Raw genomic sequence first — 57671 nt, 5'->3', positions numbered from 1 at the left:
GGTGAGAATGGAACGATGGTGATCGACAAAATCAGTCAGCCCTATGAGGTGAAAATCCATTATCGGGACGGCACCATTGAGGATTTGACGAAAGCTCAGACACGTGAGCCGATGTATTATGAAATTCAGGAGTTTATTGATCTGATCAAAATTGGAGAGCGCAACAGTTCCATTAACTCCTTGGAGTGTTCACTTGCAGTCGCTGAAGTGATGGAGGATGCAAGACAACAAATCGGCCTTCGTTATGAAGCGGATTTGAAAAATACGTCTACACATTAGTTTATTGAATTTTTGCATTCTAAGGATATCCTGCGGCCTCGTTGGCTGTGAGGATATCCTTTTCACTTTTTTTACAGGGATGTCCGCCGATGTGCTTGTAATACTTACGCCCTGTTCGGAGATTGGTAAAACGTTCGCAAATTGTCCCCTAAAATCGCGCTTGATTCGGAGTAAGCCAACAAACCGAGCCTAAGCATCTGCATACTTATTGAGAATGCGTTATACTATGAAATATTGTAAAAGTGGGCTTAAAACTATGGTTGGGGAGTGAGATAGATATGGCAAAAATCGTAAAGGTGAAAGATGTGCTGATCGGTGAAGGAGCACCTAAAATCTGTGTTCCAATGGTGGGAGAAACGTTGGAGCAATTGAAGGAAGAGGCTGCTTATTTGCGCACACTCGATCTGGATATCGTAGAGTGGAGAGTTGATTTTTTTGAGCATGTGGAGGACTTGGAGCGAGTTAAGGCTGCCTTGAATGAAATTCGGTCTATGTTAGGAAATATTCCACTCGTCTTTACGTTTCGCAGTGCTCGGGAAGGCGGGGAAAAGGAGATCAGTGCGGCGAGTTATGTGGAGTTGAACCGCACGGTGGCCGAGACGGGACAAGTAGATATCATCGACGTCGAGCTTTTCAATGAGGAAGCCGATGTGAAGACACTGGTGGAAGCTGCGCATCAGCATAAAGTGTTTGTGATTATATCCAACCATGATTTCCAGAAGACGCCGCCGAAGGAGGAAATCGTATCCCGGTTGCGAAAGGCGCAGGAATTGGGTGGCGATCTGCCTAAAATAGCGGTCATGCCTGCCAATACGGCCGATGTGCTGACCTTGCTGGATGCAACGCGTACGATGGCGGAGGAGCATGCAGATCGGCCTATCATTACGATGTCGATGGCGGGAAAAGGTGTCGTGAGCCGTCTGACCGGAGAACTGTTTGGTTCGGCTCTGACCTTTGGGGCGGCAAAGAAAGCTTCTGCGCCGGGGCAGATTCCTGTCACCGAATTGAGAGAGATTTTGACGGTACTACATCATCACTCTTAAAAGATGCATGGCATTACAGTCTATAAGCTGTCATCCACAGTAAACAAAAAAGGAAGGCCCTCATGCAATGCATGGTTGGGTCTTCCTTTTTTTTTGTAGTTCTTAATTCTAATTCAATCCCCGAGTAGGCTCATACAGCTCCCAACCCAAATTTAGAGTTTGGATAATATAGTCAGCGACTTCTTCCGCATCCAGTTGATCTGTATCGATCTTGGAGTGATTCGCCGCATAAATATTCTGTCTGGAACGGAAAAGATCTTCAATTTCGGCCAACGTCTTGTTTTGCAGATTTGGACGGGTGTCAATCAGCATCTTAAGTCGATCTTTCCAGGAATTCCAATTTAAATCCAGGAAGAAAACAATAGATGAAGCCAAACAAGCCTGCTTCACTTCTTCCTGTAAAAACGCCCCCCCGCCAACGGAAATGATTTTCAGACGGGTATTGCGGCACAACTTCAGAATATGCTCTTTTTCAATTTCGCGAAACCGTTGTTCCCCGTATGTTTTGAAAATCTCTGTCGTTGGCATGTTGTACTCTTGTTCAATTTCCTGGTCAATATCCACGAAATCCCGGTACAGCTTGCGCGAAAGATGGGAGCCAATCGTTGTTTTGCCTACGCCCATAAAGCCAATAAGCACAATATTTTGTTCTCTTAATGGAATCTCTCTATTGTTTTGCACCATAACCACTCTTTTCTCACCAGTAATGTTGAGATGTAACGCTTCAAAGCACTAAATACATTATACGTTCATCAAACGTCGCATTCAATAGCATAGATCACATCAGAAGCGAGGCACAAGCTCATAATGTAATGCTCACCCTATGGAATGATCTAGAACCATAGAGGATGAACTGATCATGATTCTTTCGATGCGTAATTTGGCGATAAATAGATTTAAACAAGTATAAAAAAGGCAATATTGTGTACTTTGTTGAAAAAAAGGAGATAATTTGCTGAATTATATATTGAAATTACTGGAAATGTGACTATAATGTAATTATACAATTTGTAAATGAAATCGCTGTATTTACAAATTGTGTTTTCTAATAAATACACAGTTTATTACTTTGAACCAAATACCAAGTATACATATGCAACTAATTAGATAATGATCACAGACGTGTATCTCGGTTCATGGGTTCATTGTACATGGGGGGTGAAAAGCTCTACATGTTTTGCTCAACTCAGATACAGTGGCAGAAATAAAAAATGGACGAGAGGGATGAATTGAAATGAGTACAAAAACAGCCAAAGTATTGAAAAAGGGAATAAGTATCGCTTTATCAGGTATGTTGGTCGCTTTATTTGTCGGCAATTATTCTGCTCATGCAGCTCCAGAAGTCGTTAGTAAAACCATTCTTGTTAAAGCCGGGGAAGTATACGATGGTAAGGGGAAAACGGTAGTTGCTGATCCCAAAACCTTGGGTGACGGAAGCCAGAAAGAGGATCAAAAGCCTATTTTCAAGCTTGAAAATAATGCAACGCTGAAAAATGTGATCATTGCTGCACCTGCTGCGGATGGTGTGCATGTCTATGGCAACGGGACTATTTCCAACGTAACGTGGGAGGATGTAGGTGAAGATGCCTTGACGCTTAAAGAACCAGGCACGGTAAACATTACGGGCGGCGGAGCGTACCACGCATATGACAAAGTGTTCCAAATCAATGCGGAAGGCACGATTAACATTAAAAACTTTAGAGCCGATGATATTGGAAAGCTGGTTCGTCAACTGGGAGGCTCTAAATTCAGAGTAAATATGACCGTGGATAACTCGGATATTTCCAACGTAAAGGATTCGATCCTGAGATCGGACGGTCCTAATAGCAAAGCTAAAATTACGAATACTCGGTATCACAATGTGCCACAATTGTTCAAAGGCTTTGCTTCCGGTAATACGAGCGAGTCCGGGAATACTAAATATTAATTGGAGTGTAGTACAGGATAGGAGTACGGATATGAAAAGGGGCTGTCCAACAGGTCGGGTGGATCTGATTGGATAGCCCTTTTTGGGTACGTCAATTTACCTGAAGGAGATCTGGACTTCGTTTGGAACGAGGACTGTGATATGATCGTGCTATTACATTTTATACAAAAAAAGTTGGGTAGCCATGAATTGTTTTCATCCATATGTGAATGTTGACGGTACTTTGAATGATACGCTGGCGCGGAATCGTGAAATTTTATATACAGGTACGAATGGTCGACATGTAGAACGTTTTTACGTATCGCCTTCTGAAAGTTATGTGTTCAAACCGCTAACCAATGATGAGCAGGAAGGCCGGGAGAAGTGGGTATATGAGCATGTGCTTGCTTCGTTGCCACCCATCTATCCCCAACTGCTGGCCTGGTCTGATGCAGGCACGGATGTCAGAGGAGAATGGATGATTTTTGAGGACCTTGGTTCGCTGCACCATCTACATGAAGAAAAAACGATGTTGCGAGCTGTTGAACTTGTCGCGTGGTGGCATGCTTTGCCGACAGATCGTTTTACTGGCATTCCGCTGCGCGGTCCAAAACCACTCATTGAGGAGATGGCTTCTGAGCTGTGCGAGCGCAAGCCTGAGGTACTGAAGCTTTGCAGTTCATTGGGATTCTCCAAGCAACAGGTGCAGCGTATTTATGGACAGCTGGAGTACCAGTCTTTTTCACAGCAGCTTGTACTGTCGCATGGTGATCTTCATCCAGGGAACTATGCGCTAAGCGGGGAACGGCTTATGGTGCTGGATTGGGAGCATGCTCATCTGAACATACCGCTGTGGGATGTATACCATCTGATCGACATGTCCCATCCGTTGTTCCCACGTCGCATGACGTCCGATTTGCGTATCCGCATGCTGGACACGTATCTGGAGCAGTTGGAGCTGCTGGGGATAAGAGTGGATCGAGCGACATTTTTACTGGAATATGGCATGTTTGCTGTGATATTTTCGCTGTGGATGCTGCTGCTAATTCAAAGTGATTTACAGAGACTTGGAACGGGCCAGCATAGAAACGGCGACAAATGGTCAAAAGAGCAATTAGAGGCTCAACGGGGAGAAACGTTAGCCTGCTTGAACGAATGTGCAGCGATGATGGAATGGGGACAAAGAAAGTGGGGAGCTAGATGAAAAAAGTCGGTTTGGTCATGAGAAAAATACAATTTGCTGAAGCGCAGGGTCCTCGCATTTTTGCAGAACGTCTGAAGCAGATTGGGCTGGAATTGGGAGTGGATATTGTATTTGTATCCCCGGAGCGCCATGTGAGCAGCCATGACTGGCTGCCGGGTTATGAGCACGAAAAGGGGGATCTGGTCAATTATGATATCGTACTGGACCAACTCCATGAGCAACAGATTGAGCACGTGATTTATACGGTATCCGGCTTTACATATTTGAACATGTTTTTTAAAAAGAGTGTGCTTTTTCCACACAGTTTTCCTGATCCGGCACTTACAGGCTATGAGATGATGAAGCCTTTTTATCAGATCGTGGACAAGGCTATTGTGCAGACTGCTTTTCTCAAGCAAGAGATGGCATCCAAGTTTGGCGTAACGGATGTGACAGTCATCCCAATTGGCTTTAATGAGCGGCTGGTGGAAAAGCACTTCGATCCTGCGCAGGTTGTGGAGAACCGGGTGATGTGGATCGGTAGAGATGAGGAGAATCGGCGTCCTGATCTGGTGCTGGAGTATGCGCGGCATAATCCCGACAAGGATGTCTACATGGTGTTTGGCGGTGAACGCTACAAGGAAAGCATGAAGAAATATGACATCCCGGACAATGTAAAGCTTCAATTTGCATTGACGCAGGATGAGGTGTTTGCACTGATGAACACGGCGAAGGTGTATTGGAGCTGCTCTAAATTCGATACATTCGCGATGCCGCTGACCGAAGCACTGGCGATGGGGAAAATCGTCGTCAAGCCGGAGCATCCTTGCTATGGACATATCAGCTCTACACATTCTTTTTCAGGGAATGAGAAAAACTGGTTCGAGCTGGTCAATATGGCTGCGGCTTCACCTCGCCAGGTATCTATGGAGAATCAGGCATACGCCATGGAACAGTTTTCAAGTAAGGTGATGAAGCAGGGGTATCGAGACTTCTTTGACCGTTGGTTAAGCTGAACGGCGAGGCAAAATACTGTGGTTTCAACACGCGTCTGAGCGTCCGGAATTAAAACACAAATAACCCGCAAGGTGGTCACTTTTTTTCAAAATGTCCATTTTGCGGGTTACAATTCACTGACTTATGATTTGGACTTTACTGGAATCGGGGTTCCTTTTTTAAATTGAACCGGTCTTCTCGGAATTCTGCGAATGCCGGATTCCCCGGATTTGGAAGGTAACGCCGTACGAGTTGTCTTTGATGTCGGTTGACTTTTTCTTGTACTGGTGACGAACTCGAGAGTGAAATTAACTACAGATTCATCAATGGGGAGTCTACGCAGCCCCACTCGTCTGGATGATCCGCTGCTATAGCTCCAACACCAGTGAAAATCACGGCTAGTACTTCTCGGAAGCCGTGTGTAGTACGTACCTGGCCACGTATTTCCGGAGTGATCTTCAGCATAATAATAGAATGTGGTTCCCCCTACGGACCCGCTCCATACTTCCCTCGTATCACCAGGCGCTATCCGATACCAGCCGATTTTAGAATAACTGATGGGGTGACAGTCGGAACTAGGATAAGCATAGGCAGCATAGATAGTGTTACTCGTGTTGTTAGTAAAATAAAGGCTCATCATACACACTTCTTTCCTCATAAATTGGTATTGCACTGTCATACTATGAGGAATTTAGAAGAAGGAACTGGACAATATCATCTCAATCTGTGAAAAATAAACCATTCGTTTACGTCCAACTTGCTATTTTTAGAGATACGCCGCCATTTATTGCTGCGGTCCGATTGGTAGCTGTACACTGTCCAACAAACTGAACGATTCTATGATTGTGTCTCTGTTGCTGCTTTAGTATGAGCCGTCTTGCGATCCATCATGTAGCTGACCAGCATCAGTAGCAGACCGCCGACAGTAATTAGCGATGCAACCCATGGGATGGCAGCCAGCCCCATTTGATTAATAACGACTCCACCGATAAAAGCACCACCTGCGTTACCCAGATTCAATGCGGAATGGCTGGAGGTGGAGGAGAGCAAAGGAGCTTCATAGGCAAGGTTCATGATGCGAACCTGAATCCCCGGCATGATGCCGAACGCGGCAATCCCCCATATAAAGACAGTGATGACCGCCAGTACCTTGCTTTGAAGCGTAAACGTCAGAATAGCCAGAATAATGGCCAGTACAGCATAGTTTGCAATCAAGGACGGCAGCAACTTCCAATCTGCGAGCTTGCCGCCAACGATGTTGCCGATGGTTACACCGAGTCCGAACAGGACGAGAATCCACGTAATGTTATGCTCGGCAAAGCCGCTAATGTCCGTAAGTAAAGGAGTAATGTATGTAAAGACAGAGAACAGGCTGCCACAGCCGACTGCCCCTGTGAGCAGCATTAGTAGTACCTTTGGATTAAACAGGCTTCGGACTTCCTGTTTGAGACTGGAAGGCTTGTCCTGCTGAATGACCGGGATATAACGAATGATGCCCAAAAGAGAAATGAGGCCGATCACGACAATGGCTCCGAACGAAGCTCGCCAGCCGAGCTGCTGCCCAATAAAGGTACCAAAGGGCACGCCGATAATGTTCGCTACGGTCAATCCGGTCAGTACCATAGAAATGGCACCAGCCCGCTTGTCAGCACGAACCAGTCGGGCGGCGATCAGGGAACCGGCGCCCAAAAAAGTTCCGTGTGATAACGCGGTAGCCATACGGGCCGCAATAAGAAGCTCATAGTTGGGGGCAACGACGGAGAACAGATTGCCTAAAATAAATATGGTCATTAGCAGACATAGCAGCTTTTTTTGCGGCACCTTGTGGGTTAATACGGTAAGCACAGGTGCGCCAATGGCTACACCCAGCGCGTAACTGGTAATAAGCTGCCCGGCTTGTGGAATGGTAACATGAAGATCATGCGCTACATTGGGCAGAAGTCCCATAATGACGAATTCGGTCATCCCGATGGCGAAGGCGCCAAGTGTCAGCCATAGCAAGGAAGGGGGAAAGCGATTAGCTGTCATATGTTCTTGAGAACTCATAAGTTTCTTGTATCCTCCTGAAAAAATAGTAATGCGAGTATATCATTACAGTTGATATCTGGCGACCCATTTTGCAAGAATTTTACATACTAAATAGATAAGATTTATATAGTTTATAAAGGGGCGGGTAGGGAGCAGCTAATTATGTTATTTTGTTAGTAGGGAACATCCAAGGAGGGGACAAAAGATGACACTTAAAGTGGTACATCATATTACGGATTTAATTGGAGATACACCTTGTGTAAGGTTGCAACGGCTCACAGGGCCGCAGGATGCAGAGGTGTATGTAAAGCTGGAATATTTTAATCCAAGTGGCAGTGTCAAGGATCGGGCGGCAGGCAATCTGATTGACGAGGCCGAAAAGGCGGGGCATCTACAGCCGGGAGGCACCATTATTGAGCCAACCAGCGGCAATACGGGTATCGGACTTGCGATGAATGCGGCTGCGCGAGGCTACCGTGCGATTCTGGTGATGCCGTCGAATATGACGAAGGAACGGATCAATATTTTAAAAGCATACGGAGCTGAGGTCGTGCTGACCCCGGCAGAGGAACGAATGCCGGGTGCGATCCGCAAGGCGCTCGAATTAGGGGCTGAGATTGAAGGGAGCTTTATCCCGCATCAATTTGAAAATGAGGCTAACCCGGACATCCACCGTACTACGACGGCACTTGAAATTTTGGAGCAGACGGAAGGAAGGCTGGATGTGTTCGTCGCTTCTTCGGGAACAGGCGGTACCATTACAGGAACGGGTGAAGTGCTGCGCCAGCATTTGCCGGATCTACGTGTGGTAGTGGTCGAACCCATGGGTTCGCCAGTGCTGTCCGGGGGGAAACCTGGTCCGCATAAGCTGGTTGGCACCAGTCCGGGATTTATTCCTGACGTACTGAATACGAAGGTTTATGATGAAATCGTACAGGTTTCCGATGAGGATGCGATTGCAATGACCCGGGCGATTGCTGCCGAGGAAGGGATTCTCGTGGGGCCCTCCAGTGGAGCTACGATTTGGGCGGCTATTCAGGAAGCCCGGCGTTTGGGAGCGGGTAAACGGGTGCTATGTATTGCTCCAGATACCGGAGAACGTTATTTGAGTATGGGTATATTCGGATAAAAAGGTTTAATAATGCAAATATTTCTTTGGGGGATGAAGGAGGAGCAGAATGAAGATACTGCCTTTACAGAAACGTGGAATCTCCGATAGTCGTCTGGCGCTTGGTTGTATGCCTTTTGGTGGAGAATGGAGTCATGCCCCGTATACGCAGGAGCATATCATTGAAGCTGAAAGAGCCGTAGAAGCGGCACGTTCCATCGGAATTACGATGTTCGATCATGCGGACATTTACCGTATGGGGAAAGCGGAAGAAATTTTCGGCCGAATTTTAGAGGGACAACCCGCTTTGCGTGAACAAATCGTAATTCAGTCCAAATGCGGGATTTTCCTGCCGGATGGTATACTCCCAGGCCGCTTTGACTTCTCATATGCTCATATTATGGAGTCCGTGGACGGTATCTTGAAGCGTCTGGGAACCGAATATTTGGACATTCTGCTGCTGCATCGCCCCGATCCGCTGGTAGAACCGGAGGAAGTAGCAGAGGCGTTCGGCAAGCTCAAGGCGTCCGGCAAAGTCCGGCATTTTGGCGTTTCCAATATGAATGTAAGCCAGATTCGTTTTTTGGAGCGCAGCCTGACGGAGCCATTGGTCGTTAATCAGCTGGAGATGAGCCTGGCACATCTGCATTTTGTAGATCAGACCGTGCATGTAAATCAGCAGGCGGGAACGAATGTGCATTTCGGCGAAGGCTTGCTGGAATACTGCCAAACGGAGGATATTCAGCTTCAAGCGTGGGGACCGCTGGCACAGGGACGTTTTAGCGGAGGTTCTTTGGACGGAGAGCCGGAGCATGTTCGCAAGACGGCTGAGCTGGTGCAAAAGCTGGCTACTGAAAAAGAAACGACACGTGAAGCTATCGTTCTGGGCTGGCTTATGAAGCATCCGGCACGGATTCAGCCCGTCATTGGCAGCGCCAATCCTGAACGAATCAAGGCCTGTCAGGATGCGGAACGTCAGAGCAAGCTAATGACCCGTGAGGAATGGTATGAATTGTACGTCAGCGCGCGCGGACAAGCCTTGCCTTAACTCAGGCTGTGAATCAGATGTTACAGCATTGTGTATGCATTTGAGGAAAAGGCCCTTTCTTTGTCTAATACACGGACGAGGAAGGGCCTTTTTACGTGTGGATACATCCTATATTTTCTCAATAGAGCTATTCCTCTTCGTATCGTGCGAGGGCCTTGGTGATTGTTTCTTTCATACGGGAAATCAGTCGGTCGCCTTGAACGACCTTGACACGTTTACCGAGGAAACGGATTTTGGATAGCACGTATTCACATTCATCAGCCTGAAAAGTGAGCGTAATACGATAGGTATCTATTTTCTGAACATATTCAACCTCTTTTTCAAAACAGGAAAAAGCATATAAAATACGGGACATTTCCGCGTTGTATATAGGAATAATCTCAATGATGCCCTGTTCCTTGCGTGACTCCAGAATACCAAGTATACGCTGGATGAATTTCTCCGCTTCTTGAGGGGAAAGCTCCTCTGTGGTGACGGTTATGATGTTGGACAGCTTGGTGGACATCAGCGCCCGGTGTCGGCGATTATACCATAGCAGGCTCCATTCCTTCTTGACCATGGAAAACTCCAGCTTATATGGGAAACCGGGCATTCGCTCATGCATACGCCCGTTATGCAGTCGGTAGCTCATACTGATGCCTGAACGGGACCGCAGGAGGGGACGCAATACGCGCAGGAGCGGATGGTAGACGGAGGAAGCCGAGCTGCCTGCCTTTTCCTTCAAGCTCCCATCGACCTCCAGCAGCTCATCGTCTGCCAGCATCAGCCGAAGCTTATCCAGCGATGAAGGGGTAAAAGCCTCTGCCGCCGCCGCGTCTGCCAGCATGGATTGGAGCCAGGCCCTTTCCTGTGAAGTGGTGGCAAAAGCGCCCGATTCATCCAGTCGTGAGACGATCTGATAGTTAAATATTTTCTCAAACAGGCTCATAATAGGCTTGCAGCTCCTTCCATTCCTGCCTGAATTCCTTACGAAGCCGCTCTGGCTCCAATACCTCACAGCTTGACCCGAAGCTGCGAATCCACGGTTTAATCTCGGTAATACCATTTACTGTAATTTCATAGATGAAGGATTCGCTTTCTTCCTCCGTAATAGTGCCCCATTGTCCCTGTAACAGCACACGTTCCCGAATAAAGTTACGCTTTGCGCCCTCAGGATTAAAAAAACGCACCCGAACCTTCACAGCGCGTCCAGTATCCACAAGCCAGCTATACCGCATTTTTTCTTCCAACACCGCCAGCAGGTCGGCAAAATGCTGCTCTGGCACAGGCTTTCCCTCCACCAATTGAGTCATGCCCTCCAAGCGGAACTTCATGATTCCTTTGCCGCCCACGTGCCCCAGCACATACCAGCGTCCGTATTGATGATCATAGATGACCTGCAAGGGCAGAATGTTATGCTCACGTCCCTCCGTCTCTTTTTCAAACAGCGGATTGGTATTCTGTGACCCGTACATACTTCGTTTGGACGTCGAAAAATATAAAAAAGTCACACAGCGGTGTTGCCGAATGGCATGTAAAAGTGGATGGATATGGGCCTCGTCCAGAATGCGTGAGTAATAGTGGTACTTGTATAAAAAAGGTTCCGCCATATCTCGATCTCCGCTTTGACGGCGCATCGCTTTTTTCAATTGATCGCGCAACAGGTATCCCTGCACAGAGGGAAGCTGAGTGTTGGCCATAATGTCTACAAAATCATATAAGTCGAGTAATTCCTCATCCGTCAGCCCTGTGAGCAGATCATTGCGGACAGCATAGCGGTAAGGTCTGCCACCGGGTTCCTTGCGAACTACGCCGACTTCGACCAGATATTTCAGGTCCGAACGGATTGTTTTCTCATCCGGCAGCGTACTGTCTGGAGGTAGTCCGTCACAGCAGGCATCCAGTAGCTCCATGGTAGTCAGGGGCTGTGACTGCAGCGCTGTCAGCAGTAAAGCCAAACGGACGCTTTCCGATTCCTTGAGCGATTTGGCTCGAAACAGGAATAACAGTAATGGATCAGCGGATTCATAATAAGTAAAGCGAAGCATCTCATTAAAATCATGTCCCTGCTCTGCCGGCAGCTGCTGCTGGACGGATTGGACAATTTCCTTGAGCCGCCGGATCGTCTTATCGAAGGTATGTACCGAAATGCCTAGTCTGTCTGCAAATTGCTGCCGATTGTAAGCACCGCTTGTCAATGTCAACATGCGCAGAAATTGAATTTCTTTATCAAAGCTCTCTTTCGCCATGGTGAATTCTCCATTTCTGTTGCCGTTCTGCGAAAACAAGTATCCCTTTATTTTAACAGGGATGAGATGCAGGAAAAAGGAAATTTATTCATCCTTGTAATACTTTCACCATGTTCACGACTTCCAAAATCAAGGATCATAGGGGTATAAGGTCGTCACGATGAGCAAGAAGCAATACATAACAGAAAGGTGATGTAACATGTTTGGACGAATCAAAAACAAGGTGTTACATCCATGGATAGGCAAGCTTTCGATCTATGAAACGATTATACAGGGACTGGACGTTCAGGGCAGACTGATCGATGATCGTTTAATACTTCGGAACAAGCCAATGAACAGCTGTATACGTTGGCTCGGTAGGTACAGGGCTGGGGACGTATTCACGTGGTGGAACGGCTGGAGCCGACGCGTCCGGAAATACGTGATTGGCTATTACGGGAAGGATTCCGCAACGATGCTATGTATGAGTATCTTGCTTATGAATGCGCTCATAAAGGCGAACTGCACACAGCCATGGCAGACCTTCGTGTACTTTGAACTCATGAAGACGGAGGACGAGCAGCGGATTCGTAAGCTGGTGGCTTTTGCAGAAAAACACTTGCCTTTGGGAGAGATTGCTTCCGGCCCTGCTGACTTGCCGGGCTTTGGATCAGAGTATGAAGCGCATCAATGTCTGGGTATGCTGTTGCCAATATTGTCTTCTTACGAAGAGGTAGGCCAACAGCTAGTTGCTACCGGACTTTGGAGTCCAGTGATCTCCAATCGGCATGCAGCGCTTCATGTACTCAAGGGGTGGCCTTCTGAAATGTGGGGAAAGGAAACGACAGATCGCCTTCGTCGCTTGTCGGCAGAGGAAACGCAAGAATCCATCCGGGAACAGCTGCAAGAAATACTGTAAATGATTGGGGAGGGAATAGCATGACTGATATGAAGCAGGAGCATGATTTAATCAAGCCGGACATGCGCGAAGCGGTTTTGCGTGAGCTGCGTACCTTGGAACAGGAGGAGCAGGTGCGTATTATATATGCCTGTGAGTCAGGCAGCCGGGCATGGGGATTTCCTTCACAGGACAGTGACTATGATGTGCGTTTTATCTATGTAAGGCCGATGGAGTGGTATTTGTCTATTTTTGACAAGCGCGATGTGATTGAGCGGCCGCTCAGTGATATGCTGGATATTAACGGCTGGGATTTGAAAAAGGCGCTTAATTTGTTTCGCAAGTCCAATCCGCCCTTGCTGGAATGGCTGCAATCCCCGATTCCCTATCTGGAGCAATATTCAGTGGCCGATCAGATTCGCGCTATATCGCCGCTAACCTTCTCTTCCAAGTCCTGCATGTATCACTATCTGAATATGGCGCGGGGGAACTACCGGGATTATTTGCAGGGAGAACAGGTGAAGATCAAAAAGTACTTTTATGTACTGCGCCCGCTGCTGGCCTGCGGCTGGATTGAACGGTATAGCAGCATGCCTCCAATGGAATTCGAAATGCTGCTGGAGGAATTAGTTCCGTCAGATACAGAGCTTTATCAGGTCATTGAACATTTGCTGGTGCGTAAAAAAGCAGGCGAGGAGCTCGATATTGAGCCACAGCTTTCGATGGTAAACGATTTTATACAGCAGCAAATTGCTTATTTTGAACAGACGGCACCTTTGCTCCAGTATATGGAGGGTGGACGTGATCAGCAGCTAGATGATTTGTTCCGCGCTGCGGTGAAGGAAGTATGGGAAGCATAAAGCCGGGGAGGAGAAGAAGTGTATGCATATCACGTTAAAGGCAACAGGAACAGATGCAGGGGTGATTTCTCATCTGCTCGCCAAGAATCCTTATAATCTATATGATCGCACGGAAAAAGGGACACAGAGTATCTTGTACCTGAGAATGTAAAGCGTCTGAAGCAGCGGCGAACCAAGATTGTAGTTTATAAAGGAGGGCTTGAGATGGGTATAGGTACACCATTGATTGATATTGGTGTGAATCTGATGCATCGTTCATTTCATACGGATCGGGAACAGGTGGTAGAGAGGGCGGCAGCCGAAGGGATTACGCCGCTGATTATTACCGGGACAAGTGTCCGCAGCAGCCGAGATGCTGCTCAGTATGCGGCGCGTTACCCGGGCAAGCTGTACGCCACGGCTGGTGTGCATCCCCATGACGCCAAAAACTGCAACGCAGATACGATTCAGCAGCTCCGCCAGCTGGCAGATCAGCCACAGGTCGTATCCATAGGTGAATGTGGATTGGACTATAACCGTGATTTTTCACCGCGTGATGTGCAGCGCCGATGGTTTGGGGAGCAAATCCAACTGGCGGGCGAGCTGAATTTGCCGTTATTTCTGCACGAACGGGATGCGCATGAGGACTTTGTCGCCATGCTGCGGGAGCATCAAGGGCTTGTGGATCAGGCAGTGGTGCATTGCTTTACCGGAACTGCACAGGAATTGCATACGTATGTAGAAATGGATCTGTATATCGGTATTACAGGCTGGATCTGTGACGAACGGCGTGGCAAGCATCTGCGTGAGCTGGTCAGGGATATTCCACTGGACCGTTTGATGATTGAAACGGATGCTCCATTTCTGACCCCGCGTAATCTGCCTGTGAAGCCGAAAGAAGGGCGTAATGAGCCGATGTATCTTGCTCACATTGCCGCTACAATAGCTGAATGCACAGGCCGGAGCATGATGGAGATCGAAATTGCGACGACGGAAACGGCCAAACGCTTTTTCGGATTATAGGATTGTCAAAGCGATAGATGTGGTGTACATTATAGTGAATTAAAAAGCATTGTCGGGAGCTTGAGAAAGTCAGGCTGAGAGGGTGGCCCCTGCCACCGACCGTGAAATCTGATCTGGGTAATGCCAGCGTAGAGAAACTTAGAGCACTATACAAATAACAAGAATAACCGCGTGTATTGCGGTTTGTCGTTGGATTCGATTCATATCATATAACAACTAAGTAGCTGCGGATCTGTAAAATGCTGCAGACGAGCAAGGAGCATTTTGTTCTGCCCCTGACTTAGACTTGGTTGCAGTGCAGTAGCTCAGGCTACAGTTATATGAGACATATCGACAAGAGATGTTGTGTATGGTGATCACCTTATGACTGCGCATAAAGCTTGCCTGGAGATTCAGCTCCGGACAGGCTTTTTTTATGGCCAAGAGACCTATTTTAAGGGAAAAGGGGAGTATATCATCCATGAATACTAATGTAAGAGCGTCCAAAGGGTTAAAGCTGACAGATATTTTGGTCACGATTGTGATATCTGTTGTGTTCGGGCTGGTCTATAAAATATGGGGGCCTGCCTATGATTTGATGAAGCCATTCGGTCTGCACGCCGAGCAGCTGATGTATGGCATGTGGTTTATGGCAGGCACGTTCGCTTATCTCATCATTCGCAAGCCGGGGGTTGCGATTTTGGCAGAGGTAGCCGCGGCCACGGTCAGTGCTTTTCTGGGAAGCGAATGGGGAATGTCCACCTTGTACTATGGTCTGCTGCAAGGCTTGGGAGCGGAGCTGATCTTCGCGATTTTTCTATACAGGAACGCCAACCTGTGGGTCACATCATTGGCTGCTGTTGGAGCGGCTGTTGTCTCTCTGATTTTGGACTTCAGCTACGGGTATATTGATCAGCTTTCGACCTGGAATTACATTTTGTATATTGGATTCCGCATGATAGGAAGCATTGTGATTGCCGGGGTATTCGCATTTTATCTGGCCAAGGCGCTGGAAGTAACCGGGGTCACACGAACCTTGAGACCTGCAACGCAGCAGGATTACAAGGGGCTGGATTAATGTGTCGGGCAGCCGAGGATGTGGTGGCGTCGGTCACCCGTCTTCGATTGAAATTTCCCGGTGAACAGGAACTGCTTTTTCATAATATGTCTTTATCCGTTCGTAAAGGGGAAAAGCTGTTGCTGCTTGGACCAAGCGGATGCGGCAAATCAACGCTGCTCCAGGTGCTGAGCGGCCTGATTCCGCGTACGATTGAAGTACCTATGAAATGCGATGCTACCGTAATCCCGGCTCGTTCCGGTATCGTATTTCAAGATCCAGATACGCAGTTTTGCATGTCATATGCAGACGAGGAACTGGCTTTTGTGCTGGAAAATAATCAGGTTCCGCGGGAGCAAATGCCGTCCCGTATTCGCAGACTGCTGATGCAGGTCGGACTTTCGATGGATGATGTACACATGCCCATTGGCAGTATGTCACAGGGGATGAAGCAGCGTCTGGCCATTGCGTCTGTGCTGGCGATGGAGCCGGAGGTGCTTTTTCTGGATGAACCTACGGCCTTGCTGGACGAAGAAGGCACCGCACAGGTGTGGGAAACGATTCGCCACATTTCGGAAAACCAGACGCTGGTGATCGTAGAGCATAAAATGAATGAAATCATCCACGCTGTGGATCGGATTGTAGTGCTTTCCGCTGAAGGGGAGATCATTGCGGACGGGGACGCGGAAGAAGTATTTCATGTACATCGGCAGGCATTGTCTGAGTACGGCGTATGGCATCCGGGGGTATGGGATGAAGCGTCCTCGCCACGTTGGAGAGAGCAAGTAACACAGCAGAAGGAGGCGGGAAGTGTCGACAGACCGTCCATCTCGGCGGCTGAATCTGCTCTACTGGAGCTGGAAGATTTCTGTGGCCTGCGCGGATCAAGTCCAGTCATTGATGTAGAGCAGGCACAGGTGAATCCGGGCGACTGGATTGGCGTGGTCGGTGAAAACGGAGCGGGTAAAAGCTCGCTGCTGCTTTCCATGATGCGCTTGCTTCACACCCGGGGACGTTATCGTGTGGACGGCGTAGAGGCTGGCGGTACGGAGGAGCTGGCAGAGCGTATAGCGTTCGTGTTTCAAAATCCCGAGCTGCAATTCGTAGCGCACACTGTACGGAAGGAGCTGGAGTATTCGTTACCCCAAAGCTTGTTTACAGCCGAACAGCGCAGTGAGCGAGTGGATCGAATGCTCGTACAGTTCGGACTGGAACGGCTGGACGAACGCCATCCGTATCAGCTTTCGCTTGGACAAAAGAGGCGTCTGAGCATTGCCACGGCTATGATCCGTGAGCCAGCCGTGCTGTTGCTGGATGAACCGACCTTTGGGCAGGATGCGCGTAATACCTTTGTTATCCTGGACATGCTGGAGGAACTTAGAGTGGCAGGTACAGCCATAGTGATGGTCACTCATGACCCGGAAATCGTTCGACGGTACTGCACAGGTACATGGCGGGTGCAGAAGGGAGAGCTGCGACATGAACCTGTCTTTTCCCCATCATGAAACCTGGCTGCATCGTGTTAATCCGGGGCTAAAGCTCGTGATGTTTTTCTTGTTATTCGTAGTCGTTATTGTCATTCATAATCCAAATGTCATGGTTAATGTAGCGTGTGCTATGTTGCTGTTGCTCGTCTGGTCGGGTCACCCGTGGAAGCGACTGCTGCTGTATGGCTCTCCTTTTATATTGGTGTTTATTTCGACCTCTACAGGTATGATGCTGTTCGGTAAAGGGGTGACGACCTGGTGGACATGGGGCCTGATCCATATTACGCAGGAAAGCTTTTATCGGGGCGTGCATCTGGGCTTTCGTGCACTGAGTATGGCAGCAGCAGGGCTGTTATTTGGTATGACAACTCGCCCGGTGAACCTTTTTTACTCGCTGATGCAGCAATGGAGGCTTCCTCCGAAGTATGCGTACAGCTTTTTGGCGGCCATGCGAATGATGCCGATTATGCTGGAAGAATTCCAGACATTGAGACATGCCCATCGCATTCGAGGCTCGCAGCAGCATGTGTCCAAATGGAATATGTATGCCACGCTTCGCAGATATGCGATTCCGCTGCTCGCTCAGAGCATCCGGCGAGCACAGCGAATCGCTGTTGCCATGGAGGCCAAGGGCTTTGTTAATGAAACCAGGCGCACGTATTATTATGTGATCCGCTATTCGGCTGTAGATATTGTGTTTATCTGTTATTTTGTGGTGATGCTTGCGCTGGCTTGGGAGCTTGGTATCCGCTTTCCTTACGTAGAAGTGTGGGATGTGCGCTAATTTGCTGCCAAAAGGCTATGCCCGCTTTCTGCTCTGTGTTATATTAATGCAATGGGAATTGACGGCTCGTACAGACCTGAACTGGCTGGCGGGCTTATTACATTTTCCCTGAGAAAAGGAACATCAGGAGGCCGGTTTCATGATTACGCTGCATCAGGTAAGCAAGCATTATACCACCTCAAGCGGCCAATTTGATGCGGTTCAATCCGTGTCCCTTCAAGTGAAGGAAGGGGAAATTCACGGTATTATAGGTGCCAGCGGTGCCGGTAAGTCAACGTTGCTCCGGCTCATGAATGTATTGGAACGGCCGGATGAGGGAACCGTGGTTGTGAATGGGGCAGAGCTGACTCGCATGCCGGAAAAACGTCTCCGTGAAGCGCGGCGATCTATCGGAATGATTTTTCAGCATTATCATCTCGTTCACAATCGCACGGTTAGTGGAAATGTGGCCATGCCGCTGGAGCTGGCGGGCATCCAGAAAAAAGAGAGAGCGGAACGAGTGCGTGAATGCCTGCAATTCGTAGGTCTAGCTGACAAGGCAGAGCAGTATCCAGCACAACTGAGCGGAGGCCAAAAGCAACGTGTGGCGATTGCCAGAGCACTGGCGAATCGACCTGCGGTGCTGCTTTGTGATGAGCCGACCTCGGCCCTTGATCCGCAGACGACTGCGGATATCCTTGGCGTGCTGCGGGAGATCAACCGTGAGCTGGGGGTTACCATTGTGATCGTAACGCACGATATGGACGTGGTACATAGCATTTGTACCCGTGTATCAGAGATGCGGGACGGACATTTGCTTTCAACGCAGCTGGTGGCTGATTCTGCGGTCGATTCAACAGTGAAAGCAGGTGAGGCTGTTGAATGACATGTTGAGCATTATTGCACAGTATCAGTCTGAGATATGGAAGGCCATCGGAGAGACGTTTATCATGGTGGGGATTTCCATCGCAGCTGCTGTACTATTGGGCCTTCCGGCAGGAACGATTTTATATTTGTGCGGCAAAGGGCAAAAATACGAAAATCGACTGCTGTTCACCATACTGAACAGTCTGGTCAATATCATCCGCTCGTTTCCCTTTTTACTGCTTGTCGTATTTATGATTCCATTTACACGTCTGGTCGTAGGGACGGCGCTGGGTACGATGGCTGCTACGGTTCCCTTGTCAGTGGTAGCCATCGCCTATTATTCAAGGCTGGTGGAGCAATCATTGCTGGATGTACCCAAGGGCGTGATTGAAGCCGCTACTTCTATGGGAGCGTCTACTCTCCAGCTAATTTTCAAATTTCTGTACGTGGAAGCCCGTTCCGGGCTTGTACTGGGTTTGACCACGTCGACCATCAGCTTCATCTCCTACTCCACAGTGATGGGCATTGTGGGCGGCGGCGGGGTAGGCGATTTTGCCATCCGCTACGGCTACCAGCGGTTCGAAACAGGCTTGATGGCGTTCACCATCGTTGTCATGATCATTTTCGTACAAACGATCCAGTTCACCGGAAGCACAATATCCCGCCGAATCGATAAACGATAGTGCGGAAATGTAACTTTTCACTACACTTGCACCACCCACTATGGGAAGTAAAAATGACTTTACAGTACCTCAAAAGCGGAGCGGGCAGAATTGTTCTGGAGAAGCGGTAGCGTTCGCCTTTACCCCCGGATTTTTACCTTGTAATGGTTTCTTAAAATGAAAAAAATCCGGGGGTAACAGCGATCAGAAGAACAATCTGCACGCGAAGCGGCTGCGGCTCCTCTGTAACTCACTTCTTATCTTCCCAATCACAATTTACTTGGAGGTTCCACATCGAATGAGTCGCAAAAACAACATGAAAACGAATCTGAAATTACTTACACTATTAGCTGTCGTTATGCTATTGGTTGCTGGATGCGGTGGTCAAAAGCAGGCAGCGCAAGAAACACAATCTAAAGAAGCGACTTCCCAAAAAGAAGTGACCTTGAAAGTAGCGACACTGATCCCACCGATGACCGATGTGCTGGATATCGTAAAACCGCTGCTTAAACAGGACGGAGTCAATCTGGAAATCGTCGTGCTGTCGGACAATATCCAGCCGAACAACGCTTTGGCAAGTCACGAAGTGGATGCGAACTTCTTCCAGCACGCCCCTTTTATGCAACAATATAATGAAAGCAACAAGGCCGATCTGGTAGCGGTAAAACCGATTTACAACGCCATCTATGGCGCGTACTCCAAAAAATACAAGAACATTAAAGACCTGCCTGAAGGTGCGACCATTGCTATTGCCAATGATCCGGCTAATACCGGGCGCTCTTTAGTCATGATGGAGCAAAACGGCCTGATCAAGCTTAAAGAAGGTGTAGGCTATAATGCTACACAGGCTGATATTATTGAGAACAAGAAAAAGTTTGTGTTTAAAGAAGTGGATCTGTTGATGCTGGCGCGGTCACTGGATGATGTGGACATGGCTGCCATGTATCCTGCCTATGCCAAGCCGCTGGGTCTGACGCCGAAGAAGGACGCGCTGATTACGGAAAAGGATGATGCCCACTTTGCCATTAATCTGGTAGCGCGCAAGGATAATGCGAATTCCGACGCGATTCAAAAGCTGGCGAAACGTATGACCGGACCGGAGGTTCGCAAATTTTTTGAGGATCATTACAAGGACAGCGTCGTTCCAGCATTTTAAAAAACAAGTGCTTTGAAAAAACGCTTTATAGTGAAAATGTGACCTGTATAAGGTAATGAAGTCTGTGTGAGCAGATGAAATTCCTTGTGCAGGTCTTTTTCTTTTCTACCCTTTATATGGATATTTTTTGGCGAAAACAGGGTATAAAGTCTTAGTTTTTAAGCTTTCAGCGTACGACACTGCTATAAATTTTGGTCATTAAGGGCGATGGAGGAATGCTTGTGAGCATATTAAAATAAATATACGAACAAACATTCGTTTTTGGTTTTGTTAACATTTTTTTGTAGCGGTCAAAAAATTCAGCTGACAACGGATCAAAAGTGGAAGTAAGAAGGAAGGGGAACGTTATGAAGCTGGTTGTAACTGTAAAAAGTTTGGGGAGACGCAAGCCAGCACTCGCACGGCAAGAAATGGAGCTGAGTCCTGTGCCGCAAAACTTACGAGAGCTGATTGCGGCAACGGTTGCCCTGAATGTCCGAAGACTGCGGGAAAAGCAGGATAGCGTCGCACTGATTCCTTTCCTCACAGGGGAGGAAATTCAAATGCAAGGAGAGACAGGCAAGGTCGGATTCGGTTCCATTTATAATGATGCAATACCTGATATTCAGAATGCTGTAGACACAGCGATGCAGGCTTTTGAAGATGGTTTATACAGAGTTTTTGTACGTGACGAGGAAGCTACTGAACCAGATGCTCCTTTGTTGCTGGAGGATGGAGACGAGATTGTATTTATACGTTTTACAATGCTGGCCGGAGGCCTATGGTAGAGGGGGAAATGAAATATGCATCAGGAGAAAAATGAGCAGGAATATTTCACCATACTGAAGGAGCGCGCGGCGCAACTGGATGGACAACAACAGGAGTTGGCGCAGTATGTTATAGAACTGGGACAGCTTCCTTACATACACGAGGACGAGGAGCCTTTTAACGAATGCCAGCGAATATTGAAAGCACAGGCTGCAGAAAGCGGAGAACCGCTATTCAAGCCACTGGCAGAGGTGTTGCGTCAGCTGATTGGACGAACAGCAGGCAATGTGTTTGCACATATAACGGAGCACGTGACGGAATATCCGTACAGTACAGGGTATGAGCGTAAACCGTTTCGCACCTCGGATATTACGGCTCATACTTCGCGGATTTATAAAAGAATGGTGCAGTTGATCCGAATGGACTGGATCGGTTTCTCCATTATGGATTATTTAACGAAAAAGGATTATGAACAAGGCAGGGATTACCGGATTCAGGAGGCGATTAGTGATTGGATAGCCTATGAGCTGGATAGCGGTAATTCACAGGTGCTTGTGGCGTTAAAAGGTATTATTTATGGCGATAATCAGGCGGCATTCCTTACGCGCGGCATGATTAAAGGACTGCTCTTGAGCCATCAGGAGGAGCATTATCACATGATTGGCGAGCTGCTGACAGCAGCCAAGCTTCAAGAAGGATTGCGCCAAAGCATTGTGGAGCAAATGGATGAAGGAACTCCGGGGGCTCTTGTATATCTGTTGAAGTTGATTATAGACCAAGACTTCATTCGTTACAGCTCAGTGGTGCGGGCGCTCGCGGTATGGACAGGTATGGGACTGGAATCTGCCAATCAGCGGGTGGTTCGCCAACTGATCGAGCAGGCTTATGAAGCATTGACCCATAGTGAGCGGCGCCAAGAGTGGTTGACCAGTCCAAATGCCAATGAAGTCTACATGAGTCTGTGGGCTACGGCAGTGCATGAGGAACGTGACTTGTATGGGCAAGTGCGGCAACTCATGGAGCAGGGAGCCCCTTATCAGAAAATCGTAGCACTTTATGTGCTGTCTAATAGTGAGAACAAGGATGTACGTCTCGGAGTTGCCAGAGAATATTTGGACCAGACGGACCCGGAGCTTCAATATTGGATACTGAAGAACTATACAAGTCATTATTTTTATGAATGGGTAGAAGGCGGGACAGTCGCGGATCGGATCGTTAAAGTAGCGCATACTCCTTTGCTGGATAGCAAAGAGGAGCGGCACAAGGATTTTGAGCGACTGCATGCCCTGTTTGTACATATGAAAAAGGGGGAGTCCACCGATCACTCCAAGGTACTGGATTTTGTAAACGTTTATCATCGCTCGGATGCTCCAATTCAAAAAATGCTGTATCTCGCTGGGTATGATATGGATGCAGACTGGATTGGGGAAATCATAGCCTTGAAGGATCAGATTAGCTCTAACCTGCGCGGCGAGCTGCTGAATCATTTTGTAGAAAAACCTGATGATAAGGTGCAACGTGATTTTATTTTTTCCTGCTTGTCCGACAAAAGCATGAGCATTCGTGAGTTCGCTGTTGCCAAGGCGCGTAAGCTGATCCTGTCGGAAGCAGAAATGCAGCAGATGGAGGCTTTATTAAAGCTTAAGACGGGCTCTCTACGGCAAAGTGTCATTGGTGTGCTGCTCTCACAGCCGCAGGAACCTTTGGCTGGCTCGCTCGAACGGCTGCTCAAAGCCAAGGCGGAGCTGCAACGATTGGGTGGACTGGAAATATTGACGAAAATATATGCAGACCCTGAGCGTGCAGAACAATATGAACGCCTGCGGGCTTTGGCGGATATCATCCAGCAACCGACAGCCAAAGAGGAGCAGCTGCTATCCAAGCTGGGGCAGGAGGAGGCTTATACAGGAGCAAATGGCTTTGGTCTGTACGATCCGAATGCCGGGGAGGCTTGGCTGGAGGAGAAAGCTGATTTGGGCGATTTCCGATTGGCCGATATTTTTGTTTGTTCATTGGAGAAGCTCAAGCAATTCTTGAGTGGACTGGATGAGCTTGTCCATCGTCATCGTGATGTAGAATATACTGCGGAATACTATTCGGGCTACAAAGAGACGCTGCTCATTGGGACAAACCTTCGTCCTCTACGGTTGGTTCAGGTCGATGAAGAAGTAGATTCCAGGCTGTCTTTATATCCTCTTTATGAGGAATGGAACCGTTATTTGCAGGAGAGCGGCATTGGAGCGCGTGAACTACTGGAGCTTGTGTTTTATGACCGATTGGAGCCAATGGATCAAACACTGGATCGCTACTACCGTTATTTCTCCAATATGGACTATTTAGAACGAAGCAAGCACAAGCTGCTGGAAGGGTGGCGTAAAGACTTCGCCGAGCAAATGTATCCTTTGGACCGGATTAACGAGGTTCAGAAGTGGATGGCGGAGCTGACCTATTCCAGTCAAGTAAGCACACTGATCAATGCTTATTTCCCGGATACATCCGGTGAGGAAACATTTGACGTAATTGACCTTGCCTTAAATGCATTGATGCAGGCCATGCCCAAGGACAGACCTGCTGAGGACATGGGCATGCTTCATCTATTAGCCAGCCCGTGGGTGGCACTGGAGAAGGGGCGGATTCATGATGGTAAGTCCTTTAAGCGATTTTTCCATACCTTTGTGAACTATTCAAAACTGCCAGGATCAGAAAATCGTTATTATTCGCCGCTGGATCTGGAGGATTATTTCAAGGCATATGGAGACGGATTGATTGGTGTAGGGGAAGTATATCGGGAACTGCTGGCTGGCAGTAATAGCCGCAGTCATATGGGTTCCTTAACAAACGCACGTAATACTTGGATTACCAGCTCGCCAGAATTTATAGAAATACGGCGTACGGCTATTGATCGGCTGCTGGAGGTTGAATTGGCTCGAGGTGATTTGCCTACCGAGGCTACGCCAAAGGTTATGGGTCTGAAGCGGATTGAAGGCATGGAATATTTCATCCGTATTCTGGAAGGTCTTGATAAGGAGACGTTCGTACGAGGTTATGTGTACGGCTACGGTGATCGTATTACCAAAAAGGAATCGTTCAGCCACTTGCTGAAGGTGTGTTATCCGAGTGAAGGCGAAGATGCCATGCTGCTCAAGGAAAAGCTGAAAAACGCTAAAATTACGGATAAACGTCTGCTGGAGGCAGCGATGTATGCTCCGCAGTGGATTGAGATTGTAGCGAATTATCTAGGATGGGAAGGGCTTCGCAGTGCGGCATGGTACTTCCATGCACATATTAATGAAGGCTTTTCGGCTGAAAAGGAGACGATTGTAGCTCATTATTCGCCGATTGCTCCGCAGGATTTTAATGACGGCGCCTTCGATATTCACTGGTTCCATGAAGCCTATGAGACGTTGGGCGAAGAGCGATTTGACCTGCTGTACGATTGTGCAAAGTATATTTCGGCTGGAGCCAATCATCGCCGATCGCAGTTGTTTGCAGATGCGACGCTGGGCAAGCTGAAGCTGGATGAAATAAAACAATCCGTGGAAGACAAACGGAATAAGGATCATTTGCTCACCTACAGTCTGATTCCACTTGCAGGGCCTTCTGAACCGGATGTACGGGACCGCTATGACTTTATTCAGCGGTTTCTGGAGCAAAGCAAAAAATTTGGAGCACAGCGTAAGGCTAGTGAAGCTGTGGTCTCGCGGATTGCGCTCGGAAATTTGGCCCGCAATGCAGGTTATGATGACGTAACCCGGCTCGTATGGGATATGGAAGCACGTAAGCTGGAGGATCTCCGGTCTTATTTTGAGCCATATGCCTTGGAAGAGGGCACAACGATACAACTTGTCATTGATGAAGAAGGGGCAGCAGACATTGAGGTTGTCAGCAAAGGGAAGACGCTGAAGTCTATTCCGGCACGTTTTAAGAAGGATGAGTATGTTGCTGCCTTAAAGGAACTTAAAGGGGATTTGGTAGATCAGTACCGAAGAGCCCGCAAAGAGCTGGAACGCTCTATGGAATCCGGTACGGCTTTCTTGGTGAAGGAGCTGAAGGGATTATTGGGTAATCCTGTGCTTGCTCCATTGGTACGTACGTTGGTATTCAAGGCCGGGGATCATCTTGGATATTTCAACGAGGATACGTTGGTGTTGACTGCTCCTTCTGCTGAACAGCATACTGTGGGAGAAGAGGAGAAGCTGATTATCGCCCATCCGCTTCATTTGTACGAAAGCGGCCGTTGGGGCGACTTCCAGAAGGACTTATTTGACCGTCAGATTCGTCAGCCGTTTAAGCAGGTGTTCCGTGAGCTGTACTTGCCGAATGAGGACGAACGTGCAAGCGCAACGGTTTCCCGCCGATATGCAGGACATCAGGTACAGCCGAATAAAACGGTATCCCTGCTGAAGGGTCGCCAGTGGACGGTCAGCTATGAGGACGGACTCCAAAAGGTGTATTATGCCGAAAATCTGATCGCTAACCTGTACGCCATGGCGGATTGGTTCTCACCAGCGGACACCGAGGCACCTACGCTGGAAACGGTGCAGTTCTTTGATCGGACAACGTATAAAAGTGTTCCGTTAGATGAAGTTCCTCCTGTCCTGTTCTCCGAAGTCATGCGGGACGTGGATCTGGTTGTTAGTGTTGCTCATGTGGGCGGCGTTGATCCGGAAGCCAGTCTTACAACCATTGAAATGCGCAGCGTTATTGTACAGGAATCATTGCGTTTGCTGAAAATCAGCAATGTACGGTTGGATGGAAATTATGCACGTATAGATGGCACGCTTGGGGAATATGCGGTGCATTTGGGAAGCGGTGGTGTCTACAAGCAAGCGAAGGGAGCGCTGCATATCATTCCGGTGCATTCACAGCACCGTGGTCGCATCTTCCTGCCGTTTCTGGATGAGGACCCAAGAACAGCCGAAATTTTATCCAAAATTGTGCTGCTGGCTGAGGATCAGAAGATCAAGGACCCGCAAATTCTTACGCAGCTTCAAGCGTAGGACGTACTAACTCAACTTTCGCACCTGGATAATCCTTGATACTGGATCAACTCTATGAAGGAGACTGAGCTTTCCCAGCTACATCAAGTGGGTGTTCACAAGTCTAGCTGCGAAGTTGAGTTATGTAATATTAAGGCACAACAATGAACGATAATAGGAGAATGCAGTGATGGTCAATAGCATCTTTATAAAAGAGTATTCAAGCGAGTATCAATCACAGGTTGTCGATTTAATCTTGCATATTCAACAAAATGAATATGATATCGCCATAACCAAGGAAGATCAGCCAGATCTGCTTGAAATTGAAAGCTTTTATCAGAGAGGTAACGGCAACTTCTGGGTAGCTCTAAGTGAAGGAACCGTAGTGGGGACTGTAGCTTTGTTAGATATTGGGGACCATAAGACAGCACTCAGAAAGATGTTTGTCAAAAAGAGCTATAGAGGTCAAGCGTTTAATGTGTCGCATCAATTATTGCATCATGCCATAGATTGGGCCAGGGAAAGGGCTATTGAAGAAATCTACCTTGGAACAACGCCACAATTCGTAGCAGCTCATCGTTTTTATGAGAAGAATGGCTTTGTTAGTATAGCTCTTGATGAATTGCCGGTTGGCTTTCCCATTATGAAAGTGGATAAAAAGTTTTATAAATATATCATTCAATAATTGGCCTAAACTAAGATAATTCTGAAGGACATTCCGGCTCAAAATCTGACTTAGTGGTTCGCCGCGCCGTTCTGCTGCTGCGAGCCACAACATAAACCGTCGTCGAGCAGGAATTCCTTTTGTTTAGGACAGGTGTTTGCTAGAATGAAAAAGATCGTGTAAGTCAACGTTAACTACAAAGCTGGGAGGGATACAAGTATGAGCCAAAAGATTAAATGGGGAATTGTCGGCACGGGATGGATCTCAGATCAGTTTGTTGCGGATTTGGCACATGTTACGAATGGAGAAGGGTATGCTGTTGGATCACGCACTATTGAAAGCGCTACCGAATTTGCAGCCAAGCATCAAATGGCACGGGCTTACGGAAGCTATGAGGAATTAGTGCAGGATTCCGAGATTGACGCTATTTACGTAGGCACTCCTCATCCTTTTCATACAGAAAATGTTCTGACAGCCCTTCGGGCGGGCAAAGCCGTCTTGTGTGAGAAGCCCTTCACCGTGAATAGCAAAGAGCTGGAGGAGCTGATCAGCTTCGCGCGTGAGCGTAAGCTATTTTTGATGGAAGCCATGTGGACACGCTTTTTGCCTCCGATTCGCCAAGTGCGAGAGTGGATAGATGCGGGACGCATTGGCGAGGTAAAGCTGGTTAAGGCGGAATTTGGTTTCCGTGTAGAATGGAACCCGGAGGGGCGGCTTTTAAACCCTGCGCTGGGCGGAGGTGCTTTATTAGATACGGGAATTTATCCGGTTTCTTTTGCTTCGATGATCTTCGGTCCTGAACCTGAGCATGTATGGAGTACCGCCCATATCGGGGAGACGGGCGTTGATGAGACATTTTCTATTCTGCTGGATTACGGCAAAGGACGCACGGCTATGCTTAACGGAGCAGTTCGTCTCGGACTGACGAATGAAGCCTATATTCATGGAACAAAGGGCTATATTCACATTCCGTCCTTCCTGAACAGCACATCGGCAACTTTAGTTGTGGATGGTGAAGAGGCGCACCACTTTCAGGATGACCGTGCTTCTACAGGATACGCCTTTGAAGCAGAAGAAGTGGGGCGCTGCCTGAACGAAGGATTGCTCGAAAGCTCTATTATTTCTTTGGATGAATCACTAGGGATTATGAAGCTGATGGATCAGATTCGCGCACAGTGGGGACTTCGGTATCCGTTTGAATAATCACATCAATTCCAGGGACCTTTCCGGTTCTCTGGAATTTTTTTGTTTTTATCGTTGTATTCTCATACATCATATATTCCAATTTTGAAATAGCGACTTTGGTCGCACGCGATGAACCGGCATGGAAAGATCTCATCATGTGGGACATATGAATCATTTTTTATGATTGAAAATAGTTAATAAAACGTCATTTAAAAGTTACAAAAGTGTAATTTTATCATTAGTTAAACGAATTGTTAGCGTTCTCTTTTTGTGAAAACGAATGAGGGTCCTAGTGCTTCATTTCCAGAAACTTTCAATGAAATTTTCTAAAATGTACGGTAGGGTGGTGTACGTGTCACTTGAGCCATTTCGGTTTTTGCTGACTTGCTTGCTTATCCCGTGGCTCTTGATTCTTGTCGGAGCTCGCAGGATCGAGAGCCTTTGCAAGCCTGTGAAAGTGAATAGGCGCATTCACTTCATGACCAAACATCAAGGAGGACTTACAAACGTGAAAGTGAAATCAACATGGCTGTTCCGTATGGTGATGATGACAGTTATTGCGGCTGTTGTGATCGGACCAATGAATATTGCAGGAGCGGCAGGCAGCCGGACAGATCGGCCCTGGATGAACACATCCCTCTCGGCAGAGAAACGGACGGCGCTACTGTTACAGGAAATGACATTGGAAGAGAAAATAGATTTGGTGACTGGCAAGGTCAACAATTATTATGGATTTTACAATGATCCGATTGAGCGTCTGGGCATCCCGGCGTTAACGATGGCAGACGGTCCTGCGGGTGTGCGTATCGCCAATCCGGATGTACAGGACAAGCAATCGACCGCGCTGCCTGCTCCCATTGCGTTGGCTGCAACGTGGGATACCCAAGCTGCCAAACAGTACGGTGATCTGATCGGAGACGAGGCTTATCATACAACTCACAATGTTGCCCTTGGACCAGGGATGGATATTGCCCGTATTCCATGGGGATCGCGAAACTTTGAATCTATGGGTGAGGACCCGTTGCTGCAATCACAAATGGCGACCGCTTATGTCAAAGGCATACAAAGCCACCCTGTTTTGGCGACTGCGAAGCATTACCTTATGAATAATCAGGAAACGGAGCGCTTCACGACGAACGTAAAAGTCAGTGACCGTGCGTTGCATGAAATTTACATACGCCCGTTTCAGGAGGCCATCGCCAAAGCTGATTTGGGAGGGGCTATGTGCTCCTTTAACAAGGTTAACGGCGAGTCTGCTTGTGAGAACAAAACGCTTTTGACGGACCTCTTGAAAAAGGAGATGCAATTCAAAGGCTTCGTGATGAGTGATTACGGTGCGAACCTGAGCACAGTCGAATCGGCAAATAGCGGCTTGGATCTGGAAACACCGGGGACACCTTTTGGTAAATGGGGAGATCAGCTGCTGGCTGCTGTCAAAAATGGCAAGGTAAGTGAAAAAACGATTGATGATAAGGCTGAGCGCATTCTGGTACAAATGTTCAGCAAAGGGTTGTTTGATCACCCGGTTCAAAATAAGCAGATTGATGCTCGTGAACACGGCAAGACAGCCCGCCAATTGGCAGAGGAAAGTATGGTGCTGCTTCAGAATAAAAACAATGCATTACCGTTGTCTAAAGATAAACTCAAGTCCATTGCTGTGATTGGTCCTGATGCAGATAACGGCACTGTAGCAGGCGGAGGCAGCTCGTTGGTGAATCCGACATATACCGTGAGTCCGTTGGAGGGCATCCGTAATCGTGTCGGCAAAGGAGTTACCGTCCAATACGCGCCGGGTACAGACCCGATTTCTGCGGGAGACATTATGCCAGGACCATCGGCTGTTCCGTCTTCATTGTTAACTACATCCGATGAGAAAGAGAATATCAGTGTTGGATATGCCACTTATGGAGATGGTGAACAGGGGCTGCGAGGCGAATACTGGAAGAATAACAAGATGGAAGGCAATCCGATTCTTGTACGTAATGATGGCCAAGTCAACATGAATCTTGGATTTTATAATTATCAGGGCTTTAATGCGAAGTCCCCTAAAATTCCGAATACGCCAACGACACTGAACGGCTTGATATCTGCGCGCTGGACAGGTGCAATTGCAGCTCCCAAGGACGGTGACTATGCGTTGTCCTTAACCAGTCTGGGATCAAGCAAGCTGTATCTCGACGACAAGCTATTCGTGGATAATCAAGGTACCAAGCTGGAAACGACGAAGAAAAATATCTCGCTCAAAGCGGGTGAAAAGCACAAGATACGTATTGAATATCGTGCCGATTATCCGACAAACGGCCGTGATTCAGGCGGTATGGTTCGTCTGGGCTGGGAGCCTCCGGCAGATACTTCGGACAAGCTGATTGACAATGCTGTCAAGCTGGCGAAAAAGTCGGATGTCGCGATCGTTGTCACACGTACGTATGAGAGCGAGGGCTATGTGGAGCGCTCCGATATGGAGCTGCCGAATAATCAGGATCGTCTGATCCGTGCGGTTGCTGCCGCAAACCCGAAAACCATTGTCGTACAAATGAGTGGCAGAGCCGTCCAAATGGATACCTGGCAGGACAAAGTCCCTGCCATTGTACAAGCATGGTTTGCAGGACAAGAGCAAGGGAATGCCATAGCACGTGTCTTGTTTGGGGATGTAAATCCTTCCGGCAAGCTGCCGGTAACCTTCCCGGTTAACGAGCAGTCTACACCGGTATCCTCACCGGAGAAGTTTCCGGGTGTGAACGGAATAGGTGACTATTCAGACGGTATTTTTGTAGGCTACCGTGGGTATGAGAAATCGGGTATCCAACCGGCGTTCTCCTTTGGACACGGTTTATCCTACACGACATTCGGATATAGTGATCTGAAGGTAAAACAGCACGCGAGCGGAAATAAATCCAATCGTACGAGCACCTTCGAGGTTTCGCTAAAATTGAAAAACACCGGGAAAGCTGCCGGAGCAGAAGTTGTACAGGTGTACAGCGGCAAGCTTCCGACAAACGTAGAGACACCATCCCGTCAACTGGCAGGTTGGTCTAAGGTTGAACTGAAGCCGGGTCAGGAGAAGAAGGTTCGCATTGAGCTGGACCCGAAGGCTTTCTCTTACTGGGATGAAAAGTCCAAAGCGTGGGTTATGCCATCCGGTGAAGTGCCGATTTATGTGGGCAGTTCCTCTCAGGATATACGATTGACAGGAAGTGTTGCGATTCCGGCAATTTCCAAAGGAAAGGCAGCGAAGTAATCCCGTTACATTTGTTTTAAAGTGGTTATATTCAAGAGAGCGCGGGCACAAGCACCGGCTCTCTTTTTTGCCATAGGTATGCAATGTCCAATAGGTATGCAACCTGTAACGTCCAATGGGTATGCAAAGGGACACCCGAGTGAAAGCTGAAATTGAAGAAAGGATGAGAACGAGCCGAGTACGGAGAGAGGAGGGTATTAGATGGAGAAACTCCAAAAGCAACGACGCTCTAACCTCTGGCTGCTCGTAGCTGCAGCTGCAATTTTGGTCTGTGCTGTTCTGGTCAGTGTGGCTATACAGAATGTTCCGAAGCAGGAAGCTGAGCATGATGTCAGCATGTGGCTAACAACACCGGACCCGGCGAACCGGCTAACGCAACAAGCCCCGATTCATTGGAAAAATGACAATAGTAAGGAAAGTAAGGAAAGTAAAGAAAAAGCAGTGAATTCGGATACACTGACGGTGGAGGTGAAGCCGGATATTCGTTACCAACAGATGGAAGGGTTTGGCGCAGCAGTGTCCGGCTCGTCTGCTTACCTGATGAACCATGGCATGTCTGCGAATCAGCGTGATCAATTGCTAAATGATTTGTTTAGCGCCAGCGGCATTCAACTGAGCTACATTCGCCATACCATTGGAGCATCGGATTATTCGGTGGATGAACAGGGGCAGCCTAGCAGCTATACCTATGACGATGTGACAACAGGCAAGGACTATGAGTTGAAGCACTTTTCCATTGTCAAGGATCGGGATGTGATCGATGTGCTGCAGCAAATCCTGAGAAGAAATCAGGATCTGCGGATTATGGGGACGCCATGGACTGCCCCGCCCTGGATGAAATACGGGGAGCAGGTATATAATGGCTGGTATTTGGATTATACCGATCCACGTGTCTACTCGGCGTATGCTGACTATTTTGTACGTTATATACAGGCTTACGCGAACGAAGGGATTCCGATTCAGGCAATCTCCATTCAAAATGAACCGGAATTTACTACGTCCAAGTATCCCAGCATGAGTATGGGAGCAGCAGAGCAGGCGAAATTTATCAAGCAATACCTGGGCCCTGCCTTAAGTCAAAATCATTTGTCCACCCAAATTATTGCCTTTGACCATAATTGGGATACAGGGAGCAATTATGCCAAGACTGTACTTGGCGATGAGCAGACCCGAAGTTATACGCACGGTACGGCTTTTCATTGCTACAAAGGGGAGCCCGCAGCGATGACAGATGTGCATCAGGCTTTTCCAGATAAGCCCGTTTACATGACAGAATGTAGCGGAGGAGCGTGGAGTTCAGGGTTTGGGGATAATTTGAGCTGGGATATGTCCAAGCTTATCATTGGTGCACCCCGAAACTGGGCACAAAACGTGCTTTTCTGGAATATTGCACTTGACCCGTCCGGTGGCCCAACCAATGGTGGCTGCACCAACTGTCGAGGTGTAGTGACCATCGACCCGTTAAGCGGAGCCGTTACGAAAAATGTGGAATACTATGCGATTGGTCATGCCAGTAAATTCGTCCGTCCGGGTGCGATACGTATTGATTCTACACATTATAGCGGAAGTATCGAAACGGTCGCTTACCGCAATCCCGATGGTACGCTTGTTCTGATTGCTGCCAATACAGGAGCGAACAAAAAGACCTTTAAGGTTCGGCAGGGAAGCAGAGTTTTCACATCTACACTTCCATCCAAGTCAGCGGCTACCTTCCAATGGAATCCTGCGGCTTCATGATATGGCTCCACAATAACGTTTATAGAAGATTTTAGAGCGTTTGGTCCAATGGACTGAGCGCTCTTTTTTTCATTTGCAGCAAGACCAAACTGCAAAAAATAAAATTTTAACATTGTTCAGAATCGGTTCAGCGGCGGGTGATAAGATCTTTTCACTAATAAAAAGAATGAACCGTTTACGGGGGAGAGTCTGATGAATCAACAAACAAATAAAGAATGGCACAAAGTGCTGATGGTGACGTTGCTGGCGAGTATGGTCTGGGGACCACAGCTTGCTCATGCGGACGTGGCAGGGGAAACGTCAACGGTAGTAACCCAAGCCAATACAGTAGCTTTTACAGATCAATCCAGCATGTCATCCCAGGCGCTGCAGGCGGTACAGGAGGCTGTGAAGCAAGGACTGATTACCGGCTATCCAGACGGTTCTTTCCGCCCGGATCAACCATTGACGCGCAAAGAAATGGCAGCTTTGCTGGCTAATGCGCTTAAGCTCGACATAACAGAGAAAACAGTAACGTTTAAGGATACGCAGGGTAGCTGGGCGGCTTCTTACATCGAGGCGGTACGTGCGGCAGGATTAATGAACGGGGATGAATCTGGCTCCTTCCGTCCGGATGCTCCGGTGAGTCGTGAGGAATTGGCAGCGATTCTGGTAAGAGCCGTTGGAGGAACTCAGGTTCAAGGCGGTGATGCTCAGGACATTTCCGATGCAGATCAGGTGAGCGCATGGGCCAAAAAGAATGTAGAAGCAGCTCTCAAGCTGGGGTTGATGGATATGTCCAATCATCGGTTTGATTCTAAAGTACAGGTAAAGCGTCAGGATATCGCAGCCTTTTTGGTGAATGTGTTCCAATCCGGTGAACGGACAGGAATCCTTTCTCGGATTGACGGAGATATTGCCTACATGGACGGAAAGCCATATTTGATCGGCAAGCAATTGAAGCAACTGTTCGGAGCGGACAATGTAGCGGCGCTTCAAGGGGCTACCCTGACCTATCAGGCGGCGAACCGGAACGTAGCTGATCTGTCGGCGCTCCAAATTGTGCAAAACGGCACAGCCGAACATCCGGTGACTTTGTATGGCAAAGGGACCGATTTTAAAGGCAAGTTGGCTATTGCAGCAGATTATGTGCATATTCAAGGCGATACGTTAACTCAGGTAACGTTGATGCAGGGTGCCAAAAATGTAGAGATTCATGCAGACGTAAACGAAATGATTGTAGATACGCATGAGCCTGTACAGATTCAGGGCAGTGGAGTATGGCAGCAGCTTAAATTGAATTTTGCCGATACACAGGTGCGTCTCACCAATGGTATTCAGACAGTACAGACCCGCCTCGCGGATCGGGGAACAGAGACACAAATTATACGTGATACCACATTGGATACCTCCTCGGATTCATCTTCAACAAGCACTAAAAAGAGTTCATCCGGCGGCGGTGGCGGTTCTACAACGAATCCAACACCAACACCTAATCATGTACCTGTCTCAGCCATAGTTCCTGCCGATCAGTCTGCCATTTTGGGCTCCGGAGATACATTGGTGGATTTGAAAAATGTGTTTTTTGATGCGGATCAGGACGAGCTGTCGTATCATGCGGTCACTACGGATGTATACGTAGCAGAAGCAGAAGTAGCTAGTAAACAGCTTACGCTAAAGCCCAAATCGGCGGGAAGCACGCAGGTGTGTGTTACGGCAGAGGATGGAAAAGGCGGCAAAGCGAGCGTGTTTTTCACATATACAGTAACCAGCTCTACTTACGAGGTGGACGTTAATCACAGTCCTGTCGCGAGCAGAAGCCTAAATGATGTTTCTTTGCTTTTAAATGAAGGCGGCCAGCAGCTCAGTCTGTCTGATTTGTTTAACGATGAGGATGACGATGCGTTGACCTACACGGTGGAATCAGCTTCGCCAGAAGTGGCTACAGGAGAAGTTACAGGCGATCAGCTTATGCTTACACCACTTCAAGCCGGCATTAGCCTAATGACGATAACAGCGCATGACGGCAAAGGCGGCACGGCATCACTTCAGTTTGTTACTATCGTGAATCCGCCTTTGCCTGATCCGCAGCCTGTGAATCACATACCTGTCGCTTTGCCTCATATACCTTTCATAATTGCCAATGTGCTGCAAGACAAGCTGATGCTCTATCCGGGCACGTTATTCATGGATGAGGATGGTGACACATTGACGTATACCATCACTTCCTCCAACCCCCAGGTAGGTAGTGTGGTGGAAAATGGAGAAGAATCATTTGTAGCGCTGCATAGTGCGGGGTTGACGACAATTGAAATTACGGCAAACGATGGTCGTGGAGGCGTATCTTCCACATCATATATGCTACAAGTCGATGCCCCTCAACCGATGAATCATCCTCCAGTGGTGACCGATGCACCTGCAACTCAGTTTATGGACCCGAGGGATGGTCAGCAAATATTGCAGCTGGATCATATGTTCTCGGATACGGATGGAGATATGCTGACCTATAACGTAGTATCTTCCGATCTATCAGTTGCAGCGGTGCAGGTAATCGGGGGGGTTCTCTTCGTTCAACCCTTAAATAATGGCATGGTGGTTCTTACGCTCACGGCAAATGACGGTCATGGAGGAACGGCTTCTTTTACGATTCCAGTGGTCGTGGAGAGAAAAGATTTGTTTATATCCGAAGTCGTGTGGCAGAGGGAACCGGATTATCTGGATCAGGCGATTGAGTTGTACAATCCTACAAACAGACCGATGGAGAAAAATAGAATTCGGATTGAGCGATCTGATCAACCTGATCCGATTATCATAAATGCCAATGACGGAGATGTGATCATGCCTGGACAAACGTTTGTTATTGCGAATGATTTGAGCTCGTACGTATCAGGGGATTGGTATTATACCTCCCTGCAGCTACAACATCATGCGGAGCCGGTTATGCTCAAACTGTACTACAACAACACACTCATCGATATCGCAGCTATTGATCAAGGTCAGGCACTTGGACGAAACAGCGGTACGATTATTGGCAATGCGGATCAATATCAAGCTGGCGAATGGATTGTCGAGGGAACGACCAACTCCCCTGTCAATTTAGGCGACTATCTGGGGCGTTTACACCTTTAAAATGGGTGTGCGCTAGAAACAATCATTAAACAATCATTACTTATATGTCATTGTATATAACATTGTAATTTTTTACATTTTATTGATCGGGAGAGAGTCGCACCATGAGAAATAAACAATTAACCGCCCAGCTTGCAGCTGCTTTACTGCTGCTGACCCCTGCTGTTCCAGTCGGGGCAGCGCAAGCGGCAGTGTCTTCGGCTGATGCAGCCTCTGTATCCACGGCGTCCATAGGCAAGAGTCCCAGCCCTTGGACGGATGTGCAGCAGCTTACAGCACAGCAATTGGAACAGCTGCAAAAGGCCCGTGAACTCGGGATCATGCAGGGCGATCCGGCTGGAACACTCAAGAAGCTCACCCGTCAGGAGCTAGCCGTGCTGCTGGTCAAAGCATTGCAGCTTCCGACCGGCAATTTGGACGGTGCTGCCTCCTTCACGGACGTACCCGCCGATAGTTGGAGCCGTCCGGCGATAGAGGCAGCCCGCAAGGCCGGGCTGCTGCAGGGCGACGCCGACGGACGCTTTCGTCCGAATGACCTGATCAGCGCCCAGGAACTGGTCGCGCTGCTGGTCAGGTCTGCCGGGACGAATACGCCTGCGGATACGTCCGCCAGCACAACCGCCACGTCGTCGGCACAGACGTTGCCGACGACGTGGAAGGAAGCCAGCCCGTGGGCGGCCCCGCTGATTCGGGCGGCGCTTAGTGACGGGCTGATGAGCGAATTTGGCGGAAGTCTTCACGCCAAAGACTCGGTAAGCCGCGTAGATGCGGCCAGCCTGCTCGTATCTGCCCTGTTTCCGCAAGAGCGTGCCTCGCAGCTCCAGGGAATCGACGGCAAGCAGATACGGATCAATGGCATCGCTTATGACGTGGCAGAGCCGCTCCGCGGCATCTTTCACGCGGATAATCAGACCGCGTTGCGTGGCGCAGGCATCCGTTTCCATGCCACAGGCCGGACGGTGGACAAGGTCACTTGGCTGGAGCTTCGCAGTAGCGGGACTCCGGCTGGTAACGGCGAAGCGGAGTTCAGTGGGAATGTTGTGCTGGATGGGCACGGCTCCACCCTGAACGGAGATTTGGTAGTCGCCGGGGATTTTACATCGGTGCAGCATCTGAAAGTGGAGCAGCAGCTAACGGTGGATGCCCGGGTGCAGCAGGATTTTTATGCACAGGATGTACAGGTGCAGGGACAGACTCATATTAACGGCGGAGATAACAATACAGTCGTATTTGATAGCTCGACTCTGACGCAAATGGATGTCACAAAGCCTGAGGTTCATGTCGTACTCACCGGCACCGCAAGCGCGACCGTTATGAACGTACAATCCAATGCGAGCATTGAAGTAGGCACGGCTGCTTCGTTGCCACAGCTGAATATTAATGAAGGGACGGACAGAGTCAGTCTTCAGGGAACAGTTTCAACCGTTCAAGTAACTGGCAGTCAGTCCGTTGAAATGACAGGCAACAGCACGATCCAGCAGTTGACTGTCAGTGGGACAGGAGCCTTGCAATTAAAAAATACGGGGAGTATTGAAAACCTGCAAGTCAGCAATCCGGCAGCTACGGTCAATGTGAGTGGAAATATACAGGTATCTGCACTCACACTCGGGATCGGAGTAGCTTCCAACGCGGTTACGGGTCTAGCTGTCGCAAGCGTAACAAGTACATCCTCCTCTTCTGGAGGCTCATCCAGCGCTGCTAACCGCTCACCGGAAGTCGTGAATGCTTCTGTAGAGCGTGTAATTACGGAAGGCACGGGTGAGCAATTATACGATTTGCGCCAATTCTTTACCGATCCGGATGGGGATGCTTTGACCTTTTCGGCCGCTTCTCTTCAATCCGGCGTGGTACGGGCATCTGTGTCGGGCAGTACATTAAAGCTTACGCCTGTCAGTGTCGGCAAAGCATCCATCAGTGTATCGGCTAATGATGGACGCGGAAAAAGGATATCGTCCACCTTCAAGATTACCGTGAATGGCTTGCCTGTATCTACAGGTATACCAGACCAGGCGCTCACTTTAAGCCAGCCCGATACTGTGCTCCATTTGAATGACTATATTCAGGACCCGGAAAATGCCGCCTTAACGTATCAGGTTGCTGTTGATCATCCTGCTGTAGCGTCGGCGGTGCTTGCGGGAGATGAATTGCGTCTCAGTCCGCTTCATGCGGGCAGTACAATCGTTCATGTCACTGCAAATGATGGACAGCAAGGGGAAGACGGCAGCACAGGGCAAAAGCAGATTGATTTCAATCTGACGGTTCAGGGCGCTCCTAACCATGCTCCGCACGGACAGACGCCTCAACCGTTAACCGTAACTTTGGGTCAGCCGAATTCAATGCTGGACCTCGGGGCGGTATTTACGGATGCAGATAGCGATCCGTTGGTGTTCACAGCGGCCAGCGCGGATACGTCCATCGTGCAGACTTCCATCACAGGCCACCAGCTTACCTTGCAATCGCTGCAAGCGGGTAGTACAAGCATTACCTTGACGGCAGACGACAGCAAGGGGGGAACAGCCACCGTTACCTTGATCGTCACGGTTTTGCCAATACCAATAGCAGCCCGGTGGTAACCCATGTACCCAATGCTGTACATCTGATTTTAGGCAAGGCTGACGGCACAGTGGATCTGTCCACCATTTTTGCAGACCCGGACCATGATTCACTCAGGTATGAAATCAGTTCTTCTTCCCCGTCCGTAGCTGATGCTATGCTTCAAAATGATCAGCTTGTCATTCATGGACTGGCTGCCGGCAGTACAATCATTACGATTACTGCTACAGACGGCAGAGGCGGAGAGATTAGCACAGACTTACAGGTTCATCTATTAGAAAATGCAGAGATTGCAGCTATCCCTGAGCAATTGCTTCAATTGGGAGAACCTGCACCAGAACTGGATCTGTCGCCGTTCCTATTGAATTGGGACCTGGCTTCTCTTTCTGTGACAGCGGACACGTATGACTCGGGTATTGCTACGGCCCATATGAACGGTCAGAAGCTGCAGCTAAACCCGGTCAGTGTAGGGACTACCAGTGTAACACTCAGTGTGTATGATCAGTACGGACGTGCAGAGGGAGCGGCTTTCCCGGTTACCGTCAGCATGCCCCAGCTTAATCATGCTCCTCAAGTCATCTCAACTATAAACGAGCAGGTGTTGAGCCCTGGAGTTACACAGCAAAGGGATTATGATCTGCAACAACTGTTCAGCGATGAGGATGGGGATGAACTTCAGTTTACAGTAAGCTCCAGTGATCCGACTTTGGTGAGTGCATCGCTTAATGGGAGCATCTTAACACTGACTCCGGGTACAGGCAGCGGTCTTGCTGCTATGACCATAACAGCCACGGATGGTCAGGGTGGCTCTGTCCAATACACGTTTAATGTACGCAACGCCGAACTGATTTCCGGTGGCATCACTCCGATAGGGGTCAAATACGGTTTGCCGTACAGAACGGTCGACCTGTCCAGTTACTTCCCGGGACAATCGGAATTTCTAGTGTATAGAGGAACCCCATCCTCAACATTCACTGGACCTGTAGATCACTTGGGTACCTCGATTTCCCTCTCCCCGGACCCTGTGCTGGTGTGGGTGGTAGGAACAGATGGGAGGGCTGCTGTATTTCAGGTTCAGCAGGACCCACAGCAAGCGCCTGCTGTATATTTCTCACAATTTGTAGATGGCGGGGATGGACGGATTGTGTTGCAATTGTATTATAACGGGGATGGAGATCCTTCTCACAGAGGAGAAAATTATTCACTGGAAGTTCATCAATGGATGAAGAATACAAATCGTATGAACATTACCACCATCCCGATTAATCCGGTTATTCCTTCCATGTCATATGTGATCATTAATAGTATCTTTTATGATTTCATGGATATTACGCCTGCTTGGTATTTTAATGATGAGGGCAATTTCTACAACCCGAACGAATTTAATACTGTTGCATACGTTTTGAAATATCAGGGACAAGTGGTGGATGTATTAGGAAATCCAAACTCGCATGAGCAGTTTACACCGCAAGGAGGAACGTTCGTCCGTAAGCCGAGAATATCCTACGGATCGGCTGCCTATAATCAGCCGGATGAGTGGAATGCATATCCAAAAGGAACCTATCAATTTGTCGGCAGGCATACGCCATAATCGGTAGGCTTGTCTGAAATGCCTCTCCCTTGAGGACAGGCATTCATATAAAGGTGTAACCCCATCAACATACGGAGGGGTTACACCTTTTTTATATACTAACAAAATGGAATAAAGAGGGTTCATGTATAGCAGTGAGTGCAGTCACATTGATACCTCGAAAAACATGGCTATAATGTACATATAGTTTAAATTTTTTCTTTTTGGAGCTGACAGTTCCAAATATCTCATTAATAAAGGAGAGCGAACGTCTCATGAGCATACATTTAGAGCTGGACCCCTTGTCAGTTGAAAGGCTGGACAGTGCCTTGTCAGGAAGACCGGGAATGTTTAAGCTGTTTTATGATACAGAAGGCTGCGGGTGCAACGGCGTTATTGTCATCCAGGTTATTACAACAGCGAATGCAACCGATAGAATAGTTCAATCCGAGCCTTATTCTTTTTGGGTAGACCGGCAGCAGGAGCAGCAGTTCGACAGCAGAATGAAGCTTGAGGCAGACCCTAATTATCCATCGTTCAAGCTCATTAGTGATGCAGGCATACTTAGTGGCAACATTAGAATTCAAGATGTGCGCACAAAATAGTGAATTCAAAAAGACAAATCTCTTCCAGCGCGAATGGAAATGAGGTTTGTCTTTTTTATGTAGTGATCTCCTTTGAAATGGTACAATAACTGTTATGATCATTCGAGAAGGACGTTGAGATGATGAAAAATCTGCTCGTTTCGGGCTACCGTGCCCATGAATTGAATATTTTCAGCCAAAAGCACGAAGGCATTCCATATATTAAAAAGGCGATTGCGGGCAGGCTCATTCCCCAGATTGAAGAAGGACTGGAATGGGTGATTACCCCCGGCCAATACGGGGTGGACCTGTGGGCCTGTGAGGTAGCTATTGCACTAAAGCAGCAATATCCCCACCTAAAATGCTCTATACTGGCGGCTTATCAAAATATGGAGGAAAAGTGGAAGGAGGAAAAAAAGGAGTACTTTCAGCAAATTTGTAACGCAGTCGACTACGTGGGTTTCGTCAGCCGTCAGCCTTATCAGGGGATATGGCAGCTCAAGGCACGGGATGAACTGCTTTTCCGCAAAACAGACGGTTTGTTGCTCGTTTACGACGAGGATGCGGGAGAGGGCAGTCCGCGTTTTATGAAGGAGCTGGCATTAAAAAAGCAACAGGCAGAAGGCTATCAATATATCAGCATCAGCTCGGAGGATATCAAAAGCATTGCAGATGAAGAACGATTATTCATGGACCTCTGATTTTTAAAGCATTAGCTCGGATTTTTGAACAAAAAGGGCGAATTCGTCCCTTTACTTTCATGTAAGCGCTATCATAAAATTTAGACAACAATAACTTATCAATCAAATAAAATAAATTTATTGAAAACAAACCAGAAAGGAGCCAATGATTCATGAACAAAAGGTTTCGGTATACTGCGTTGCTCTGTCTCGGCGTTATGTTGTGTGGAATGGTCACTCCGATGGATAGCCAGGTCTCTGCTGCCTCAACAAGGCAAATGGAAAAGCTGAGCCGGGGAGCTGTTGCGGTCAAGGTGCCGGAGGGCGTACTTGTGAGCTGGCGTTTGCTGGGCACGGAAGCAGATTCGGTCAGCTTTAATCTATACAGAGGGACAAGCAAGGTGAATGATACGCCGATTACGTCGAGAACCAATTTTTTGGACAAGGCAGGTACAACCTCATCCTCGTATACGGTTCGTGCCGTGGTGAATGGAACAGAACAGGCTGCTTCCCCTGTGGTAAAGGTATGGAGCAACAACAATCTGGACGTTCCCATCCAGCAGCCTGCGGGCGGTAAAACTCCGGATAATGTGAGCTACACGTACCAGGCCAATGATGCCAGCATAGGGGATCTGGATGGGGATGGCGAGTATGAGATTGTGTTAAAATGGGACCCTACCAATGCCAAGGACAATTCGCAATCCGGTTATACGGGAAATGTATTTTTAGATGGCTACGAGCTGGATGGAACACGCAAATGGCGAATCGATCTCGGACGGAACATTCGCGCTGGAGCACATTATACGCAATTTCTTGTCTATGATTTTGATGGTGACGGCAAAGCGGAAATTGTATGTAAAACAGCAGACGGCACGGTGGATGGCACAGGTGTAAAATTGGGCGACGCTTCGGCGGACCATCGCAACGCCAATGGATATATCTTGGAGGGCCCCGAGTTCTTGACTGTATTCTCGGGCAATACGGGAAAAGCTCTTAGCACGATTGATTATGTGCCGCCACGCGGATCGGTATCCAGCTGGGGAGATAACTACGGCAACCGTGTGGATCGTTTTCTCGCCGGGGTTGCTTATCTGGATGGGGGACGGCCCAGCATTGTGATGGCACGGGGCTATTACACCCGGACGGTGCTGGTCGCCTATGACTGGCGTAATGGAAGCTTGAGTCGCCGCTGGACCTTTGACAGCAACAGCTCCACTAATGCCGGGACAGCCGGACAAGGGAACCATAGCCTGAGCGTGGCGGATGTGGATGGGGATGATAAGGATGAGATCGTGTACGGCTCGCTGGTGGTGGACGATAACGGAGCGAAGCTGGCTAACACGGGAATGGGGCACGGCGATGCACTTCATGTCGGAGATTTGGACCCGGATCGTTCAGGCTATGAAGTGTTTAAGGTAAATGAGGACAAGAACGCCACCTATGGCGCAGCCATGTACGATCCGCGTAATGGCAACATTTTATGGGGCGTAAATACAGGCAAGGATACCGGCAGAGACATGTCCGCAGACATTGATCCGCGTACCAAAGGGAACGAGCAATGGGCGCCGGGGATCGGCTTGCGTTCAGCTAAAGGAGCGCTTATTACGAATACGCTACCGTCCTCCATTAACTTTGGAATTTGGTGGGATGGCGACCTGCTGCGTGAACTGTTGGATCATACCTCGTCAAGTGCTGGTAAAATCGACAAGTGGAACTATACCAACTCGACCACTTCCAATTTACTTACGGCGACCGGAACAAGCTCCAATAACGGAACGAAAGGTACGCCGTCCTTGCAGGCTGATCTGTTCGGTGACTGGCGCGAGGAAGTGATTTGGCGCAAAAGTGACAATTCGGCACTACGAATTTACACAACACCATACGAGTCAGAGCACCGATTCTATACACTTATGCATGATCCAGTGTATCAATTAAGTGTGGCCTGGCAGAACGTAGCCTATAATCAGCCGCCACACACCAGTTTTTATCTGGGAGAAGGAATGTCCAAGCCCCGGCAGCCGAATATATACACTCCTTGATTACAGGCCAAAATGAAATACGTATGGACAAAAACGAAAAAGGGCTCTGGGTTGATCGGAGCTCTTTTTATTATGCTTTGTTATACCCATAGAAAGAGAACGTATGATCTTGATCAAAAATGGGAACATTAGTTCTTATCAAAAGAATATACGCATGAAAAAGGAGGCGGGATATGTGACTTCTCTGACGACCGGAGGCATGATTGAGCTCGTAACCAATGTCGGATTCCCTGCTGCGTTGAGTCTGATTCTGTTAAAATATATCCTTGTTACCCTCAGCCGCAGATTGGAGCAGCTTGACCGATCTGTTAAGCAACTGTCGCAATCCTTGGAAGAGATGGAGGCAGAGCGAGTGAAGCAGTCAGATGAGCCGTGCAGGGCAGATACGGACAAACTTCGTGCCGAATGAGCAAATAAAGGAAAATAGAAACAATTTAGCAACCCAATCACGACGTGGGATTCTTATAATAGAAAGGTGTGCAGTTTATGCAGGCATATATTTATGGAGGTGTATATTAAGATGAAAATAAATACGAAGCTATCCGCGCTGTGCATCGCAGCTACACTTTTGAGCGTAGCGCAGGCCGCCGCAGCAGCGCCCGCCGTGACCGCTCCAGCGGAAGCGACGCAGCCGGATGTTGCCAGCCCGGCTGCATCCGTCCCGGCCCAGGTGCCAGCACCAGCAGCATCTGCGTCGGTTAAGACACCGACCCCGACACAAGCCCCGTCGGCTCCAGCAGCGTCGATCCCGGCTGCAGCCGCAGGTTCCGCCAAAGCCGCTACACCAGCAGCTCCGTCCGCGCCAGCACCGCGTCCATCCGCGTCGGTAGCCCCAGCGGCTGCTCCAGCCGTGCCGTCGACTGCGAAGCCGTCTACTCCGCAGCAACCGTCGGTATCAGCGCCAGCCGCAGCTGCCGTTACGAGTGTGAAGCCTACGCAGTTGGACAAGTTGAACCACGAGAGCGCGCTTCCACTCGTGCTGGAGGCACAGTCGCGTTATCAGTACGCGATCAGCGGTGGCAGCCCGGTGGGTAAGTCGTTCCAGTGGAATGGCAAAAGCTACCGTTACCTGTCCGAGGACATCGGCACCAAGACCAAGCTGATCAACTATCTGACGCAGGCTTATACTAAGCAGGCGAGTGAGCAATTTGTGGGCAAATTTTTTGTTGAAATTAACGGTAAACTGGCACAGTTGGATGCAGATAGCGGTAATTTGCTTGAGTTTAACCGGGCTACGGCGAAAATGGTAACGATGACTCCAGTGAAGCGCAGCTACCTGTTGACCGTGCCTTATCCAGCAGAAACGAAGAAAGCAAACGAGAAAATCAGCGTGAACTTCGAAAAGGTCGGCAGCTACTGGAAAATCAGCTCTGCACCGCATGTCATTTTCTAAATCAAGCATTTTCTAAATCAAGTATTTTCTTGAATGAAGTATTGTCTGAATGAAATATTTTCCAAATTAAGGTTTTGCAACGTTCTTCATGAATAGGGTAAAGTGATGTTAAGGCTTTCATAAGCCCTAATTCAACCCAGAGGAGTGCTGTGTAATGATGACACCCATTAAGGTAAAAAACGTTAAGGATATTGAGAAGATCAATCAAATCGTATCCAACTATACCTACGACATCTGGATTCATGGCAAAAGCGGCATGGCAGATGCCAAATCCATTCTAGGCATGTATGTGCTGAAGCTGGATGAACCGTTAACTCTGGTTGTACCTGACAACGTCAATCCGAAGAAGCTGTTTAAGGAACTGGAGGAATTTATTCATTTTCCTGCTCAAGAAGCATAAAGGCAAGAAAGAACCTGCAGATACTGCATACTCTATTTCAAAGTAATGCAAAGAAGCCTGGGGATACGTAGCCCCCAAGGCTTCTTTTTAATGCCCCTCCTCATCCAAAAACGGGAGATTCACCGAATAGTACATAACCCCCATAAGCAGCACACCGCCAACCAGATTCCCGAGTGTAACCGGAACCAGATTATGAATCACGCCAGCGACAGAGACGGTACCCGGATGGTCTAGCACGAGTGCAATAGCGAAGGTACACATATTGGCTATACTATGCTCATATCCCGAAATGAAAAAGCAGAATACAAATAACATCATCGCAAACATTTTCGCCCCGTTTTCCTTCATAAACATCGGAACAAAAAAGGCAAGGCAGACCAGCCAATTACACAAAATAGCCCGGAAAAACAACTGCATTGCAGGCGCTTCCATTTTGTGTTCAACCACGTTCAGCAGAAAGCTGTTCACGCTGGAGGAGTCAAATAGTCCGGTCAAATAAATAAGGAGCGCAAATACCCCGGCACCCAGCAAATTACCGCCATAGCTGGCAGCCCACAGCCGAAGCACCTGCCCCCAGCGCAGCTTTTTACGGAGCGCTGCATAGGTGTAATAGAAGGTGTTGCCTGTAAACAAATCCCCGCCGCCGTAAGCGATCAAAATGATGGCTGCCCCGAACGTGACTGCCGCCATGGGATAAGTGAATGGAGATTGCTCCATGTAAAAAAAGTTGCCCGTCTTGAACGCTACAATAACGCCGAACCCGATGAACATACTCGCCAGCATGGAACGTGCCAAATACCGGAGCAGGCTTTGCTTGTAAATTTTGTACTTCTTCATGGCTAGCTGTTCGACATTGCGTAAGCCTTCCGTCTCCATTTCAAAGACAACCTCCTATTTTCTCAGATGTAAGTTTTTAAACATACTTATTTTTCTCAAAACATGATCCGTTAGCCAGCAGCTTGTTAGCTTAACAAACCAAGCTTTTGCAGCCCATACCAAATGCCGTCTTCATCTGCGCGTTTGGTCACCATTTTCGCCGCAGCCTTGGCCTCATCACAGCCGTTGCCCATTGCCACACTATTATGTACAGCCGTTAGCATTTCTACATCATTCAAGCCATCGCCAAAAGCGTATTGATTTTCCTCGGCAATACCCAGTCTGGAGGTGATTTCACGAATGCCCTTCGCTTTGGAGCCAGAATGAGGAACAACGTCCACAGAACTCGGATGCCAGCGTACAAAGTCAAAGGCTTTAAATACTGCTTCATAGAACGGTTCTTCTTCTGCTGTACACATCAGCAACGTCTGGTAGATATCTCTTCCCTGAAAATAAAGTGGATCATACCCCACCGATATTTTGGCCTTTAAGGTTTGGACCGACTTCTCTACAAGCTCATCGTTAGGAATATTAGCCTTCATGTTCAAATGATCCATATATACGAGAGCATGATTGTGTGTGAGAGCCAGATCAGTCATCGCTTGCAAAGCTTTTCTGTTCAACGGATTGGTAGCAACGACTTCTCCGCGAAGCACGACATATTGCCCATTAAAACTGACATAGGAATCGATTTCCAACTGCTCGCGGATTTCCTTGAACATAAAAGGCGCACGGCCTGTTGCAATGGCGACCTCATGCCCTTGCTCTTTCAAAGCAAAGACGGCCTTTTCTGCCGTTAGCGGCATTTTCTTCTCATCGTCCAGTAATGTACCGTCGATATCAAAAAAGATAATCTTTTTGTCTGACATGTCCCAACACCTGACTTTCAATAATGTTATTGTCGAAATTGACCATATGGATTCATTATATCAAAGGAACTGCTTATGAATACACAAATACGTATAAATCCTCATGAATGATCGACCTGTATAGCTTACAATATGAAATAAGGATTACTGTAAAATATAACGTCTATCTCCTATTTTCATAGTTGGGATGTGATCAACATGACAAAAATCCAAGTCTCGCCGGAGCAGCTGGATAGCGTGGCCTCCCAATTTGCCGATGCCCACGGAACACTGTATAACCAGTTAAACGGCCTGGATAACACAATGAATAACCTTCACAGCCAGTGGGATGGTATGGAGAGAAATCGCTTTTATAACGATTATCGGACGGCTAAATATACACTTTCTTCTGCACTAAGCAAGGTTCAGTCTATTGAAATTGAACTGAAAAGCATCGCTTCGAGTTTCAGAAATGCGGATGGTGAAAGCACTCGTGGCTTCTGGACAGCTTTGGCAGCGGCCATGAGTTCAAGTGCAGCGCTGACGGGCCATGGAGAAGGTGAAAGCTACGCTGGCGCCGCCGCCAAACCACCAAAAAACCTGGACGAATGGGAGCAGGCAGATACGGATAAATATCATCAATATGAGAAACTGCTGAAAGATGCTGAGGCGATCGGTGACAAGCAGGTCATGCAGAAAATTCACGATCAGATGAACGTCCTGCGACTGCAATATGAGGACTCGGTTACCCGTACAGATTACAATACAGGAGAAACCTCCAGGATCACATCTGATTCCCTCGTGGCCGTCACCGAGCTCACAGGTAAAGATGGAACCAAAACGGATATTTCAATAGATAAAAAAGGGAATGTTGTAAGCTATGAGCAAAATACCGACAAATACGACTACTGGGTTCAAACCCATACCCAATCCGCCGGAGAACACGCTCTAGGTAAAACGGCCCAGACCGCCACCGGATATGGAATAGGTCTTATTTTGTCGCGCGGGACTGGCGTTGGTGGCGCAGGTTCGGGCGTTGGTTCCGGCGCAGTCTCCGGCTGGGGAGAACACGTCGTTGGCATCGGTGGCGGTTTGATCAGCGACAAGGTGCTATTCTCTGTACCCGATGAGGGCGAAACCCGCACCATGATCTACCGAACCAACAAGGACACCGGACATATCGAGAACATGATCATCGTCACCAAGGGTGAAAATGAAATGGAGTACCGTTACTGGGAGGACTATAACTAAGTCCTTGAGCGGGAAATGATCGTAGCAACGCGAATAGCAGTATCTCTAGAATCTACAGTCTTTTTCTCTGGAACAAGTGAGCGGCAGGTGGAAACTGTAAAACTCGCTAGCGGGAGAAGTCTGTAGATTTTTTTGTTTACCAATTTTTTCTGAATTCCGATATATTAATATAGATAGAATACATATCCAAGATCTTCGAAATGAATAAATTTTTCGAAAAAGATTAAAGTTCTGGTTTTTAAGGGGAGAAATAGTAAATGAAAAAAATAAGAGTCGGTGTAATGGGAATAGCCAGTTTTATAATGCTTGCAGGATGTAACGTACCATCTCAAATTGATATTAATATTAATGGCGATAAGGAGCAGTCTGAGCCAAGTAAGGTTCAGGAAGTCAAGAATTCAGCCCCTTCAAGTTCTGACACTCAAAGTGTTGCCGGCAATGCAACTATATCTAAGTTTAAAACGGCAACTGACAGCACGACTATCACCTCTGAAGCATTACAAAAGAAACCAGTAAAATCTAGTTATCCAGTTAAGGAAAACGCGATTGAAGAAGATACATGGTATTGGCGTATAACCGAGGCACAGGTGAATCTCCGAAAAGAACCGTATATTCACTCTCAGTCAATGGCAGTGCTTGAGCGTGACGAGGAGCTTGAATATCTGCACCACAAATACGTAGATCCTAATGATGAGCGCATCTGGTATGAGGTGCAGACATGGGAAGGGAAAATTGGGTGGGTGAGCAGTCGGGTTATTATCAAGTCTGATGGACGCTACTACAGTGATTATGCGGATACAGAGGAGATCGATTACTGGCAGGTGACCGTGAACCAGGCGAATTTGCGTGCAGAGCCATCCATTAGTAGTAAATCTGTTGGTATTGTACACAATCAAGACTATTTAGAATTTCTACAAGATACTGTGTTGGACCCTAGTGACGGGCGAACTTGGTATCATGTTGAAACTTCTGATGGTCTAATAGGCTGGATTAGTAGCCGTGTTGTTTTGCGAGGGTAGGGAAATCTCAAAATTTCAATTCAAGGTCATTCTCATTCTCAAGAGGGACTGTAAACATTAAAGGAGTTATCGTATGCAAGAATCAGGGAAATTTCAGTACAAGTATAGGCTGTCATTGAAAGATATCATGTTATTCAATTTTTGTTTGAAGTACCAAAAGTCTACTGGGCTTAAGCTTTTTGCATCAATCCAGTTTTTAATGGTCATCATGGCTACATACAAGCTCATTATAGATGATGAAGTTGATCCTAATACGTTAGCGTTGTTCTTCTTTCCATTCTTAATTTTTGTAGTCATTCCTTTCTTTACTATTAAGGATGTGAAAGCCAACTACCTTAATCATCCACAATGGCCTATTGAAAAAGAATATGAATTTTCAAAAGAAGGCCTTCATTTTACGTACTCTGCGGGTTACAACTGGGATGAAGTAAAGGGGGTCATTAATACGCTGACTGCCTTTTATATATTGCTGCCTCACCATAAGTTTATATTGGTTCCCAAACGGATTTTTTCTAGTAGACTGGAGCACAGACAATTCAAAAAATTGTTGAAAACCCAGATCGAATCAGAGAGATGGGATTATAAATTTATAGATAGAATGAACAAGTTAATTAGAAACTGAGCATATTTCTGGAGCTGAAAATTAATACACTACTATACTTCATGAATAAGGGGGAAATATATGCATCTTCTATTTTGTAGTGACCCTCTGGATTCCAAAAGTGCTCAAGAACATTCGAGAACATATTGATAAAGGATATTGCTCGTACGCAACCAGGAGAATGGATCATTATAGAATTGGGAGACGGGCAGGTTTCGGGATTGCCGGAATACACGGATCTTGAAGCATTTTATACAAGTTAAAAGAATGCGGTGATGAACCGTGGATTATGGTAAAAGGCGCAGAGCTTTCGGCGAATTGGAAAGCTGCGCCTTTTTCGCTTCTAAAATTAAGTTTACTGACTTTTCCGTTCAAATAATGATAAAAGAGAGCATCTACTCAAAAGTGATCGTTTTCAACCGATCAACCCGTACTAAATCTATGAATTTGCAATTGGGGTGTCAAGTGGTGGATAATGGAAGGGACTCTATCAACAGAAAATAGGGCTAAAGATAGAGACGATGCCTAAAAAAAGTAGATCAGATTTACCGTATATTTGTATATTATTGTAGAAAAAGCTCGTAATTCAGGTTATAGTAAAGGAAGAATTTAACTAGGATGAATTCTACCCAAATACGTAATTGTGGAGGGAAATATGAGTACATTTAAGAATTGGTTGAATACAACTAAAAAAGGACTTGGAGACCAAGTTAAGAAGTTTAAGAATAAAGAATTTATGGAAGCTGTGGTTGCGGGCTGTGCATTGGTGGCATTTGCAGATGGTACGATTAGTCCGGAAGAGAAAACAAAAATGGCCGGATACATAAATATTAGTGAGGAATTGAAAGTGTTTGATATGGGAGAGGTCATCAACCGCTTTAATCACTATGTGGCGAATTTTGAATTTTCACCTGAAATCGGTAAACAGGAAGCACTAAAAGCAATTGGAAAATTGAAAGGTAAGCCTGAAGTAGGCCGACTCGTCGTTGGCGTATGTAGCGCTATTGGCGCAGCAGATGGTGACTTTGATGCCAATGAACAACGAATTGTTGCTGAAATTTGCGGCGCACTTGGTTTGAATCCGTCTGAATTTAGTCTGTAAATTTTACGGAAGGGAGGTGTGTTAATTAGTGGCTGTAATTAATCTGGTCAAGGGTCAGAAGATTGATTTGACTAAAGGAAACACAGGACTAACCAAAGTTATAGCTGGATTGGGATGGGACCCGGTACAGTCCAAAGGATTTTTTGGCATTAAGAAGCAACCCAACATTGACTGTGACGCTTCTGCCATTTTGCTGGACGCAAACGGGAAACTGACTCAGTCGGACAACGTAGTGTGTTTCCACAATAAAAAAAGCCCATGCGGCTCTGTCGTGCATTCTGGTGATAATTTGACCGGACAAGGTGACGGCGATGATGAACAAATTACGATTGACCTGGCACGTATTCCTGCCAATGTCGACAAAGTGCTTGTTGTTGTGAATATATATGATTGCGTAAACCGGAAACAGGATTTTGGCATGATCGAGAAAGCGTATATCCGCATTCTGGACGGTGCGAACTCCAAGGAACTGGTGACGTTCAATTTATCTGATAATTATGAAGGAATGACTGCGCTGGTCTGTGGAGAGCTCTATCGTCATAATAACGAATGGAAGTTTGCTGCAATCGGTGAAGGCACCCATGCCGTACATATTGATGTGCTGGCTCAGCGTTACATGTAATTTTAGTTGCTCATACAAAACTTAATTTAGAAACGGGGTTCTTACTCATGGCAATTAACTTATCTAAAGGTCAAAAAATTGATTTGACTAAAACAAACCCAGGGTTGTCCAAAATTACGGTTGGTCTTGGCTGGGATACAAACAAGTACGATGGCGGTAAAGATTTTGACCTGGACGTATCCGTATTTTTGGCGAATGCGGACGGTAAAGTGGAAACGGACAAGAACTTTGTCTTCTTTAATAATCCACAAAATGATAACGGTTCTGTCGTTCATACCGGAGATAACCGTACAGGTGACGGTGACGGAGATGACGAGCAAATTAAAGTTGATCTGAGCAGCGTACCTGCTAACGTAGAAAAGATCGCTTTTACGATTACCATCTATGAGGCACAAGAACGAAGCCAAAACTTTGGACAAGTGTCCCGTGCTTATGCGCGTATCGTAAATGAGGCAAATAATGAAGAATTGGTTCGCTTTGATCTGGGAGAAGATTTCTCGATCGAAACAGGCGTGGTGGTAGGTGAACTGTATCGTCATAGCGGTGAATGGAAGTTCAATGCCATTGGCAGCGGATACCAGGATGGTCTCGCAGGATTAACACGCGATTACGGTTTGGCTTAAAAATCTATACAAGAAGGCAGGTATGCGGTATGACCATTAGTCTTTCCAAGGGACAACGTATTGATCTGACTAAAACGAATCCATGCTTGACTCGTGTTGTCGTAGGTCTTGGTTGGGATACCAATAAATATAGTGGTGGCGCAGACTTTGACCTGGATGCTTCAGCTTTCCTGCTGTATGAAGATGGTAAAGCGAAGGCAGCAGATGATTTTGTATTTTACAATAATCCAACAGGCGGAGCAGGATCTGTTACCCATACAGGCGATAATCGCACAGGTGAGGGCGACGGGGATGACGAGCAGATCATCGTTGATTTTGCAAAGATTCCTCCGAATATCCATCGTATCGGAATTACGGTTACGATTTATGATTATGAGGCACGTGCGCAAAATTTTGGACAAGTATCCAATGCTTTTGTGCGGGTGGTAGATGCGGCTACGGATCGTGAAGTGCTGCGCTACGATCTGGGTGAGGATTTCTCCACTGAAACGGCCGTGGTTTTCTGTGAATTTTACCGTCACAACTCAGATTGGAAATTCCAGGCGATCGGTAGCGGCTTTGCTGGTGGATTGGGTGCGCTTGCTAAAAACTATGGCTTGGACGCTCAGTAATATCCACTTGGGGTGGTGTCCAAAGGGCGCCACCCTTTCTTTTTAAGCCATTGAATGGCATACGCTGACACATGACAAACGGACAGAAAGGTGACACAATCATGGCTGTTATCGTAGTAAAGGGACAGAAGGCGGATTTGACGAAAACCAATCCGGGTTTGACCCATGTCAACGTAGGGATCGGATGGGAGTCCCCGGCGTCTTTGGAACTGGATACTTCCGCATTTTTGCTGGGTCCCGGAGGGAAAGTATCGGGCGATGAGGATCTGATCTTCTACAATAATCCGACCACACCTTTTATCACTTATTCAGATGGACAACAGTTAGGTGATAAGAAACAATTTTCCCTTGATCTAACCAAAATACCTTCACATATTGAGAAGATTGCGTTTACGCTGACCATTTATGATGCAGATCAGAAACGGCAAAATTTTGGACAGGTTCAAGGCGGATTTATACGTTTTGCTCATCCGGTTAGCGGAGAGGTTTTGCGTTTTAATTTGGATAGTGGTTTTACAGTCGAAACAGCCATAGTTATTGGTGAACTGTACCGCCATAACGGTGAATGGAAATTTAACGCGATTGGCGCGGGTTTTTCCGGTGGATTGGATGCGTTGTGTGGAAATTTCGGAATCGAAGTGGATAATAATCCGACTCCTCCGACACCAGCTCCTACACCACCTCCAGTTCCTCGGCCAACCCCTCCCGTTCCAAAGTCAGAGCCACCTGCAACTCCTGTGAATCTGAATTTGCGCAAAATTGAGCTGAAGAAAAAGGGCGACACCATTAATCTGAAAAAGGGCTCAGGTGGATTGGGTGAAATCCTGATCAATCTGAACTGGAATCAGGTACAGCAGAGCAAGGGCTTTTTCAGTCGTGGCTCCAAGGGTGTCGATCTGGATCTGGGCTGCTTGTATGAGATGAAGAACGGAGATAAAGGTGTTGTGCAGGCGTTGGGAGAAGTGTTCGGTTCTCTGAATCGCTTCCCGTACATTGCTCTGGATGGTGATGACCGTACAGGCTCTGTGAAAACAGGGGAAAATCTCCGCATTAATGGCGCTAAAATTTCTGAAATTAAGCGAATTTTGGTATTCACGTTCATCTATGAAGGAGTCACGAACTGGTCACAAGCGGACGGGGTGGTCACGCTGTACCAGAAGGATGGGCCGGACATTATCGTTCACCTGAATGAACATGACAACCGCAAAGGAATGTGTGCAATTGCCATGATCCAAAATGTGAACGATGAAACGTTCAGTATTGAGAGACTCGTGCAGTTCTACGGCGGTCATCGTGAGTTGGACCGTGCACATAACTGGGGCATGCGCTGGTCGCAGGGGAGTAAATAAACTGAATTATCGGAGGCACTCTTTTCATGTTGAATGATTTATTTCGAAATATCAGCGAGAACTATGGCCACTTCTTTTCATGGAGTGATGTTGTAGCTACACTTACTGACCCTGTGAGTTGGGGGATTATTGGTACCCTCATTTTGCTGGAAGGACTTTTGTCAGCGGATAATGCCTTGGTTCTCGCGGTTATGGTTAAGCATTTACCGAAGGAGCAACAGAAGAGAGCCTTATTTTACGGGATTTTGGGTGCCTATTTATTTAGGTTCCTGGCCATTGGCTTGGGTACATTCCTTATCAAGTTCACGTTAATCAAGGTGTTGGGTGCGGCCTATCTTCTCTATATTGCTTATAAAGGTTTATTCAAATCCGAAGCAGAAGGAGAAGTGGAAAACAAGCCTACTTCCTTCTGGAAAACGGTATTAATGGTCGAGCTGATGGATATTGCCTTCAGTATTGACAGCGTCATTGCCGCTTTTGGTGTGAGCGAGAAAGTATGGGTTTTGTTCCTGGGTGGTATTCTTGGCGTTCTGATGATGCGTGGTGTTGCACAAGTATTTCTCAAGCTCATTGATAAATTTCCGGAACTGGAACAGACAGCCTTTATATTGATCGCCATTATTGGAGGTAAAATGCTGGCTGCTGCTTTTGGCTTTCATATGCCGCAACTCTTGTTCTTCGGCATTTTGATCGCCGTCTTTGTAGGTACGATGGTTATGAGCTCGGCAAAAAGAAAGAAAAAGGCCGACAAAGAGGCTTAATGTACAAAGTATAGCGAAATCCCTCCTGAAATTAAGGGGGGATTTCTTTTATACCCGAGGCACAGGGCTTCAGTCAGGCAAGAAAGAGCAGGAGGAGGAGAAGGCCCTGAAATATTTTAATGATTTGACCTTTGAGGAAATAGAAGCGATCTTTTATACGCCACCGACGGAGTTTCATAACCGATCTCCCAAAAGTGTATTAGCATATGCCGTAGGGGCAGCTTTGTATATGCCTGCGACCCGCTCGGAAGTAGCGGAAGAGATTAAAAACAGAAAACACGAAGGATTAACGACGGTCATGCTGGATTTGGAGGATGCGATAGGAGATCAGCAGGTCGGACAGGCGGAACAGTCACTGGCGCAGCAGTTGTTTCAACTCATGTCGTATATACGGGCAGGTGTGATGAGTGAACAGAGTTTGCCGCTGCTGTTTGTACGTGTGCGCTCTGTGGAACAGCTGGAACGGCTGCTGAGCGGGTTAGGAGAATCTTTAACGCTGCTGACCGGTTTTGTTTTGCCCAAGTTCTCTTCGGAACATGGGCGGGCGTATTTTGCACTCCTTGCCGAATATAACCGGAGTATGGGGACGGGTACTGACATTCCTGTGTTGTATGGTTTACCGATTCTCGAAAGCTCCAAAATTATTTACCGGGAAACGCGCTGGAAAGAGCTACTGGAGATCAAAGCGATTTTGGACGAGTATCAGGAATATGTACTGAACGTGCGCATTGGGGCAACCGATTTCTCCAGCCTGTTTGGCTTGAGACGTAGTCCGGATATTACAATCTATGAAATTGCCGTCATTCGGGATTGCATCGCGGATATTATTAACCTGTTTGGTCGGGTGGGCTCGGATTATGTCATTTCTGGTCCTGTATGGGAATATTTCTCTCACCGGGAACGTGTATTTAAGCCTCAATTAAGAGTGTCACCTTTCGAAGATGCATTTGGCAAGCAGGGCCGGAACCTGCGGCTGGACTTTATCTCAGACGCGATGGATGGACTGATCCGGGAAGTCATGATGGACAAAGAGAATGGGATTATCGGTAAAACGATCATCCATCCCACCCATATTAAGCCGGTACAGGCCATGTACGTGGTGACACATGAGGAGTATATGGATGCCCTCGCGATTGTGGAGCGTAATGACGGTAGTCTGGGTGTGTTCAAAAGTACCTATGCCAATAAAATGAATGAAATTAAGCCGCACTTGAATTGGGCTCATCGTATTATTAGTAGATCAAAAGTATACGGGGTGTTACATGAACAACAACATTTTGTCAGTCTCTTACCCAAACACGAAGACACATCTGCTTCCAATCTTGGAGCAGTTCAGCGTTAAAATTACCGAGACACATAATCCATTCCGCCTCCCTGTGGACAAGCTGTTTGCAATGGCGGCGCGGGTGAACAAGAAGCGTTCATTTTTGTTTGTCAGCAAGGTACTGGGCAAGCATATTCCAGTGAACCCATACACTTCTTTGCTCAGTGGTGCGGCACTAGCGGTCCTGCTGTATAAGGAGCTTGTCCCACAGGCAGGACAACAGATGGATCAACTCATCGGAGAAGCCGTGAAAGGACTTCTGGACGTGGAATATGCGGAAGAAGCCTATCGCAGGCTGATAAATGAGCGTCTAGCTTTTGCCGAGTCCATCAAGTTTGTTGGTTTTGCCGAGACGGCTACAGCACTGGGACACAGTATGTATCATGTGTTTGCCAATGGTGCTTCGTATATTCATACGACGCGTGAGGATATTCCGGACCTTCTGCCGATCATTCGGTTTGAAGAAGAGCATTCGCATGCTGTTGATCATCGCTGCTATGCACTGGATGAGCATGCATTTGCCGGAGATGGACCCATTGTACTGGTAGATGATGAAATTACGACAGGCAAAACAACCCTTAATATCATTCGGGATATTCAGGCACATTTTCCAAGGAAGCAGTATGTGATTGCTTCATTATTGGATTGGCGGACAGACCGTGATGAGCAGGCTTTTAGCGATCTGGAGGCAGAACTGGGAATTACGATTACGCCTTTAAGCTTGCTCAAAGGAAAGATCGAAGTACTGGGAGTACCCATGCTGGATCACGCAGAATACGCTGGACAGGCCGGACACACCGAACATGCTGCTACTAGCTTGGTAGAGGATGCGGCAGAAGCTCCTGAAATAATTGACCACTGTTTTGAAAAGGATGCTTCCAGTTTTGAGCGGATACTGTACAGCTCTATCTCAACGGACGGATACGCCAATACGACTCCTTATTTGAAATATACTGGTCGTTTCGGTCTGCAATCCGCTGATAATGCGGCGTTGAATGCAGAAATTACGCGTGTAGCAACACGATTGAACGAGCTTCGTTCAGGGCAGCGCACGTTGGTGATGGGTACGGGTGAATTCATGTACATTCCCATGCGGATTGCAGCAGAGTTAGGTCCGAATGTATATTATCAGTCCACGACACGCAGCCCGGTTTACCCCCATCGAGAAAAAGGGTACGGTGTAGCTTGTGGTATGACCTATCCCTCACCTGATGACAGTACAGTAAGCAATTTTATTTATAATGTAGGTCCCGGTCAGTATGACGAAATATTTGTTTT

51 protein-coding genes, 1 pseudogene and 1 riboswitch (2 of these 53 cut by a window edge) are annotated in these 57671 nt (G+C 47.6%); of the genes and pseudogenes, 44 read left to right on the top strand and 8 right to left on the bottom strand.

The features are described 5' to 3' along the window. A protein-coding gene (locus LCF57_RS15300) for a Gfo/Idh/MocA family protein (protein WP_264083648.1) crosses the window boundary here: on the top strand, positions 1 to 279 show its 3' portion. 723 nt of this gene lie to the left of the window's left edge; 279 of the gene's 1002 nt are visible here — the last part of the coding sequence; its start codon lies beyond the left edge, outside the window; the stop codon is at positions 277 to 279. A gap of 278 nt (positions 280 to 557) precedes the next feature. Then, positions 558 to 1322 (top strand): type I 3-dehydroquinate dehydratase, encoded by a 765-nt coding sequence (gene aroD, locus LCF57_RS15295; protein ID WP_226001464.1) that lies wholly within the window; start codon positions 558 to 560, stop codon positions 1320 to 1322. 108 nt (positions 1323 to 1430) lie between these two features. On the opposite strand, the gene LCF57_RS15290 is transcribed toward aroD, so the two are convergent. Beyond that, positions 1431 to 2003 carry a shikimate kinase gene (locus LCF57_RS15290; protein ID WP_226001463.1) on the bottom strand — a complete coding sequence of 191 codons (573 nt, stop codon included), beginning with the start codon at positions 2001 to 2003 and terminating at the stop codon, positions 1431 to 1433. Positions 2004 to 2556: 553 nt separating this feature from the next. Here LCF57_RS15290 and LCF57_RS15285 point away from each other — a divergent pair. The 3 genes from LCF57_RS15285 (at position 2557) to LCF57_RS15275 (ending at position 5427) form a co-directional block, all read left to right on the top strand. Then, the gene (locus LCF57_RS15285; RefSeq protein ID WP_226001462.1) at positions 2557 to 3249 is read left to right on the top strand and encodes a pectate lyase; all 693 of its coding nucleotides are present in this window, start codon (positions 2557 to 2559) and stop codon (positions 3247 to 3249) included. A gap of 205 nt (positions 3250 to 3454) precedes the next feature. Continuing rightward, the gene (locus LCF57_RS15280; protein ID WP_226001461.1) at positions 3455 to 4432 is read left to right on the top strand and encodes a phosphotransferase; all 978 of its coding nucleotides are present in this window, start codon (positions 3455 to 3457) and stop codon (positions 4430 to 4432) included. Then, positions 4429 to 5427 carry a glycosyltransferase gene (locus tag LCF57_RS15275; protein ID WP_226001460.1) on the top strand — a complete coding sequence of 333 codons (999 nt, stop codon included), beginning with the start codon at positions 4429 to 4431 and terminating at the stop codon, positions 5425 to 5427. The genes LCF57_RS15280 and LCF57_RS15275 overlap by 4 nt, the downstream gene beginning before the upstream one ends. Positions 5428 to 5719: 292 nt before the next feature. On the opposite strand, the gene LCF57_RS15270 is transcribed toward LCF57_RS15275, so the two are convergent. From LCF57_RS15270 to LCF57_RS15260, 3 genes and pseudogenes are all read right to left on the bottom strand, one after another. Continuing rightward, entirely contained in the window at positions 5720 to 5872 is a 153-nt protein-coding gene (locus LCF57_RS15270; protein WP_226001597.1) for a hypothetical protein, read from the bottom strand. A 22-nt stretch (positions 5873 to 5894) separates the two neighbouring features. After that, positions 5895 to 6044, bottom strand: a pseudogene (locus tag LCF57_RS28215) (DUF1036 domain-containing protein); the annotation flags it as partial. Positions 6045 to 6244: 200 nt separating this feature from the next. Continuing rightward, entirely contained in the window at positions 6245 to 7453 is a 1209-nt protein-coding gene (locus LCF57_RS15260) for an MFS transporter (RefSeq protein WP_226001459.1), read from the bottom strand. 187 nt (positions 7454 to 7640) lie between these two features. On the opposite strand from LCF57_RS15260, the gene cysK reads away from it, so the two are divergent. Together cysK and LCF57_RS15250 are read left to right on the top strand one after the other, a co-directional pair. Beyond that, positions 7641 to 8564, top strand: coding sequence for a cysteine synthase A (gene cysK, locus LCF57_RS15255; RefSeq protein WP_226001458.1), 924 nt, complete (start codon positions 7641 to 7643; stop codon positions 8562 to 8564). 49 nt (positions 8565 to 8613) lie between these two features. Continuing rightward, complete coding sequence (locus tag LCF57_RS15250) at positions 8614 to 9591, top strand: aldo/keto reductase (protein ID WP_226001457.1); 978 nt, start codon at positions 8614 to 8616, stop codon at positions 9589 to 9591. 127 nt (positions 9592 to 9718) lie between these two features. On the opposite strand, the gene LCF57_RS15245 is transcribed toward LCF57_RS15250, so the two are convergent. Together LCF57_RS15245 and LCF57_RS15240 are read right to left on the bottom strand one after the other, a co-directional pair. Further along, the gene (locus LCF57_RS15245; protein ID WP_226001456.1) at positions 9719 to 10519 is read right to left on the bottom strand and encodes a WYL domain-containing protein; all 801 of its coding nucleotides are present in this window, start codon (positions 10517 to 10519) and stop codon (positions 9719 to 9721) included. Beyond that, positions 10506 to 11819, bottom strand: coding sequence for a helix-turn-helix transcriptional regulator (locus LCF57_RS15240; RefSeq protein WP_226001455.1), 1314 nt, complete (start codon positions 11817 to 11819; stop codon positions 10506 to 10508). Before LCF57_RS15240 ends, LCF57_RS15245 begins: the two co-directional genes overlap by 14 nt. Positions 11820 to 12018: 199 nt before the next feature. Between LCF57_RS15240 and LCF57_RS15235 the strand changes: the two genes are divergently transcribed. From LCF57_RS15235 to LCF57_RS15120, 25 genes are all read left to right on the top strand, one after another. Next, a complete protein-coding gene (locus LCF57_RS15235) occupies positions 12019 to 12717 on the top strand; it encodes a hypothetical protein (protein WP_226001454.1) in 699 nt (232 codons plus the stop codon). Positions 12718 to 12737: 20 nt separating this feature from the next. Continuing rightward, positions 12738 to 13556 (top strand): nucleotidyltransferase domain-containing protein, encoded by an 819-nt coding sequence (locus LCF57_RS15230; RefSeq protein WP_226001453.1) that lies wholly within the window; start codon positions 12738 to 12740, stop codon positions 13554 to 13556. A gap of 22 nt (positions 13557 to 13578) precedes the next feature. Further along, entirely contained in the window at positions 13579 to 13707 is a 129-nt protein-coding gene (locus LCF57_RS27600; protein ID WP_264083637.1) for a hypothetical protein, read from the top strand. A gap of 53 nt (positions 13708 to 13760) precedes the next feature. Next, the gene (locus tag LCF57_RS15225) at positions 13761 to 14558 is read left to right on the top strand and encodes a TatD family hydrolase (RefSeq protein ID WP_226001452.1); all 798 of its coding nucleotides are present in this window, start codon (positions 13761 to 13763) and stop codon (positions 14556 to 14558) included. Between the two features lie 42 nt (positions 14559 to 14600). Beyond that, positions 14601 to 14710: riboswitch (TPP riboswitch) on the top strand. Positions 14711 to 15018: 308 nt separating this feature from the next. After that, positions 15019 to 15615 carry an ECF transporter S component gene (locus LCF57_RS15220; RefSeq protein ID WP_226001451.1) on the top strand — a complete coding sequence of 199 codons (597 nt, stop codon included), beginning with the start codon at positions 15019 to 15021 and terminating at the stop codon, positions 15613 to 15615. Beyond that, a complete protein-coding gene (locus tag LCF57_RS15215) occupies positions 15615 to 17099 on the top strand; it encodes an ABC transporter ATP-binding protein (RefSeq protein WP_226001450.1) in 1485 nt (494 codons plus the stop codon). The genes LCF57_RS15220 and LCF57_RS15215 overlap by 1 nt, the downstream gene beginning before the upstream one ends. Next, a complete protein-coding gene (locus LCF57_RS15210) occupies positions 17074 to 17865 on the top strand; it encodes an energy-coupling factor transporter transmembrane component T family protein (protein ID WP_226001449.1) in 792 nt (263 codons plus the stop codon). Before LCF57_RS15215 ends, LCF57_RS15210 begins: the two co-directional genes overlap by 26 nt. Positions 17866 to 18004: 139 nt before the next feature. Beyond that, positions 18005 to 18730, top strand: coding sequence for a methionine ABC transporter ATP-binding protein (locus LCF57_RS15205; RefSeq protein WP_226001448.1), 726 nt, complete (start codon positions 18005 to 18007; stop codon positions 18728 to 18730). Then, positions 18723 to 19394, top strand: coding sequence for a methionine ABC transporter permease (locus tag LCF57_RS15200; protein ID WP_226001447.1), 672 nt, complete (start codon positions 18723 to 18725; stop codon positions 19392 to 19394). The genes LCF57_RS15205 and LCF57_RS15200 overlap by 8 nt, the downstream gene beginning before the upstream one ends. 277 nt (positions 19395 to 19671) lie before the next feature. Then, on the top strand, positions 19672 to 20529 hold the full coding sequence (locus LCF57_RS15195; RefSeq protein ID WP_226001446.1) for a MetQ/NlpA family ABC transporter substrate-binding protein: 858 nt from the start codon (positions 19672 to 19674) through the stop codon (positions 20527 to 20529). A gap of 347 nt (positions 20530 to 20876) precedes the next feature. Beyond that, entirely contained in the window at positions 20877 to 21296 is a 420-nt protein-coding gene (locus LCF57_RS15190; protein ID WP_226001445.1) for a hypothetical protein, read from the top strand. Positions 21297 to 21311: 15 nt separating this feature from the next. Next, positions 21312 to 26276, top strand: coding sequence for a DUF4132 domain-containing protein (locus LCF57_RS15185; protein WP_226001444.1), 4965 nt, complete (start codon positions 21312 to 21314; stop codon positions 26274 to 26276). Between the two features lie 169 nt (positions 26277 to 26445). Further along, complete coding sequence (locus tag LCF57_RS15180; RefSeq protein ID WP_226001443.1) at positions 26446 to 26940, top strand: GNAT family N-acetyltransferase; 495 nt, start codon at positions 26446 to 26448, stop codon at positions 26938 to 26940. Positions 26941 to 27138: 198 nt separating this feature from the next. Next, complete coding sequence (locus LCF57_RS15175; RefSeq protein ID WP_226001442.1) at positions 27139 to 28122, top strand: Gfo/Idh/MocA family protein; 984 nt, start codon at positions 27139 to 27141, stop codon at positions 28120 to 28122. A 490-nt stretch (positions 28123 to 28612) separates the two neighbouring features. Continuing rightward, positions 28613 to 31342, top strand: coding sequence for a glycoside hydrolase family 3 C-terminal domain-containing protein (locus LCF57_RS15170; protein WP_226001441.1), 2730 nt, complete (start codon positions 28613 to 28615; stop codon positions 31340 to 31342). A 201-nt stretch (positions 31343 to 31543) separates the two neighbouring features. Continuing rightward, the gene (locus LCF57_RS15165; protein WP_226001440.1) at positions 31544 to 33079 is read left to right on the top strand and encodes a glycoside hydrolase family 30 protein; all 1536 of its coding nucleotides are present in this window, start codon (positions 31544 to 31546) and stop codon (positions 33077 to 33079) included. A 192-nt stretch (positions 33080 to 33271) separates the two neighbouring features. Then, on the top strand, positions 33272 to 36187 hold the full coding sequence (locus tag LCF57_RS15160) for an S-layer homology domain-containing protein (RefSeq protein WP_226001439.1): 2916 nt from the start codon (positions 33272 to 33274) through the stop codon (positions 36185 to 36187). 104 nt (positions 36188 to 36291) lie between these two features. Next, positions 36292 to 38760 carry an S-layer homology domain-containing protein gene (locus LCF57_RS15155; protein ID WP_226001438.1) on the top strand — a complete coding sequence of 823 codons (2469 nt, stop codon included), beginning with the start codon at positions 36292 to 36294 and terminating at the stop codon, positions 38758 to 38760. Beyond that, a complete protein-coding gene (locus LCF57_RS15150) occupies positions 38754 to 40331 on the top strand; it encodes an Ig-like domain-containing protein (protein ID WP_226001437.1) in 1578 nt (525 codons plus the stop codon). Before LCF57_RS15155 ends, LCF57_RS15150 begins: the two co-directional genes overlap by 7 nt. Before the next feature lie 254 nt (positions 40332 to 40585). Beyond that, on the top strand, positions 40586 to 40915 hold the full coding sequence (locus LCF57_RS15145; protein ID WP_226001436.1) for an iron-sulfur cluster biosynthesis family protein: 330 nt from the start codon (positions 40586 to 40588) through the stop codon (positions 40913 to 40915). A gap of 122 nt (positions 40916 to 41037) precedes the next feature. Further along, positions 41038 to 41595, top strand: coding sequence for an SLOG family protein (locus LCF57_RS15140; RefSeq protein WP_226001588.1), 558 nt, complete (start codon positions 41038 to 41040; stop codon positions 41593 to 41595). Between the two features lie 152 nt (positions 41596 to 41747). Beyond that, the gene (locus LCF57_RS15135; protein ID WP_413232199.1) at positions 41748 to 43613 is read left to right on the top strand and encodes a rhamnogalacturonan lyase; all 1866 of its coding nucleotides are present in this window, start codon (positions 41748 to 41750) and stop codon (positions 43611 to 43613) included. A 175-nt stretch (positions 43614 to 43788) separates the two neighbouring features. Then, on the top strand, positions 43789 to 44022 hold the full coding sequence (locus LCF57_RS15130; RefSeq protein WP_318840698.1) for a hypothetical protein: 234 nt from the start codon (positions 43789 to 43791) through the stop codon (positions 44020 to 44022). 111 nt (positions 44023 to 44133) lie between these two features. Further along, complete coding sequence (locus LCF57_RS15125; RefSeq protein WP_226001434.1) at positions 44134 to 45006, top strand: IseA DL-endopeptidase inhibitor family protein; 873 nt, start codon at positions 44134 to 44136, stop codon at positions 45004 to 45006. 154 nt (positions 45007 to 45160) lie between these two features. Beyond that, positions 45161 to 45406, top strand: coding sequence for an HPr family phosphocarrier protein (locus tag LCF57_RS15120; RefSeq protein WP_007428972.1), 246 nt, complete (start codon positions 45161 to 45163; stop codon positions 45404 to 45406). A gap of 87 nt (positions 45407 to 45493) precedes the next feature. Here the strand turns inward: LCF57_RS15120 and LCF57_RS15115 are convergent, their stop codons facing one another. Both LCF57_RS15115 and LCF57_RS15110 read right to left on the bottom strand, forming a co-directional pair. Beyond that, positions 45494 to 46282 carry a formate/nitrite transporter family protein gene (locus LCF57_RS15115; RefSeq protein ID WP_226001433.1) on the bottom strand — a complete coding sequence of 263 codons (789 nt, stop codon included), beginning with the start codon at positions 46280 to 46282 and terminating at the stop codon, positions 45494 to 45496. An 86-nt stretch (positions 46283 to 46368) separates the two neighbouring features. Further along, positions 46369 to 47151, bottom strand: coding sequence for a Cof-type HAD-IIB family hydrolase (locus LCF57_RS15110; protein ID WP_226001432.1), 783 nt, complete (start codon positions 47149 to 47151; stop codon positions 46369 to 46371). 198 nt (positions 47152 to 47349) lie between these two features. Between LCF57_RS15110 and LCF57_RS15105 the strand changes: the two genes are divergently transcribed. The 12 genes from LCF57_RS15105 to LCF57_RS15050 all read left to right on the top strand — a co-directional run. After that, a complete protein-coding gene (locus LCF57_RS15105; RefSeq protein ID WP_226001431.1) occupies positions 47350 to 48381 on the top strand; it encodes a WXG100 family type VII secretion target in 1032 nt (343 codons plus the stop codon). Positions 48382 to 48638: 257 nt separating this feature from the next. Continuing rightward, entirely contained in the window at positions 48639 to 49400 is a 762-nt protein-coding gene (locus LCF57_RS15100; protein ID WP_226001430.1) for an SH3 domain-containing protein, read from the top strand. A gap of 73 nt (positions 49401 to 49473) precedes the next feature. Further along, positions 49474 to 50022 (top strand): YcxB family protein, encoded by a 549-nt coding sequence (locus LCF57_RS15095; RefSeq protein ID WP_226001429.1) that lies wholly within the window; start codon positions 49474 to 49476, stop codon positions 50020 to 50022. 125 nt (positions 50023 to 50147) lie between these two features. Further along, on the top strand, positions 50148 to 50264 hold the full coding sequence (locus LCF57_RS15090) for an ATP-grasp domain-containing protein (protein WP_226001428.1): 117 nt from the start codon (positions 50148 to 50150) through the stop codon (positions 50262 to 50264). Between the two features lie 392 nt (positions 50265 to 50656). After that, positions 50657 to 51103 carry a tellurite resistance TerB family protein gene (locus tag LCF57_RS15085; RefSeq protein ID WP_226001427.1) on the top strand — a complete coding sequence of 149 codons (447 nt, stop codon included), beginning with the start codon at positions 50657 to 50659 and terminating at the stop codon, positions 51101 to 51103. Positions 51104 to 51131: 28 nt separating this feature from the next. Beyond that, a complete protein-coding gene (locus tag LCF57_RS15080; RefSeq protein WP_226001426.1) occupies positions 51132 to 51725 on the top strand; it encodes a TerD family protein in 594 nt (197 codons plus the stop codon). Between the two features lie 47 nt (positions 51726 to 51772). Then, entirely contained in the window at positions 51773 to 52348 is a 576-nt protein-coding gene (locus LCF57_RS15075) for a TerD family protein (protein WP_226001425.1), read from the top strand. A gap of 29 nt (positions 52349 to 52377) precedes the next feature. Further along, positions 52378 to 52959 (top strand): TerD family protein, encoded by a 582-nt coding sequence (locus tag LCF57_RS15070; protein ID WP_226001424.1) that lies wholly within the window; start codon positions 52378 to 52380, stop codon positions 52957 to 52959. A gap of 101 nt (positions 52960 to 53060) precedes the next feature. Next, complete coding sequence (locus tag LCF57_RS15065; protein ID WP_226001423.1) at positions 53061 to 54308, top strand: TerD family protein; 1248 nt, start codon at positions 53061 to 53063, stop codon at positions 54306 to 54308. Between the two features lie 26 nt (positions 54309 to 54334). Continuing rightward, entirely contained in the window at positions 54335 to 55069 is a 735-nt protein-coding gene (locus LCF57_RS15060; RefSeq protein WP_226001422.1) for a TerC family protein, read from the top strand. Between the two features lie 124 nt (positions 55070 to 55193). Beyond that, on the top strand, positions 55194 to 56411 hold the full coding sequence (locus tag LCF57_RS15055; protein ID WP_226001421.1) for an HpcH/HpaI aldolase/citrate lyase family protein: 1218 nt from the start codon (positions 55194 to 55196) through the stop codon (positions 56409 to 56411). Between the two features lie 52 nt (positions 56412 to 56463). Continuing rightward, on the top strand, positions 56464 to 57671 hold the 5' portion of the coding sequence (locus LCF57_RS15050; protein ID WP_226001586.1) for a phosphoribosyltransferase family protein. 133 nt of this gene lie beyond the right edge of the window; the window shows 1208 of its 1341 coding nt (coding positions 1-1208); the start codon lies at positions 56464 to 56466; its stop codon lies off the right edge, out of view.

Source organism: Paenibacillus sp. BJ-4, assembly GCF_020404765.1.
Classification (GTDB): domain Bacteria; phylum Bacillota; class Bacilli; order Paenibacillales; family Paenibacillaceae; genus Paenibacillus.
The sequence above is the reverse complement of the archived record's forward strand: the minus strand, read 5'-3'. Positions and strand labels throughout refer to the sequence as shown.

Bases quoted from the DNA above. Each gene is read 5' to 3' on its own strand.
- LCF57_RS15245 (WP_226001456.1), bottom strand. From the start codon at position 10,519: ATGAGCCTGTTTGAGAAAATATTTAACTATCAGATCGTCTCACGACTG.
- LCF57_RS15230 (WP_226001453.1), top strand. From the start codon at position 12,738: ATGACTGATATGAAGCAGGAGCATGATTTAATCAAGCCGGACATGCGC.
- LCF57_RS15235 (WP_226001454.1), top strand. From the start codon at position 12,019: ATGTTTGGACGAATCAAAAACAAGGTGTTACATCCATGGATAGGCAAG.
- LCF57_RS15125 (WP_226001434.1), top strand. From the start codon at position 44,134: ATGAAAATAAATACGAAGCTATCCGCGCTGTGCATCGCAGCTACACTT.
- LCF57_RS15160 (WP_226001439.1), top strand. From the start codon at position 33,272: ATGAATCAACAAACAAATAAAGAATGGCACAAAGTGCTGATGGTGACG.
- LCF57_RS15190 (WP_226001445.1), top strand. From the start codon at position 20,877: ATGAAGCTGGTTGTAACTGTAAAAAGTTTGGGGAGACGCAAGCCAGCA.
- LCF57_RS15100 (WP_226001430.1), top strand. From the start codon at position 48,639: ATGAAAAAAATAAGAGTCGGTGTAATGGGAATAGCCAGTTTTATAATG.
- LCF57_RS15060 (WP_226001422.1), top strand. From the start codon at position 54,335: ATGTTGAATGATTTATTTCGAAATATCAGCGAGAACTATGGCCACTTC.
- cysK (WP_226001458.1), top strand. From the start codon at position 7,641: ATGACACTTAAAGTGGTACATCATATTACGGATTTAATTGGAGATACA.
- aroD (WP_226001464.1), top strand. From the start codon at position 558: ATGGCAAAAATCGTAAAGGTGAAAGATGTGCTGATCGGTGAAGGAGCA.
- LCF57_RS15250 (WP_226001457.1), top strand. From the start codon at position 8,614: ATGAAGATACTGCCTTTACAGAAACGTGGAATCTCCGATAGTCGTCTG.
- LCF57_RS15115 (WP_226001433.1), bottom strand. From the start codon at position 46,282: ATGGAGACGGAAGGCTTACGCAATGTCGAACAGCTAGCCATGAAGAAG.
- LCF57_RS15175 (WP_226001442.1), top strand. From the start codon at position 27,139: ATGAGCCAAAAGATTAAATGGGGAATTGTCGGCACGGGATGGATCTCA.
- LCF57_RS15105 (WP_226001431.1), top strand. From the start codon at position 47,350: ATGACAAAAATCCAAGTCTCGCCGGAGCAGCTGGATAGCGTGGCCTCC.
- LCF57_RS15180 (WP_226001443.1), top strand. From the start codon at position 26,446: ATGGTCAATAGCATCTTTATAAAAGAGTATTCAAGCGAGTATCAATCA.
- LCF57_RS15165 (WP_226001440.1), top strand. From the start codon at position 31,544: ATGGAGAAACTCCAAAAGCAACGACGCTCTAACCTCTGGCTGCTCGTA.
- LCF57_RS15085 (WP_226001427.1), top strand. From the start codon at position 50,657: ATGAGTACATTTAAGAATTGGTTGAATACAACTAAAAAAGGACTTGGA.
- LCF57_RS15065 (WP_226001423.1), top strand. From the start codon at position 53,061: ATGGCTGTTATCGTAGTAAAGGGACAGAAGGCGGATTTGACGAAAACC.
- LCF57_RS15110 (WP_226001432.1), bottom strand. From the start codon at position 47,151: ATGTCAGACAAAAAGATTATCTTTTTTGATATCGACGGTACATTACTG.
- LCF57_RS15260 (WP_226001459.1), bottom strand. From the start codon at position 7,453: ATGAGTTCTCAAGAACATATGACAGCTAATCGCTTTCCCCCTTCCTTG.
- LCF57_RS15145 (WP_226001436.1), top strand. From the start codon at position 40,586: ATGAGCATACATTTAGAGCTGGACCCCTTGTCAGTTGAAAGGCTGGAC.
- LCF57_RS15195 (WP_226001446.1), top strand. From the start codon at position 19,672: ATGAGTCGCAAAAACAACATGAAAACGAATCTGAAATTACTTACACTA.
- LCF57_RS15210 (WP_226001449.1), top strand. From the start codon at position 17,074: ATGAACCTGTCTTTTCCCCATCATGAAACCTGGCTGCATCGTGTTAAT.
- LCF57_RS15185 (WP_226001444.1), top strand. From the start codon at position 21,312: ATGCATCAGGAGAAAAATGAGCAGGAATATTTCACCATACTGAAGGAG.
- LCF57_RS15275 (WP_226001460.1), top strand. From the start codon at position 4,429: ATGAAAAAAGTCGGTTTGGTCATGAGAAAAATACAATTTGCTGAAGCG.
- LCF57_RS15225 (WP_226001452.1), top strand. From the start codon at position 13,761: ATGGGTATAGGTACACCATTGATTGATATTGGTGTGAATCTGATGCAT.
- LCF57_RS15215 (WP_226001450.1), top strand. From the start codon at position 15,615: ATGTGTCGGGCAGCCGAGGATGTGGTGGCGTCGGTCACCCGTCTTCGA.
- LCF57_RS15220 (WP_226001451.1), top strand. From the start codon at position 15,019: ATGAATACTAATGTAAGAGCGTCCAAAGGGTTAAAGCTGACAGATATT.
- LCF57_RS15240 (WP_226001455.1), bottom strand. From the start codon at position 11,819: ATGGCGAAAGAGAGCTTTGATAAAGAAATTCAATTTCTGCGCATGTTG.
- LCF57_RS15155 (WP_226001438.1), top strand. From the start codon at position 36,292: ATGAGAAATAAACAATTAACCGCCCAGCTTGCAGCTGCTTTACTGCTG.
- LCF57_RS15075 (WP_226001425.1), top strand. From the start codon at position 51,773: ATGGCAATTAACTTATCTAAAGGTCAAAAAATTGATTTGACTAAAACA.
- LCF57_RS15120 (WP_007428972.1), top strand. From the start codon at position 45,161: ATGATGACACCCATTAAGGTAAAAAACGTTAAGGATATTGAGAAGATC.
- LCF57_RS15135 (WP_413232199.1), top strand. From the start codon at position 41,748: ATGAACAAAAGGTTTCGGTATACTGCGTTGCTCTGTCTCGGCGTTATG.
- LCF57_RS27600 (WP_264083637.1), top strand. From the start codon at position 13,579: ATGCATATCACGTTAAAGGCAACAGGAACAGATGCAGGGGTGATTTCT.
- LCF57_RS15095 (WP_226001429.1), top strand. From the start codon at position 49,474: ATGCAAGAATCAGGGAAATTTCAGTACAAGTATAGGCTGTCATTGAAA.
- LCF57_RS15070 (WP_226001424.1), top strand. From the start codon at position 52,378: ATGACCATTAGTCTTTCCAAGGGACAACGTATTGATCTGACTAAAACG.
- LCF57_RS15285 (WP_226001462.1), top strand. From the start codon at position 2,557: ATGAGTACAAAAACAGCCAAAGTATTGAAAAAGGGAATAAGTATCGCT.
- LCF57_RS15270 (WP_226001597.1), bottom strand. From the start codon at position 5,872: ATGCTGAAGATCACTCCGGAAATACGTGGCCAGGTACGTACTACACAC.
- LCF57_RS15205 (WP_226001448.1), top strand. From the start codon at position 18,005: ATGATTACGCTGCATCAGGTAAGCAAGCATTATACCACCTCAAGCGGC.
- LCF57_RS15140 (WP_226001588.1), top strand. From the start codon at position 41,038: ATGAAAAATCTGCTCGTTTCGGGCTACCGTGCCCATGAATTGAATATT.